This is a genomic window from Acinetobacter sp. FDAARGOS_558 (genome assembly GCF_003937785.1).
Taxonomy (GTDB): domain Bacteria; phylum Pseudomonadota; class Gammaproteobacteria; order Pseudomonadales; family Moraxellaceae; genus Acinetobacter; species Acinetobacter baumannii.
Genome location: NZ_RKJH01000001.1, coordinates 3,056,591 through 3,114,261, shown reverse-complemented (window position 1 = coordinate 3,114,261; position 57,671 = coordinate 3,056,591). Strand labels below are relative to the sequence as shown.

Below are 57,671 nucleotides of genomic sequence, written 5' to 3'. Positions count from 1 at the left end.
ATATGGGTCATTTACTCGGTTATATCCAGGCAGACATCTGGGTTCGTGCCATGCGGGCAATGGGTCATGACGTGACTTATGTATGTGCGGATGATGCTCACGGTACAGCAATTATGCTACGTGCCGAAGCAAATGGTATTAGCCCAGAAGAGCAAATCGCGAATGTTCAAAAAGAACACATTCGTGATTTTGATGGTTTTGGCGTACATTTCGATCATTATGATTCAACTCATAGTGATGCGAACAAAGCTCGTTCAACAGATATCTATATTAAAAACCGTGAAGCTGGCAATATTGCAGTCCGACCTGTAACTCAATTATTTGATCCGGAAAAAGGTATGTTCTTATCTGACCGTTTCATTAAGGGTACTTGCCCAAAATGTAAGTCAGAAGATCAATACGGCGACTCATGTGAAGTATGTGGTACAACTTATAATGCGACTGAGTTACTCAATCCGCGTTCGACTTTAAGTGGTGCAACACCAGTTGAAAAATCATCAGATCACTATTTCTTCAAGCTCCCAAACTTTGCTGAATATTTGCAAAAATGGACCCGCGATGAAGGTCGCTTACCTCTTTCAATTGCTAACAAATTGGATGAATGGTTTGAAGCAGGTTTAGCAGACTGGGATATTTCTCGTGATGCTCCTTATTTTGGTTTTGAAATTCCGGATGCACCGAATAAATATTTCTATGTGTGGGTAGATGCCCCAATCGGTTATATGTCTAGTTTTGAAAACTATATCAAAACTAAGCGCCCAGATTTAAACTTTGATGATTTCTGGAAGAAAGATAGTCAAAATGAGGTTTACCACTTTATTGGTAAAGACATTGTTTACTTCCATGCTTTATTCTGGCCTGCGATGCTTGAAGGGGCGAACTATCGCACTCCAACAGGCTTATTCGTAAATGGTTTCTTGACTGTAAATGGACAAAAAATGTCTAAGTCTCGCGGTACTTTCATTAAAGCCGAGACATACTTACAACATCTAAACCCAGAGTATTTACGCTATTACTTTGCTTCTAAACTTTCAGATAAAGTTGAAGACTCTGACTTGAACCTTGATGACTTTGTTCAGAAAGTAAATTCAGATTTAGTGGGTAAAGTGGTTAATATTGCTAGTCGCTGTGCTAAGTTTATTAACAGCAGTTTTAACAATACGCTATCAAGTACATGTGCTGAATCTGACTTAGTACAAAGCTTTATTGATGCTGGTGATTCAATTGCTGCTGCATATGAAGCGCGTGAATTCTCTACGGCGATCCGTGAAATTATGGCGCTTGCTGACCGCGCAAACCAATATATTGATGAGAAAAAACCTTGGGCTCTGGCTAAACAAGAAGGTCAAGAACAACAAGTTCTTGATGTATGCTCTGTCGGTATCAACTTATTCCGTCAATTAGCAGTGTACTTAGCTCCAGTACTGCCAACTTTAGCTCAGCAAGTTCAAGATTTCTTAAAACTTGAAAGCTTCGATTTCGAGTCACGTAAACAAATTCTTGTAAGCCATGAGATTGCACAGTTCCAACCTCTTATGCAGCGTGTTGATCCAAAAGCTGTTGCAGCCATGGTTGATGCTTCTAAAGAGTCTTTAGGTGCTCCTGCTCCACAAGCAACTAAATCAGCGAAAAAAGAGAAATCTGCCGAGAAAAAAGCAGCCCCTACTCCAGCAGTTGGTGAAGCTGAAATTATTGGTATTGAAGACTTCTTAAAAGTTGACTTACGTGTTGCTCAGGTCGTTGAGGCAGGTACAGTTGAGGGTTCAGATAAATTACTTCAATTGACGTTAGACGTAGGTGAAGCTGAACCACGTAATGTATTTAGTGGTATTCGTAGTCAATATGCGCCAGAAGACCTAAAAGGAAAATTGGTCGTTATGGTGGCTAACCTTGCACCACGTAAAATGCGTTTTGGTATTTCAAACGGTATGGTACTTGCTGCCGGAAATGGTGAAGGTATTTTCATTATTTCACCAGATAGCGGTGCAAAACCTGGCGATAAAGTTTCTTAATCCGCCTACATATAAAAAAAGCTCCCTACATTGGGAGCTTTTTTATTTCTAACCTACTTTTTAAAATAAGCAGGCTTATCTACACTGAGTACATTTAAAGTGCTATATGTGAGACATTCTATCCATCAATTAATAATTAGATTGCTCATGATTATTGGCTTGTAAATCGGGAATTTTGTAGTCTTTTTCATAAACCGGAGAACCAGCAATACTCATCGCCCGTTCATTTGAAGGTTGCTGTTTACTTGTTGTTCTCATCTCACATCCTGTAGTTAAGATGAAAAAAACAACCGAAATGCTCACCATTAGTTTTTTCATAACGTGATCCTCATTTCTTTTTGTTTTATTAATTAAGTTACCACTTTTTAAATATTTAAGTGCTAAAAAAGATATTTCAATTTGTATATATTTTGCGCAAAAATAAAGCCAGACTACAAAGAGTTGGCTTTATATTTTTTAGATATTTTAATTAAAGATTTATCATTTGAAGAAGATTAACTTTAAGCCCAATACGCTAACAATGCTTCCAGCCACTCGGTCAACACCCGTTTTTGCTTTTAAATACATTTTTCGAGGCTTCTCTGAAGATAAAAGCATTGCTACACATGAGTACCAACCTGCATCAATCATAAAACAAATGAGCGGTAATGCGACGTAGTAATAATTTGGAATTTCTTTTGGCAGTAAAGCAGTAAAAACACTCGCTAGTACAACAGCAATTTTCGGATTACTTAACTGAGTAATCAAACCATATCGGTAGGCTTGTTTATAAGTCATTTTCGATTTGGCATCATTTTCCATGGCAATTGGTTCTTTGGCATGTTTAATAATTTTAAAAGCAAGCCAAAGCAAATACAGCCCTCCACCAATTTTTAAAATTAGATAAGCTGAAGGCACTGCCAATAAAACTGCCTGTAACCCCATAACTGCTAAAAAGCCAAAAAGAGCTGCACCCGTGCCCGTCCCTAATGCCGTAAACAAGCCATGTTTACGTGATTTAGATATTGAATTTTGCGCCACATAAATAAAGCTTGGCCCAGGACTTATTGCTCCAAGCATCAATGCCATCGCAATTGAAAAAAGAGGAATAAGGGACTCAAACATTGTATTGACCTAACATCATGCAATTGCGCGATATTCTAGCAGCTTTTTATGACACATATAAAAATGGAAAAGAGATAAATTATAAAAATTGAATTTTCATGTTTTTACAATTTAGCTATTCACAACGGACAAAAATGTCCGTTAAATATATCATCTTTAAATTTTCCAAATCAGTGACATGAGTAAACGTCAAAAAATTGCAGCCCATAATCGGGATGAATTACTCAATGCAGCCGAGGAATGCTTTCGTATTCATGGTATTAATGTCCCTCTACAAGTCGTGATTGACCATGCAGGTGTAGGTAGAGCGACGTTCTACCGCAACTTTTGTGACCGAAAGGCTTTAATTAGCGCCCTTTTAGAGCGTGCGATTACACAGCTAGAGCAAAAAGCTGCTCATTTTCAACAATTCGAAGATGGTTTATTTCGTTTAATTGAAGGACATATTGCACAACTTCCCAAGCTCGCAATTTTACAAGATTTTTGGAGAGTGATTGATCGACAAGATCCAATTATGCTAAAAATTTATGAACGGCGAAATAATGCACTTAAGCCACTGATTGAAAATGCAATAGAACAAAAACTGTGCCGAGCTGATCTAACTGCTGATGACTATGCAATGGTCACAGCAATGTTGGGTTCTTCATTTCAAGGACATGAACCTGAAGAACAGACCCGCTTAGCGAAACGAGCAATTGAATTACTATTTCATGGTATTCAAGTACAAAAAATTCGAGGGATAGAATGAGTAAAACGCCTCGTTATTTAGAAACGCCACCTGACTGGACACCAGAAGAACAACCGACTTTACCTGGTTCGCCAGCAGCGATTGCGCATTCTGTACCTAAGCGATTTCTTTATTTTTTTATTGGTCTGTTTGTCGCTATTTCAGCAAGCTTAAGTAATGGTTTCATTACGGCAAATTTGCCCTTAATCCAAGGTGAGTATGGCCTGACACCTTCTGAAGCCGCTTGGCTTCCTGCTGCTTATGTAATGGCCAATGTCAGTTCGAATCTGATTTTGTTTAAAGCTAGGCAACAATATGGTCTGAGAGTCTTTTCAGAAATAGGACTTGTTATTTTTATTGCCGTGCTGGTTTTGCACATTTTTGTGCATACCTATGAAATGGCCTTGTTCGCTCGGGTTGTAGCAGGTTTAGCTGGCGCACCACTTAGCTCTTTAGGTATGTATTACACCATGCAAGCTTTTAAAAAAGCCGACATGGCAAAAGGTATATATATTGCCTTTGGTTTTCAGCAGTTAGGTGTACCGCTCGCCTGGATTATTTCCCCTTTTCTTGTGAGTACAGACAGTTGGTCTGTTCTTTACACCTTTGAACTCGGCTTAGCACTTTGTTGTTTAGCAATGGTGGTTTCTTTGAAATTACCACGTAGCTTACGAATCTATGTTTTCGAAAAACAGGATTTCTTCACCTTTGCTTTACTGGCGCCAGGTTTTGCATGTCTATGTATTGTGCTGACACAAGGCCCAATCTTGTGGTGGTTTAACAGTGAATGGCTTGCTTATGTATTAATTGCAGGTTTTAGCTTAGTTGTTTTAGGTTTGCTCTATGAACATTATCGTGCCAATCCATTAATTATGACACGTTGGTTAGGCGCCTCCTCAACCCTACGCTTTATCTTTGGTGCTTTTGCCATTCGTCTTTTAATGTCAGAACAAAGTTATGCAGCCGTTAATTTCCTAAAAACTATGGGAATGGGTCCAGACCAATTTGTTCCACTCTATGTGGTCATATTGGTGGGGATTTTAAGCGGAACTCTATTTAGTGCGCTTACTTTCTCGCGTGAACGAATTATTTTTCACTTACTTTTTGCAGAGTTTTTGATTCTCATTGCCTGTGGACTAGATTATCACCTTACGAGCGATGTACGGCCTTCAAACTTCTTTGCAAGCCAGTTTTTAGTAGGCTTTGCCGGCGGCCTGTTTATCGGTCCTTTACTTCTAATTGGATTTGCGCAAACTTTGGCTAAAGGTCCTTCGTATGTAGTGACTTTTATTGTCTTATTCTCTGCAACCCAAACATTTGGTGGCCTTGTTGGCTCATCTTTTTTCTCGACCTATCAACAACATCGTACACAAAACTATCAAGTCGAGATTATTAAAGATTTGGAACAAGCTGACCCACTAGTTGCTCAAAGGCTTTCTACCTATCAACGTAGTGCAGCCATCACAACAAATGACCCCGCATTACAAACAGCTCAGTCTATGCGCTCACTTAATCAAGTGGTTACTCGTGAAGCTCAGGTCCGTGCTTACAATGATGTGATTGCATTAAACGGTATTTTTGCCGTCGCCTTACTCTTATGGGGCGGATTTAATATTGCACGTAGTAAATACCTACAACGCAGAGGAATTAGCCGCCCTTAACGGCTTATGTTATTGATGAAATAGAAATTGAGATTGATATATGTCAGATGATCAAAATAAACCGGAACAAACCCCTGCTCAAACATCTAATAATGAGCCAACGCCTGCACCTGCACCTGCACCTGCACCTGCACCTGCACCTGCAAGTAAACTGATTCCGACAAAACGCTCAACCCTATTATGGATGTTGGGTGTGCTTATTATCGGTATTTTAGTGATTTTGTGGGCATGGAGAATTGGGCCTTTTGCCACAAGTGTGCAGCAAACTGACAATAGTTATGTTAAAGGTAAAACTACCATTTTATCCTCGCAAATTAATGGCTATGTTAAAGATGTATTGGTAAAAGACTTTGACCATGTTAAAAAGGGTCAAGTATTAATGCATATTGATGCCACCACTTATGACCAAAAAGTAGCACAAGCGGCTTCAGGGGTAGAACAGGCCAAAAATACTTTAGCCAATCAAACTCAGTCAATTGCTCAAAAACAAGCAGATATTGTGGCTGCGCAGGCTAAAGTAGAACAAGTCAGGGCTCAATATGAACTTTCTTTAGCACAGCTTAGACGCTATCAACAGCTAGGGAATAGTGGAGCAGCTTCTAAATCTGAGCAAGATAAAGCCGCTGCTGATGCCGAAAATAATCTTGCAGCCCTTAAACAGGCAGAGGCCAATGTTCTAGTTGCCAAAGAAGCACTTAAAACAGCTCAAGTCGCAGAAGCAGGCTTAGAAGCACAAGTTTCCAGTGCTAAAGCACAGTTAGACCAAGCTCAAACCACCAAAGACTATAGTGTTATTGTTGCTCCAATGGATGGACAACTTGGTGAAGTAAACCCTCGTGTTGGGCAATATGTGGCCGCAGGATCACAGTTACTCTATCTGATTCCACAGCAAACTTGGGTGATTGCCAACTTTAAAGAAACCCAAATTGCCAATATGCGAATTGGACAAAAAGCATGGTTTACAGTGGATGCGATGAACCACAAAAAATTTACAGGACATGTTGAGCAAATTTCGCCTGCTGCAGGTTCCGAGTTCAGTGTGTTAAAGCCAGACAATGCGACAGGTAACTTTACTAAAGTTGTGCAACGCATAGCTGTACGTATCACCATCGACCCAAATCAGGAAGGAATGGAACACTTACGTCCTGGTATGTCAGTGATTACTTCTGTCGACACAAGCTCTTAATCAGCTTTTTAAAGTTCTCTTTAAAAAGTTACAATGTGATCATTCATTATTTTTCTCAATTTCTAATGTTTGATCACATTGCCCAACCTATTTCTTACCAGCACATTGAACTCCCATCATCTGTTCATCTCGACATTAAACGTTTAGATCTCATCCACCCTCAAATTTCGGGCAATAAGTTTTTCAAATTAAAATACAATTTACTTGCCGCAAAACAACAAGGACTATCAAATATTTTGACTTTTGGTGGCGCTTACTCAAATCATATTGCTGCAACAGCTTATGCAGCTCATATTTTTGGCTTAAACAGTATTGGAATTATTCGTGGTGAAGAGTTAGCGAATAAGCCGCTTAACCCCACTTTGGAAAAAGCACAAAGTTTAGGAATGCAGCTACATTTTGTCTCACGCAATGAATATCGTTTGAGAGATGATGAAAACTTTCTTCAACAGTTAATTCAACAGTTTCCTGAAACATACATAATCCCTGAAGGCGGCACCAATAAGTTAGCAGTTCAAGGTTGTCAGGAAATTCTTAGTCAGAGTGATTTAGAGAAATATGATGTGATTTGCTGTGCGGTAGGAACTGGCGGAACAATTTCAGGTCTTATTGAAAAAAGTTCAACACATCAAAAAGTCTTAGGATTTTCAGCTTTAAAAGGCGACTTTTTACAACAAGAGATTCGTCGGTGGACTAAAAAACAAAATTGGTCGCTAACAGATGCTTATTGCTGCGGTGGTTATGCCAAAACGTCACCTGAACTATTTGCATTTATTAAAGGTTTTGAAGCGCAATATGCTGTGCCTCTTGAACCAATCTATACGGGAAAAATGATGTTCGGTTTATCCGACCTTATAAAAAATAATTACTTTTCCGAAGGAACTCGTATTCTCGCTATTCATTCTGGTGGTTTACAGGCAGATATAAGAAATAAAACGGACCAATAATTCACTCTTTTTTAGTTAACGTTTTCTCTACCATCATAAATGTCTTTAGCACGAGTAAGGGCTGACATGGTAGTATATGCCCCTTTTTAATTTTCACGATTAATCGAGAATCTCTTATGTCTAACAGTCATGTCGATGTCATTGTCTTAGGTGCAGGCGCTTCTGGACTCATGTTGGCTGCACATGCTGCTAAACGAGGACGCTCGGTTTTAATTTTAGAAAAAGCCAATAAAATTGGTAAAAAGATTTTAATGTCGGGTGGAGGTAAATGTAACTTTACCAACCTGTATGTAGAGCCTGACAACTATATTTCTCATAATCCACACTTTGTCATTTCTGCCCTGTCACGCTATAGCAACTGGGACTTTATTGGTCTGGTGTGTGATTATGGAATTGCCTATGAAGAACGTAAACACGGCCAATTATTTACCCTAAACGGCGCTAAAGAAATTTTAGAGATGTTGGTGAGTGAGTGTAATAAAACCAACAATGTTGAAATCCAGACCCATTGTGAAGTTGGGCAGATTGATCCATTAGAACAAGGCGGTTTTTCTGTACACACCAACCAAGGTCGATTTAGCTGTGAGTCATTAGTCGTTGCTACAGGCGGTTTATCTATTCCGACTTTGGGTGGGTCTGGTTTTGGCTATGAATTGGCACAAAAATTTGGGCATACAGTTTTCCCAACCCGCGCTGGTTTAGTTCCATTTACTTTTTCAGATCATATTAAAGAAGTCACCACGCGCTTAAGTGGTAATGCTTTAGATGTCACGTTAAGCAACTCAAAAAATAGTTTTACTGAAGCGTTATTATTTACCCATCGCGGCTTAAGTGGGCCAAGTTCTTTACAGCTTTCTAACTACTGGAATACCGGTGAAAGTTTTAAAATTGATTTTTTCCCAAGCCAAGATTTAACGACTTATTTAAAAGATAAAAAGAAAGCACAGCCTAAAGTTTTATTACGTACCCTTCTTAATGAGTTTACTGCGAAAAGTATTGTACAAGAGCTACAACAACTCATATGGCCCGAGCATAGCGAAATGGCAATTGGTAATATGAGTGATGCACAGCTAGAACATATTGCCGAGCAGTTACATGGTTTTTCAGTTAAACCATCAGGCACTGAAGGATATCGTACTGCCGAAGTTACCTTAGGTGGAGTTGATACAACCGAAGTTTCATCTAAAACACTCGAAAGCAAAAAGCAGAAAGGACTGTTCTTTATTGGAGAAGTACTTGATGTGACTGGCCACTTAGGAGGCTATAACTTCCAATGGGCTTGGTCTTCTGCTTATGCAGCAGCACAATATGTTTAACTGTTGAATACGCTAATTTGCTGCTTTCGCATCACTTGATGATTTGTCAGCATCACGTGTATGTGTTGTTGCCTGTTTTGATGAATCAGATTTGCTAAATACAAATTTATAAGCACTTGCTAAAAAACCTACGGTAATCCCAGCAATTACAACAGGTGCTAAAAAACGACCAGGCTTCTTCATCGTATTTTCCTCACTTATTTGTTTTTATAGCTGTCAAAGACAGAACGACCACTCAATATAGAGTGGTCGAACTTATCACAAAAATCAAAGATTTTTTGTACTGTTTATCTGAAAATTAGTTACACCTACTAAATTTCATCATTTTCGCCAGTAGAACCAAACGGTTTATTTACTGGTGGTTGTGATGGATTTACTTGTGCAGAATCAGCTGGTTGTGCATCAGATGAAACTGTTGTTGATGGTGCAGTTGTAGTCGTTGACGGAGTTGAAGCCGAAGACGTACTTGCTGTTGTAGTAGAAGGTGGTTGATATAAAGGATTTGGTTGATTAGCTTCTTTTTTCGCTTTATCAAGCAAGTCAGACAGCAATCTTTCAGCTGGTTGACGACCACCTAAACCAAATGCAAGTGCGAAAGCCACTGCAACTGCACCTAGAGTTAAGCCAAATGCAAGGTTCACAATCGAATCAGCAATACCCATCGCTTTTAAACCAAGCGCAAGGACTAAACCAATAATTAAGACACGAACCAAACTACCTAACCAACGTGAACTATTATATTCACCGCGTTGCACCACATTTGCCACAACATTGGCAAGCCAGAAACCAATAACCAAAATTACAGCGCCCAATAGAATGTTTGCACCAAAATGGATAAACATTGCAATCAGACCACTAATCTGTTCAAAACCAAGACGGTCAGCAGCTTCTGAAACTGCAAACAACATGGTAAAGAACACGATTAGCCAACCAACGGCATTAGAAACTTTAGTTTGACCTAAAAAGCGTTGTACATCTAATTTTGCAGGAATTTCATCAACACCAGTTCCTGCAATTAACTCAGCAACCAAGCGACCAACAAAACGTGAAACAATATAAGCAACCAGTAAAATTAAACCAGCAGCAATAATGTTTGGAATAGCTTGTAAAATTTCATTGAGCATTGCTGTTGCTGGCTGAGAAATAGTCTCAATACCTAAAGCTTCAAATGCTACAATCAATGTCGTAATAATAATGATGGCAAAAACAAATGAACCTAAAAATTTGCCTACATTTGAATTTTTGAAAAGACCAATTTTTTCCGCTTGAGATTGCACACCTAAGCTATTAATTAATCCTTCAACAATACCGCGTACAATTTTTGCCAAGATATAACCAACAAAAACGATAACGCCAGCAATAAAGATATTTGGTAAGAATGCTACAGCATCATTTACCATATTTTGAACTGGAATCAGTAAGCCTGTTAATCCTAAGATTGAAAGAACAATCGGAAGGAAAAGTAATAATACAAGCCAGTAAAGAATTTCACCGATATTCTGGCTAACTCCCCCTACACCCACTTCGCTGCTTAACTTATCATCAAGTTGAGTTCGGGATAAAACATTGGTCACCCCCGCCCGCACCAGTCGAGCAACGATCCAGCCAATAAAACCCACCACTACAGCAGCAATAATATTTGGTATATAGACAAGTACCTGATTAACCATGTTGCTAAATGGACCGCTCACTCCACTAATGTTGAGCACATTTAAAGCAGCAACAACGGCGAGAATCAGAATAAACCAGAATACGACTTTGGAGATCAGACCTTCTATATTGGGTGTACGTCCAGTCGCTGAAGATAATTTCGCATTGGTATTTATTTTTTGCAGAAGTTTTTTTACACCTGCCGCAACCAATAAAGCGATGATCCAGCCTACCAGTAAGATGACAATTGCAGCTAAAATAGGATGAAACTGATCCCAGTAATACATCGCATCAAACTGAGCGCCGCGAGGCCCATTAAAAAATTCATTCATATTGTTATGTCCTCAATTGTTATGTTCTTTTCAGTGTTATCACTAAATGAACAACACCAGTTCGTTGTAAAAAATGACGATAAATGCGGTCTATGTCACCTTATGTTTTGAATATTTTTCAATCAACAACCTTCTGCATAAATACAACAAATTGATGCAAAAGATTGCAAAAAAAGCCTTCAGGTCACATCCTAAAGGCTTTTTATCACGATATACTGGTTAGCTTATTACCCTTCATAGGTCTTCAAATCAGAAGTACCACTGATGACTTGTGGTATGGTCTCATGTTGAAATGCGGCTTCCTCTTTTGGCGTTTTGCTGTGATCAGCAACCATATAAACCACAAGTGCGAGAAGAAAAAGCCCAACAATAATTAAAATATAAACTGGCAATCTTCTTTTTTTTGCAGTCTCTTCCGGACTCGTCACATGAGGCGGTTTTGAAAAATCATGCATCTTCTTTCCCCTCTTCTATTATCATTAACTTTATATTCATCATAACAATTTGATTTGTTGCATTGTGTGAAAAAGCATTATGAGAAGGTGTCTACGGTTGCAAAACTCTACTTTTAAAAATATTAATTTAGTATAAAATTTAGCCACTTTAATTATAACGTTTTAGAATCTAACTTCTCGATATTCAGAATCTTCACTAAAGTCCGATTTGTAATACAATATGTTTTAGCCCTTACTTTTTATAAAATAGGCTATAATAAGCCCCCTTGTTTTAAAGCTACTCAATTTTATGATGTATCGTCAGCAAAGCGTAACTCTTGATCTCGACACTGACGTCACACATCAATGTTATTTGCATCAGACAAGAGATGACCATCTCATTGGTATTATTGAATTTAATAAACCAAGTTATGAACTCAAATGGGGTGATCTTGAATATTTCCGTCGCCGCACCGAAGAGTTCTCGGTCATGCCATTTCCTGAATGCATTAATGCGATGATTGTTGATATTCGTAATATCAATGTATTTCTGGACAATGAAGTTCCAATTTTACCGTGGCGTTTACTCGAAGAAGATTGTCCTGTTCGCCTAGTTGTTCCTCAAGACCGCCTTGAACACTATGCGGGATTATTTGAACCAACATGGCTTTCAACAGATGTCGACAGTGCGATTGCAGAGATCCGTGAGTTTATGGATATGTTTGTCCATTAATAAACATATCCATAAAAAATTTTCTTAAAATATTTTACTTCCTGTTTTTACCAGTAATTTTCTACCGCAATATTTCCTTCACCACGACGATTCATTGTAAGACCACGGCGTTTTAGAGCCTCTTTCGTATCATCAACCATTTGTGGGTTTCCACAAAGCATGACATGACTTGATGCTGGGCTGAGTTCTAAGCCTGCTACTTTTTCTAGCTCACCATTTTCGATTAACACGGGTAAGCGTTCATGTAACGGTGCAGATGGATCTCGGGTAATGATAGGAATAAATTTAAAACCTAAATGTCCTTCCCCAAAAGTTTCAGCAATCTCTTGAATACGGTCAACATAAGCCAGCTCAGCCGCAGTACGAACACTGTAAACCAAGTTAATTTTCTGGTAATTAGACCAAGTTTCAAAGTCTTGTAGCATCGACAAAAATGGAGCCAAGCCTGTACCTGTTGCCAGTAACCACAGATCATGCGGTAAAGGCTGTTGATAGCGTGCCAACGTCAGGTAACCATATGGAATTTTTTCCAAATAAAGCTCATCACCGACTTTCAAATGCTGTAGATTCGAGGTGAAGGCACCGTCTGGTACTACAATTGAGAAAAACTCTAGCGTTTCATCAAACGGAGAAGACACCACCGAATACGCACGGACAACCAGCTCATCTCCTACCTTTAAACCAATACGCGCAAATTGCCCTGCCGTAAATTTAAAATGCGAAGGACGCGTCATGGTAAAACTGAAAAGTGTTGGGGTCCAACGATGAACAGATAAAACTTTTTCTACGCTAAATTTTTCAATTGACATGATTTCAACGTGGCATGAAATAGTGCGCTCATGTTAGCATGACAGCCGAAATAATGAATACTTTTAAACGTTAAGGCTTTTTAAACATGCGGATGACATTACGCCAGTTGGCTGTTTTTGTAGCAGTCGCCCAAGAAGGAACCGTTACTAAAGCCAGTGATGCGGTCAGACTGACGCAAAGTGCAGCAAGTATGGCTTTAGCCGATTTAGAAGACGGCTTAGGTGCTCCTTTATTTGATCGTTTAGGTAAGCGCTTGCAGCTAAATGATCTTGGACGTTTTCTGCTTCCCCAAGCATTAGAAATTTTAGGCCGCTGTGAAGCCTTTGAACAAGCAGCCAAGGGTGAGTTACAGAGTATTGACCTTCGTATCGGGGCTACTTTAACCATCAGTGATTATCTAATGCCAGATTTAATGGCTAACTTCTTACAACGTCATCCACAAGCGCATTTACAACTTCAAGTTGGTAACACACGCCAAATGATTGAAGCTGTAAATCAGTTTCAGCTTGATTTAGCTTTAATTGAAGGGTCTTGTCACTTACCTCAACTCCAATGTATTCACTGGCGTGACGATGAGCTAGCAGTGTGCTGCTCACCTGACCATCCGTTAACACGTTTAAATCGCCCACTTACCCCTCAAGATTTTCATGACGTAGAATGGATCTTACGTGAAGAAGGTTCAGGTACTCGTGAAGTCTTTGATAATGCAATTTTGCAAGATTTACCAGATGCAAACATACGTTTGACGCTTGGACATAATGAAGCGATCTTAAAGATAGTGGCTGGCGGTTTAGGAATGTCGTGTATTTCAAAGTTAGCGATTGAACCTTTAAGTGAAAAAGGTCAACTTGTTATTTTAGATACTCCATTTTGGCAACTTACCCGCCCTCTTTATATGCTAGTGCACCGCCAAAAATATCAAGGTCCGGGCCTTAAAGCATTTTTAAAATTTTGCGATGAAGATCAGGCTTAAAGCTTGATCTTCACATTCATTAGCGTCGGAAATTAGACAATAGCTCACTTGTGATCGCTTTATTGTGATCAGCAATTTTAGTTTTCTTAGTCTTCGCAGGATTAGGATCGATACGCTCAATTTTAATTGCTTTAAATTTTCCTCGATTATCTGCAGCAAGAAATCTCACTTTTTCATTTCTTTTCGGTTCACCTTCGGATGCAGGGAAATCAGAAATATGAAAGAAAATATCTCCTTCAGTCGTCGAAATAAAACCAAATCCTTTATCGGCGTTATATTGTTTTATCCTTCCCGTATAAAACTCTTGCTTCATGATTTTTCACCCTAATTTCCCAATGCAATTACTGTAGTAAATAAAAAGAGACTTTCATTTCCGCTATTAAAAGTTATACGGCTTAATGAAGTCTCTTTTTATCGTTATTTCAAAAATCAGTCTTTTTGAACACTACCAAAAATCTTGTCACCAGCATCGCCTAAGCCTGGAACAATATAACCATGTTCATTTAAGCCATTGTCAATAGATGCAGTATAAAGCTGAATATCAGGATGTGCTGCCTCTACTTTCGCGATTCCTTCAGGTGCTGCAACTAACACCATAACACGGATATCTTTACATCCACTTGCCTTTAATACATCAATAGCAGCAACTAAAGAATTACCTGTTGCCAACATTGGATCAATGATCATGGCAATACGGTTAGCGACATCAGGAACTAACTTTTTATAGTAAGTACGTACTTCTAGAGTTGCTTCATCACGCTCAAGCCCTAACACACTTACTTTTGCACTTGGAATTAGGTTAAGCACACCATCAAGCATACCGATACCTGCACGCAAAATCGGTACAATCGTTATTTTTTTACCCGCGATACGCTGAGTAGTAACATTGCCAGCCCAACCTTCAATCTCACAATCCACAACTGGTAAGTCTTTCGTCGCTTCATATGTCAATAACATAGTCACTTCCTGAGCAAGCTCACGGAAATTCTTGGTACTGATGTCAGCACGACGTAATAAACCTAATTTATGACGAATAAGTGGGTGACGAATTTCTTGAATGGCCACAGATGTTACCTAAAAATATAAAAACGTATTTATTATAATCTTTTTTTAACTATCAATAAAAAAAAGCCTCCATATTTGGAGGCTTTTTTGTACACAAGAATTATTGTTGCTGAGAAAGCATGAAATGTAATGGAGATAAAATTTCTGCTTTTAATGCCAAATTAATCATTGGATCTGGATAAACACCCAAAATAATAACTAATGCAGCAGCAGCCAATACCATTAAACCACCCACTTTTTGTCCCCAATGTGCATCAGCATCAATACGAGGAGTTTCAGGTGGAGTCATATACATAACAACCATCACACGTAAGTAGTAATACAAACCAATACCACTACCCACAATAATCATTGCAGCTAAGAACCAGTGTTGAGTTGTTACAGCAGCCATAACAACCAAGAACTTACCAATGAAGCCTGCTGTTAATGGAATACCAGCCAAAGATAACATCATGACTGTTAATGTTGCTGTAAGTACTGGACGGCGCCAGAACAAACCACGGTAGTCTGCAAGGCTTTGCGCTTCATCTACGTTATTATATGGGCTAGACATTAACGCTACTGCACCAAAAGCACCAATAGTCGTTAATACATAAGTCACCACATACACAGTTACGCTACCCAAGCTTGCATATGTCATGCTGATTAAAGCAATTAACAAATAACCAAAGTGAGCAATAGATGAATAACCCAAAATACGCTTTAAGTTGACCTGACGAACAGCGAGCAAGTTACCGACTAAAATTGACAATACCGCAATGATTGTCAAAACAGTCACTAGCGAGTTCACCATGATTGCGCCAGAAGCAAGCAAATAACGTACGAACAAACCAATTGTTGCAACTTTAGCAGCAGTCGCCAAGAATGTTGCCATTGGAGCTGGTGCACCTGCATATACATCTGGTGTCCATTTATGGAACGGTGCAAGCGACAATTTGAATGCAACAGCAAAAATAATGAGTGCTAAACCTAATAACACCATTGGCTGTTTGATTGCGCCAAATAAAGCTTGTACAGAATCATAGAATGAAAGTGAACCAGTGTAAGCGTAGATATACGCCATACCCATCAACAACATTGCAGAAGCTGTTGCAGAAAGCACAAGATACTTAATCCCTGCTTCAAGCGACTGACTACGTTGATATGTATAAGCAAGTAAGCCGTATACAGGAATCGACATTAACTCAAGGCTAATGAAGAATGATGCATAGTGTGAACTTGCAACCATCAACATTGCACCTGCTACAGAAGCAAGTAACAGAAGATAGAGTTCTTCACGGTTGTCTTTATAAGTCTCAATGTATGCATGAGACAAAGTACAGCAAGCCAATGATGCAACTAAAATCATGAATTGATAGAACATAGTAAATGGATCAACCATAAACATGCCCATCACATTTGCCGGCACAAATTTGCCGCCAAATAATTCTAACAAGATATAAAGTGCAGCAAGGTTTAAACCGACAACAGAGGTTGTTGCGATTAAATTATGGTTACGCTTAATTGAAATTAACAGCATGACGACGACTGCTGTCAAAGCAACAATCATCACCGGTGCTAAAGGCATAAGCGTAGAAAATGATACTGTGAAGTTCATGATTATTGGATCTCCACATGGTCAAGTTGAGTAGCTGTTTGCTGAACAGTTTCAACGACTTCTTGTACTGGTACATAACTATTGACCAACCACTGCATGCTTGAATGAGATACATCCAAGAATGTTTGTGGATAGATACCAAGCCAAACGAGACCAATCGCACAAATCATCAAAATACTAACTTCACGAGCAGATAAGTCTTTTAATGGACTAGTGTAGTGTTGCTTTTGTTCAGAGTTTGGTTCACCAAACAAAGCACGGTGAATCAAGATCAAACCATACAAACCGGCAAATACAAGGCTGATAGAAGCAATGATCGTGAATACAGGATATTTATTAAATGAACCCATCAAAATCAGGAATTCACCAATAAAGTTACCTAAACCTGGCACACCAACAAGAGCTGCGACGAAGAACATTAAGAAGAACGGTAAATACTGGAGCTGACCACGAAGACCACCCATCAAACGTAAATCACGTGTATGTAAGCGCTCGTAGATTTGACCAGACATAATGAACAATGCAGCTGATGACAAACCATGTGCCAACATCATGATCATTAAACCTTGGAAGGTCAAAATATTACCTGCATAAATAGCAAGTAAAACGAAGCCCATATGTGAAATCGACGTATACGCAAGTAAACGTTTCATGTCAGTTTGCTGGTAAGCACACCACGCGCCGTAGAAAATACCAATCAAACCGAAAATAATTGCAATATCTGCAAACTGTGCAGAAGCTGCCGGGAAGAATGGAATTACAAAACGAAGCAAACCGTACGCTGCTGTTTTAATCAAGATACCAGCCAAGTCTACAGAACCCGCTGTAGGTGCTTGAGCATGGGCATCCGGTAACCAGCCATGCAATGGGAAAACTGGTAACTTCACTGCAAAACCAATAAAGAAGCAGATCATGAAACCATACGCGAAGCCAGCAGGTAAACGATTCGCTACAGCTAATAAATAGTTGTAATCAAAACCGATCATACCAGTCATCATGTAACCATAAACCACAAGGCCAAGGATACCGATTAACATTACTAAACCAGCGATTTGCGTATATAAGAAGAACTTGGTTGCAGCGTAAACACGTGAACGACCGTTTGAACCCTTATGACCCCATAACGCAATCAAGAAGTAGATTGGTACAAGCATCATCTCCCAGAAGAAGAAGAATAGGAACAAATCAATTGCCAAGAACACGCCGATAACGCCCCCTAAACTCCATAACAAGTTTAAGTGGAAGAAACCAACATTCTTTTGGATCTCACCCCATGAACAACCAACAGCAAGTACACCAAGTAAAGCTGTTAATAACACCATGAGTAAAGACAAGCCATCCACTGCTAGGTGAATGCCAATACCGAGAGATTGAATCCACGGTAAGTAAAACTCAGCTGTCCAAGTTGGGACTTTTGAGCCTAACTCGTAGCTATAAGTACCACTTTGCCAAAGTGCAAGACCTAAGCCCAACGTGATGAGCATACCAATTAAGGCGATCCAGCGTGGCAAAGTTTTGTCGAGTTTATCGACTAACCAACAAGTAAAACCTGCAATGAACGGAACAAGGATCAGCGCGGGTAAAATTAAATTGTTTTCCATTTTATTTCCCCACTACCTGAATAACGATCAAGATCATCAATAACACCACTACACCGAGTGACATGCTTGATGCGTATTCACGCAATGAACCTGTTTGACGTGAGCTTGTGAAACTGTTTCCGCCTTTAACAAGCGCAGGAAGAACAAGCCATAAGCTGTCAATCGGATCACGACCAAATAGTTTGGCGAAGAATAAATAAGGTTTAACAAAAACGATGTCATACAACGCATCGAAACCAAATGCAGTACGACAAATATGAGCTAAGCCAGCACCAAGACTTGTTTTTGCAAACGATTTTACTGCACCGTAAGCAAATGCAAATAGACCAATACCAACAGCTAAACCAACAAGCGCGATACCTACTGCTAAATGCTCTGCCCCATGCATGCCTTCAACAAATTGTTCAGCAACATGGAATTCAGGAATTTTTGCCGTATTCAAAATATTTGCTACCGGAGCTTTTAATGCAGCACCAACAAAAGTAGACAATACAGCCAAGATACCTAATGGAGCCCAGTAAGTAGCACCTTTAATCTCATGGTAATGTGTATTTTCTTTACCGAAGAATACAACCCAGATTAAACGGAAGGTATAGATTGAAGTCAGGAATGCACCTGCTACACCAGCCCAATATAAGCTGTTATATAAAGCAATCGATTGACCTTGTACCCAAACCTCACCGAGAATCGCGTCTTTAGAGAAGAAGCCGATTGTTAAGAATGGGATAGCTGCTAATGCACCGCCACCAATCGCAAAACATGCAAATAGGAATTTGTTTTTGTAGAACAAACCACCCATTTTGAAAATATTTTGTTCGTGATGGTAAGCAAGAATAACTGCACCAGAAGACAAGAATAATAATGCTTTGAAGAATGCGTGAGCCAACATGTGGAACAAGCCAGCTTGATACGCTTCTGCACCGACAGCCATAAACATATAACCAAGCTGACTCATAGTTGAGTAAGCCAAAATACGTTTGATGTCTGTTTGTACGAGAGCAGCAAAGCCTGCAACTAATAAAGTTACAGCACCTGTTACCGAAATGAATTGCATCACTTCAGGCGCAAGTTCAAATACACTGAATAGACGACAGCACAAGTACACACCAGCTGTTACCATTGTTGCTGCGTGGATTAATGCAGAAACAGGTGTAGGACCTGCCATCGCATCTGCTAACCATGTTTGCAATGGAATTTGTGCAGATTTACCAGCAGCACCCAAGAACAACATTAATGCAGTCCAGATGGTAAGTGACGAACTCTTCGTCATTACTTCTGCTGCGTGTTCAACGATATACTGAGTATTAAGCGTACCAAATTGTTGGTAAAGCAAGAATAAAGCGATAAGTAAGAATACGTCACCTACACGGGTAACTGTAAATGCTTTGATCGCTGCCCAACCATTTGCAGGGTTTGCATAATAGAAACCAATCAGCAAGTAAGAGCATAGACCTACGCCTTCCCAACCTAAGAATAACAACGCTAAGTTGTCACCCAACACAAGCAAAAGCATGCTTGCAACGAATAGGTTGAAATAAGAGAAGAAGCGCGCATACCCTTCTTCACCACGCATGTACCATGATGCAAAGATGTGGATTAAGAAACCAACACCCGTGATCATGCCCATCATGAGTAAAGATAAGCCATCTAAATGTAAGCTAATGCCAGGCGCGAAACCACCAACATTGAACCATGTCCAAAGATTTTGAACAAAAACTTGCTGGCCGCTACTGGTAAATGCCATACCAGCAATCAATGCAAATAATGCAGATAAACCTACAGAACCTACACCAATAATTGCTGCAACATTTTCAGAGAGCTTATCACGCCCAGCCGCCAATAAAATAAAACCGATTAGCGGAAATAATACTGTTAGATATAAATAACTCATCCGCGCATCTCACTAGCAGCATCCACATCCAAATGATGGAAGCGATGATAGAACTGAAGGACAATCGCAAGACCGATACACGCCTCTGCAGCAGCAAGGGTTAAAATCAGAATAAACATGACTTGTCCATCTGGTTGTGCCCATACACTACCCGCAAGAACGAATGCTAACGCTGCAGCATTCATCATGATCTCAAGGCTCATTAACATAAATAAAAGGTTGCGTCGCACCATTACACCGTAAAAACCGAGTGCAAAAAGAATGGTCGCAACAATCAAACCATGTTCTAAAGGGATCTGGCCCATTATTCTTTTTCCTCTTCTGCACCTGGTTCACGTTTACCTAAGTGGTATGCTGCAACAAGGGCTGCTAGCAATAACATCGCGGCAACTTCAACCAACAATAAATAGTGTGTAAAGAGCGCTTGACCAACAACTTTTGGTCCAATTACTTGTGCTCCAAGTGGTGCAGAGATGGTTGTATATTCACCACCGAGCATCCAAACTAAAAGTAAGCCAAGTAAAAAGCTCATGAGTGCTGGATATGCCCAAGCATCTGAAGAAAGCCATTTACGCTCTTGTTCAACTGTGTGTTGCCCTAAGTTAAGCATCATCACAACGAATACGAACAAGACCATAATCGCACCAGCATAAACAATGATTTCGAGGGCGCCGGCAAACGGCGCACCTACGATCATGAAAATACCAGCAACAGCAAGCAATGAAACAATCAGACTAAGCAATGCATGTACAGGGTTCGTGTTAGTCACTACACGAACCGTAGAAACGATGGCCACGAGCGCCATCAAATAAAACGGCCACATCATGGTAATAGACTCCGTACATCGATTGGTGCACTTTCTTTTTGTGCTTGACCTTTCTCTTTACCGTTAATTGCCATACCAGTTACACGGTAGAAGTTGTAGTCTGGGTATTTACCTGGACCTGAAATGAGCAAGTTTTCTTTCTCATATACGAGGTCTTGACGTACGTATTCGCCCAACTCGAAATCTGGAGTTAGCTGAATCGCTGTAGTTGGACATGCTTCTTCACACATACCGCAGAAGATACAACGAGAGAAGTTGATACGGAAAAATTCCGGATACCAACGTCCGTCTTCTTTTTCAGCTTTTTGCAGTGAAATACAGCCAACCGGACATGCAACCGCACAAAGGTTACATGCCACACAACGCTCTTCCCCATCCGGGTCACGTGTCAAGATAATACGACCACGATAGCGAGGTGGTACAATTTCCTCTGCTGGTACTTCTGGATAAAGAATTGTGTCACGTTTACGGAAACCATGGGTAAATACCATGAATAACGTCCGAACGATTGACCCAACTCCAGCTAGAATTTTATACATTTTGTACTCCCTGCTGTCTTAGGCCTGATTCATCAGAATCACAGCACCAGTTACCAATAGGTTAACCAACGCCAGCGGCAAACAAATTTTCCAACCGAAGTTCATGACTTGGTCGTAACGTGGACGCATTAAAGAACCACGTGCCAATACAAACATCATTACGAAGAATGCTGTTTTAATCACAAACCAGAACACTGGTGGAACAAATGGAATTTCTAAATTAAATGGAGCTAACCAGCCACCAAAGAATAAAGTCACGATCAATGCAGAGATAAGTACAACGTTTACATATTCAGCAACGAAGAACATACCCCATTTCATACCGCCATATTCAACATGGTAACCTTCGGCCAATTCTTGTTCTGCTTCAGGTTGGTCAAATGGGTGACGGTGAGTTACCGCAACACCTGCAACAACGAAAATCAAGAAACCTAAGAACTGTGGAATGATGAACCAAACATCACGTTGAGCTTCAACAATTTCACGAAGGTTAAATGAACCAGCGATTGCAACCACACCCATTAGCGAGATACCCAAGAACACTTCATAAGAAATTGTTTGAGCAGCTGAACGCAAACCACCGAGTAATGAATATTTGTTATTTGATGACCAACCACCGAATAACACTGCATAAACCGCAATACCAGCCATTGCCATAAAGAACAACAAACCGATGCTCATGTCCGCAACACCCAATGCAGGGCTTACAGGAATAACCATGAACGAAAGCACCGCAGTTGCCATCGCAACTGCCGGAGCTAAACGGAAAGTTAATTTATCAGCAAATTTTGGTGTCCAGTCTTCTTTGAACATGATCTTAAGCATGTCGGCAACGATCTGGAACATACCACCAGGACCAACACGGTTTGGACCATAACGGTCTTGCCACCAAGCAAGCAAACGACGCTCAATGAAAGACATCAACGCTGCAACAAGAACAACAACAAGCAAAATCACAACTGCTTGAACAACAGCGTAAGCAATTGGCCAGTTCTCAGCCCAAAGTGGCGTTTGACGTATAATTTCTTGATTCATGAATTACACTCCTAATGCCACTGAAACAGGTTCAGCTAAAGATACTGTCGGAGCTAAACCAACTGGGTAACCAATATAACCTGTAGGTAAATATTCGATTACTTGTACAGGTAAGCTCACAGTTGTTTCGCCTGCTTTTACTGTAATACGTTGGCCTTCTTGTAGATTCAAACGTGTTGCGTCTTGTTCGCCCACAGCAAATACAGCTTCAGGAATACGAGTTTCCATTGCAGGTGTTTTAATTGTGAATTCACCAGAACCAAAGATATGGTGCATTGGTACAAGACGGAAGCTTTCAGGATTTGCAACTACAGCTGTTGGAGCGACATAGCTACGTGCTGGACGTTTTGCTAAACGGTCGAATAAACGAACGCCTGAATCACCACCTTTTAAGTGACCACCCACTTCATCTTGGTATTTGTTCCAAGATTGTGGAGAGTTCCAACCTGGTGCCCACGCAAATGGTACAAGCGAAGAAGCTTTTTGCGGACCTACATAACCTTCCATAGAGAATGTTAATGCTGAGTCTGGATCTGTCGGTTGTTTAGGTTCATGAACCGATAAAGGCGCACGCATTGCTGTACGACCAGAATAACGACGTGGTTCACGAGCAATTTTCAAACCATGTACACGGTAGCCAGCGTCTGGCGCAACATCTTGAATTGCTTCAAGTACCGGAACGTTCTTCACGATTGTTTCGATTACGTCGTCAAGTACTGTCCAATCAATTGGCTTGCCTTTAAGGCCAGTTTCAATGGCATGCAACCAACGCCAAGATTCTTTAATCGCGTATTCAGGTTTGTAGTAGCTTGGATCGTAAACTTGGTAGAAGCGTTGTGCACGTCCTTCTTGGCTTACGACAGTACCATCACCTTCGGCAAAGCTTGCTGCTGAAAGTACAATATCAGCCTGTTTCACAGTTTCAGTTTCACTGTGGTCAAGCACGATTACTGTTTCAGCTTTATCAAGTGCTGCTTTAACTTGAGCGGCCGGTAAACGACGGAATAAGTCATTTTCAACAATAACAAGTGTGTCGTAGTCTTGAGCAAATGCTTGTTCAAGGCTTAAGCCACCAAATAATGCCAAGCCCATAGAGTTCACTTCAGGAACAACAAGGCTTAAACCAGCTTTTGAGCCAAGGTTTTGCGTTAACTCTGCTGCTGCTTCCATAATTGAAGCATCTTGCAAGCTCGTACCCGCAATAATTAACGGTTTGTTTGCTGCTTTTAAAGTGTCGGCAATAGTTTGAGCAAATGCTTTTGCATCATCATCTAAACCATTAACTGTTTCGCCTTTAACTGCCGCAGCAACTGCAAAACCTAAACGCGCAATATCATTTGGTGATGCAACAACTTCACCAGTCGCAACATCCGCAAGGCGAGTTTGAGTTGCAGCCAAGATATAGATCGGAGATTTCGCTTCCTGACCAATACGTTGTACAGGTTCAGCCAACCAGTCCGGTGTACGTGTTTTTGCAGCCATTTCGCGAGCTTTATTTTTTGCAGCTTGACGAACTGACAATGCCATACGTGGAGCAGTTTGAGTTAAATCTTCACCCAAAATTAATACTGCATCGTAGCTTTCAATTTCACGCATGTTCGGGTTGTAAATACCCTCTGTTTGCATGATTGAAGCAGCAAGTTCAACGAGGCTTTGCTCTTTTTGTGCAACACCTGTTGAGTAGTTTGCTTGGCCCACTAGTTCACGCAATGCGTAATTTGATTCTAAGCTTGCACGTGGCGAACCGATACCTAGAACTTTTTTACCTTCAAGTTTCGCAATTGTTTGGTCCAACGCTTGGTCAACAGAAACAGTTGCTACTGTTTCGCCATTACGGAACTGAGGTTGACGTGGACGATCTGCACGGTTTACATAACCTGTGCCAAAACGGCCTTTGTCACAAAGGAAGTATTGGTTAACCGAACCATTGAAACGGTTTTCTACACGACGGATTTCGCCATAACGCTCACCCGGAGAGATGTTACAACCTGAAGAACAACCATGACACACGCTTGGTGCATATTGCATATCCCATTTACGGTTATAGCGCTCTGAATGAGTCTTATCGGTAAATACACCAGTTGGACATACTTCAGTCAAGTTACCAGAGAATTCAGACTCTAAAGTACCTGATTCTGGACGACCAAAGTAAACACGTGATGCATTGGCATATACACCAAAATCTGTACCGCCTGCATAATCTTTGTAGTAACGAACACAACGGTAACAAGCAATACAACGGTTCATTTCATGTGCAATAAATGAGCCTAGTTCTTGGTTGTAATGTGTACGCTTAGTAAAACGATAGCGACGACGGTCGTGACCTGTCATTACAGTCATATCTTGTAAGTGACAGTGACCACCCTCTTCACACACAGGACAGTCGTGTGGGTGATTGGTCATTAAGAACTCAACAATAGATTCACGGAAATCTACTGCTTCTTTGTCTTCAATCGAAATATAGGTATTGTCAGATGCTGGTGTCATACATGACATCACAAGACGTCCGCGCGTATCTTCAGGATTTGCATACTGAGTTACGGCACATTGACGACATGAACCAACAGAACCTAAGGATGGGTGCCAACAAAAATACGGAATATCAATGCCAAGGGATAAACATGCTTGTAGCAAGTTTTCTGATCCATTGACTTCGTACGATTTTCCATCGACATGAATTGTAGCCATAGTCGAATCCCTTAAGCTTGTTCTACGTTGCTAGTTTGCACGACAGGACGATCAGTCACTTTCGCTTCAAACTCGCTACGGAAATGTTTGAGTGCGCCCATAAGCGGCTCCATCGCACCTGGTGCGTGGGCACAGAAAGTTTTACCAATCCACAATTTACGAGTAAGTTCTTGTAAGTGGTCGATATCTTCTTTCTTACCTTCACCTGTCTCAAGTGCTTTAAGCGCTTTAACAGCCCATGGCAAACCATCACGGCAAGGTGTACACCAGCCACATGATTCACGCGCAAAGAATTCTTCCAGATTACGGGTCAACGACACCATACATTGGGTCTCGTCTACCACCATTAATAAACATGTTCCTAAACGAGAACCTGCTTTCATAATGGTTTCAGCATCCATTGGTAAATCAATGGTATCTGCCGGTAAAAAGTCAGTAGACGCACCGCCTGGTAACCATGCTTTAAGCTTCAAGCCATCACGCATACCACCAGCATGTTCTTCGATTACTTCACGTGCAGTCGTACCAAATGGTAGTTCCCAAAGACCAGGGAATTTTACTTTACCTGACGCACCATAAATCTTTGTGCCCGGATCTTTTGATTTACCTGCTGATAAACCGATATACCATTCTGGACCACGAAGCATGATTGCTGGCAAGTTGTTATAAGTCTCAACGTTGTTCACAATCGTTGGACGACCCCATGCACCAGCAACTTGCGGGAATGGTGGTTTAGTACGTGGGTTAGCACGGCGACCTTCAAGTGAGTTAATCAATGCAGTTTCTTCACCACAAATATAACGACCTGCACCGGTGTGCACGTGTAACTCGAAGTTCCAGCCAGAACCTAAAATATTGTCACCTAAGTAACCTTTAGCGCGGATTTGCTCAAGCGCTTCATTTAGGTATTGTGCAGCCTCGATATATTCACCACGAATAAAGATATAACCTTGAGTTGCTTCTAGGGTATAACCTGCAATCAACATACCTTCGATCAATTGGTGAGGAAGTTTTTCCATCAACAAACGGTCTTTAAAGGTACCTGGTTCCATCTCATCGGCGTTACAGATCAAGTAACGTGGACCGCCATCATTTGGCGCCATAAGAGACCATTTGATCCCTGCAGGGAAGCCTGCACCACCACGACCTTTTACAGTTGCAGCTTTAATGACTTCAAGCACTTCAGCAGGTTTCATACCTAATGCTTTTTTAAAGCCGGCATAACCTTCAAGTGCTTCGTAATCGTCAGCACTACGTACCGATTCTTGTTTGCTTAAACGCCAAGTCAGTGGATGAGTTTCCGGATTACCGTCGCCATAAATTGGTTTTGGTTCAGTATTCATACATACTTCTCCAATAACTGTTTGATTGATGTCACTTCTACTAAACCGTGAGTATCTTCATCAATCATTAACGTTGGGCCTTTGTCACAGTTGCCTAGACAGCAAATTGGAAGCAGCGTAAAACGACCATCTTGTGTCGTTTGACCAAACTGAATACCTAATTCGCGTTGGAATGCTTCAGCAAGTGTTTCAGCACCCATCAAAAAGCAAGCAATTGAGTCACAAAGCAAAATTACGTGGCGACCTACAGGTTGGCGATAGATACGGTTGTAGAACGTTGCTACACCTTCCAAGTCTGCAACACTAATCGTCAATAATTGTGCGATGGCGTTCATTTGAGCATCATCTACCCAGCCATTACGGCGCTGTACGCACTTTAATGCATCTAAAGAAGCTGCACGTGGGTATGGATAGTGACCAATGTGATGTTCAATTTCGTGGATTTCTTCAGCAGTCAAAATCCCTTCAACATTCACACGTGGTTTTTTATCAGTCAGAATCATCATTTTGCGTTACCTCTTAGCGATCCACGTCAGCCATAACCACGTCAATGGTCGCCAGATAAATGATTAAGTCAGATACTAAACTGCCGTTAATCACTGAAGGAATTTGCTGTAAGTGAGTAAACGTCGGTGTACGGATACGAGTACGATAACTCATCGTTGCCTTATCCGAAGTCAAGTAATAAGTACTTGCACCTTTCACAACTTCAGTCATGAATGACGCTTCACCAGCAGGCATGACAGGACCCCATGACACGCTCAAGAAGTGCGTAATCAAAGTTTCAATATCTTGTAACGTCTTATCTTTTGGTGGTGGAACAGCCAATGGGTGATCCGCTTTATATGGACCAGAAGGCATGTTATCCAAACACTGTTTGATAATTTTGAGTGACTGTTCAATTTCACGGAAGTGAACAAGTACACGAGCGTACGCATCGCCTTCATACTCAACCGGAACTTCGAAGTCGAAGTTTTCATAGCCACTGTATGGACGATATTTACGAACGTCAAAATCAATACCTGTTGCACGTAAACCAGTACCGGTTACACCCCATGCAAGTGCAGATTTGGCATCGTATTGAGCGACATTACGTGTACGACCAATAAACACAGAGTTTTTAAATGCAGCTGTGTAGTATTCGTTCAAACGTTTTGGCATCCAATCTAGCAACTCTTTAACAAGTTTTTGCCAGTTGTTTGGAAGGTCATGTGCTGTACCACCAATACGGAACCATGCTGGGTGCATACGGTAACCCGTAATTGCTTCAACAATGTCGTATACTTTTTGACGGTCTGCGAACATATAGAATACTGGTGTCATACCACCGGCATCCTGAATTGCCGTACCACAGTAAAGTAAGTGGTTATTAATACGGAACAATTCGTTCAACATGACACGAATCACTTGTGCACGCTCAGGAACTTTAATTCCAGCAAGCTGTTCAACAGCCATGACATATGGCATGTTTTGCGCACAACCACCTAAGTAGTCAACACGGTCAGTATAAGGAATGAAAGAGTGCCATGTTTGACGCTCAGCCATCTTTTCCACACCGCGGTGGTGATAACCGATATCAGGAACACAGTCCTTCACTTCTTCACCGTCTAACTGCAATACAATACGGAATGCACCGTGCGCAGATGGATGGTTAGGACCCAAGTTCAAGAACATGAAGTCTTCGTCAGCGTTACCACGCTTAAGACCCCAGTCTTCTGGTACAAAGCGTAAGTGTTCCTGTTCGAAATCTTGCTTCGCTTTGTCTTGCATGTACGGCGTATATTCTGTCGCACGTGCTGAATATTCTTTACGAAGCGGGTGACCTTCCCAATAAGTTGGTAACAAGATACGACGAAGCATTGGATGCCCTTCGAAATTGATACCGAACATATCGTAAGCTTCACGTTCATACCAGTTGGCATTTGGCCAGATATTTGTCGCTGTCGGGAGGTTAAGATCGTTTTCGTTCAAGGCAACCTTGATACGAATGTCACTATTACGCTCAAGCGATAATAAATGATAGAACACAGTGAAGTCAGATGCTGGCAAACCATCACGATGTTGACGTAAACGCTCATCCATCGCTGATAAGTCAAACAGCATTACATAAGGACGTTCCACTTTACGCAGGAACATGAGGACTTCTTGCACGCGTGCGCGCTCAACCCAGACTGTTGGAAACTCTTCAAAAGTCGCCTGCACATAAAAGTTCTCACCAAATTTGGTTTTGAGCTCTTCTACGATTGCAAATGCTGGGCGTGAATCAACTGGTGTTGATTCTGGCATAGCAATGTCAGTTTCAGCCATTGGCTTGGCTTCCTATTTAATACAAATTCTGTCAATTTTCTCGATGAACATATCGGTTAGATATGTCAAAACACCGTCAAAAAATTATTTAATCTCATCCATAGAGCGTAAGTTTTTAACGGCAATACGCTGCGCATTCTTACGATCACGTTCTGGCATCATCTTTGGCTTATACACTGGCTGAAGATCATCACCAATCACGGCAGAAAGCGGGCGTCGCTCTAATTGAATCTGGTCTTGTAAAAGCATTAATGCTTGGATTAATGCTTCAGGACGAGGCGGACAACCTGGGACGTACACGTCAACAGGAATAATTTTGTCTACACCTTGTACTACTGAATAGATGTCGTACATACCTCCAGAGTTTGCACAAGCACCCATTGAAATAACCCATTTAGGTTCTAACATTTGTTCATACAAACGTTGGATAACCGGAGCCATTTTTACAAAGCAGGTACCTGCAACAATCATCAAGTCAGCCTGACGAGGTGAAGCACGAATAACCTCTGCACCGAAACGGGACAAGTCATGCACGCCTGTTAAGGTCGTTGCATATTCAACGTAACAACATGATGTACCAAAGTTAAATGGCCACAAAGAGTTTTTACGTCCCCAGTTTACTGCTGTATGCAAGACATCCTCTAAACGAGTCATGAATACGTTTTTATTCACTTCCTCTTCAAGTGGATCTGTCACAATTTGACGATCTTGCAATGGATATTGATCAGCATCCGGATTCGCGCGGGTCAGAGTATATTTCATCCCGACTTACTCCTTTTCAGATGACAATGCAGGTGTAGTTTTTGACTTAACACGACCTGATGATTGGGCTGGAATCTGGCCTGTAGGGTCAGTTACGAGCTCTTCAATAGAGTTAAAGCGTGTAATTTCAGCAATGTTCATTGTTGGTGAACCGACTTTAATCTTCTCACCTGCTAATTTACGGCGATCTGCCGGTGCCCAACTTAAAGCACCTACAGAGAAGGCATAAACAAGCGCAATTAATAGGTCAACGACAAAGATTACGACAGTGGTATAACCCAACCATCCTACTTCACGCACCGAAGTAGACCATGCATAGAGGTAAAGTGCCTCTAAGTCGAAAACAACGAAGAAAATTGCAACTAGATAGAACTTTGCAGACAGGCGAATGCGAGCGCCACCAGCACTCACGACACCTGATTCAAACTGCTCTTGCTTAGCACGTCCCCACGATTTCCCCCCGAGGAGTAAGGGAACTGTGAGCATAAAGACGCAAAGAAATGTAACGCCGATCACGAAGGCGATAATCGCCCAGTCGTATGGAGTAATGGCACTCATGCGGGGATAACTCCTGGCAGGCCTATTATTTAACAAAGAATGTATGTATTGGCCTTCAAATACACCAAACACAAAATTAATCCCGCCAATTGTACCTGATTTCTAATTTCCCTTGCTAGTTGAAGCGTCTTAGTCTTTTGGATGATTTTCCAATCAAAAGTAATCATCTATGTCTTGTAGAGGGGGTTTCACCGCTTATAATCGGTTTATTTGATAGTTTTCGCACTTGTAATGATTTTTTTCATTTTCTGATTTTTAATATTATTTGCACAATTGCTCAATCGGTCAAATTAAACACCTTACTTTTTTATAATATTAATCGGTTTTTTATTGTATTCATCTTCCCCTCTGAATTATGATGAATGTTTAATCATGCATTAATATTTTATTACTCTTGGATAAGAGTGTTTATCATTAAGGGCAGCTGATGCCATACTCACTTCGTGAATTTTCATTTTCTACCTCCCTGAAATTTTTTCTCTTATTTACCATCATTATTACGCTATGTTGCTTTATTGGAATTGCATCTCGTCCTCTTAGTTTTCTTGCTTTTTTCTGGCCTGCTAACTCGGTATTTTTAGGCCTATTGCTTCGATTTCCACAAACACGCCAAATAGGTAGTTTTGCCGGTGCTTTTACCGGTTACATGATTGCCGATTTAGTTAATGGCACACCTCTTTTTCTCACCCTTATTTTAACGATATCCAACTACCTGTATGTAGTAACGACTTTAGCACTCGCAATATTGTTTAATCGCCATATAAAAGCAGCTTATCAAGGCTATTCTTATTTACTCTTATTTGCACTATGCGGGATTGGCAGCATAACCGGTGCTTTTTTTGCAGCAACTTTTGTGCCTATGTTTAACACCAAATTTATGATTGGTAGTTTTTGGGCCGAATTTGGTTATTGGGTTACATCAGAGCTTCAAAATGCTTTATTGTTGTTGCCCATTATTTTAAACATCCCCCCTTACCTTAAAATAAAAAACCACCTTAAGGGTAATCGTATATATATCAAAGCGATTGATTTTTTGCCTTTATTCGCTGTTTTAATTTCGATAGGAGTGAGTTATTACGACTCGGGTCCAGGTTCCCTACTCTACCCCATCGCCGCATTAATCTGGTGCGCTATCCGCTATAAACCGATTATTGTTGCTCTCATTACATCCTTTACCAGTGCATATATTATTTATCATGTCTCAGGGCATTATTTATTACTGTATCCGCAAGACTATTTAAGCAATAACATTTCTATACGTATAGGGCTAATCATGATGACGGTTGCGCCACTTACCGTTTCCAGTATTAGCGCACTCCATTCTGAATTAATTCAGAAGTTACAACATGCAATTGCCCATGATGAACTCACCTCGAGTTTAACTCGACGCCAATTTTTACAGTCAGTCCGCCTACTCCAAGAAAAAGTACAAAAGGAAAATAAGACCTCTGCATTTTTTATGTTGGACGTCGATCATTTTAAAAAAGTGAATGATAGTTATGGCCACTTAATTGGGGATAGAGCCTTACAGACCTGTGTAACGACCATACAAAATATTTTACACCCTCATGACTTACTAGGACGTTTTGGTGGAGAAGAATTCGCAATTTTTATTCCGGATACCACCAGAGAGGCTGCCTTTGAACTCGCGGAAAGAATACGCATTCAAATTAGTCAGCAACCGATTTATGTATATGGCAAATTACCCATCTTTGTGCAGGTAAGTATTGGTATTAGCTTATATTCTCCAAGCTATCACCGTTCTATTGAAAGTTTGTTTAAAGAAGCAGACGATGCACTCTATCAAGCAAAGCGCCAAGGGCGTAATAGAGTTTTTATTTCTTTGTAATATTTCCAAGTCATCATCTAGTGTAATGAATTTTATACAATATCTTCTGTTTTGCCATGTATGCTAATAACAGATAATAAGGAGAAAAATGCATGAATCTAGAATATACGCATAAACCAGACTATTACTTGTTTGCACAATTACTGGTGCGACATATAGAAAGCTATATTCATAAACACCCAGATGCAGATAATGCCATTTTTGACTTGCGAGATGTCTATGAAATTTTTAGGCAAGATTTCGCATCAACCACAACAAATCTAGAAGGCATTTTACATATTGCAGACTCATATAGAGTTGAGACTTTGAATGGGGATCAGCCTCTTATTCAAAAATATCAAATTGATGCTAAAAATAATTCGCTCTTGATTGACTTTAATACAGATGCACTCAATAGCCTGAGAAGCGGCAAACCTATTTTGGAACCTGATGCAACTCAGTTATAAATGAACCAATAAAAAAAGCACCTTATGCAGGTGCTTTTTTATTGGTCTTTAATGGCGGTTGTTTAAAGCGATGTGCTGGCCAAGTCATAATAAAGCGTGCGCCTCCCAAGCTTGGGCTTTCATCTACTTTAATTTCACCACCAAACCAGTAAGCAATACGACTTACAATCGAAAGTCCTAAACCATAACCACCAGATGCACGTGTACGGCTATCATCTAAACGTGCAAAGGCTTCAAATACACGTTTGCGGTCTTGCTCAGGAATACCCGGTCCGTCGTCTTCGACACAGACAAAAGCCATGCCATCACTATGAATACCGCCCGTAATCCGAACTTTGTTATCACAATAACGGACTGCATTACCTACCAGATTTTGTACAACACGGTGAAGGTAACGACGCTCTGCATCTACTTTCACATATAAAGGCGGTGGAATAAGTTCAATTTCTTTCTGTGTTTTTAAAGCCTCAGTTTCAACTGCAACCTGATCCAACACTTCAAAAAGTACAATTTCTGCAAAGTCTAATGAAGGTGTACCCTGCTCTAGTTTTGCATAAGTCATAATTTCATCAATTAAGGTATTGAGTGCTTCAATATCTTTATCAATCATGTCGACCTGATGCATACGATGATTGTAATCATCTTCTTCGGCTAACATTTCTGTACCAAAGCGAATACGTGCCACAGGCGTTCTCAGCTCATGAGATACCGCTCTCATTAACTCACGTTGAGCCTCAATCAAACGCTGAATATGGTCAGACATATTGTTATAACTTGAAGCCAAGTTTGCCATTTCATCGCTTCCTTCAATAGGAACACGCAGTGACAAATCACCCGATTTCATACGGTTTAATGCATAACGCACCTGACGGATTTTGCGCTCTAACGGCAAAATCAAACCGTAAACACCTAGACTTAATAAGAATAAGCTAAATAAGGTAATACCCGCCGAAAGCTGTAAAGGCATCCAGTTAAACATTGGAACCGGACCCAGCACTAACACCTGCGCAGGATGATTCGGTATTGGAGACACAATCGAAATGGTTGTACCGCGCACTGTTGCACTATCTTTGTACAACATGACACTTTGGTCTTGGCGCAAACGTCCAATCTGTTCAGAATCCAGATTTACATCTTGAATGTTTTGAATATTGATCGGATATGAGAAATGCTTTTGAATCTTGGCAAGATATTCTTGTTCCTGCCCCGGATAAAACATTAAATAGTCGAGCACAAAAATAGGAAGAGCCTTCATTTGGCGTTCAGTGATTTTGTCGACTTTTATAGATAAGTAATGTTGTGGGTCGTCACGTAAGCCAATAATGACATATGCAATGCTATTGCTTGCATCGTAACGAACTACAGATTTTTGTGCTTCTATCCGCTTTTTCTCGGTCCGAGACAGCTCAACCTTACTTGCATCGGTATAATAAATTGGAAGTTCGAGCAAATCAGATGCGTCAGAAATCCAATCTATTTTTTGCTGCTTCCCAGGTTGTCGAGCGACTCCTTCACTAATGACATAAGAAATACCATCAGTTAAAGATTCTCGGTATTCTTGTGCGCGTTGGTAGTTGATAATTTGTACCAGTAAATACCCAAAAACAGCTACCAAAACAACAAGAATTACCAGCCCCGCATATATTCGCAGGAATATACTGTGTTTAAACACTCGACCAACCTTATAGGAAGTTTAATCAGATTTTACAATCCATTGGTTTCTTTAACAAACAAGTAACCTTTACTACGTACAGTTTTAATACGTTTTGGATTTTCAGGATCATCGCCAATTTTTGGACGAATACGTGAAATACGTACGTCAATTGAACGGTCTTGACCATCGTATTCGATACCACGTAAACGTTCGAAGATATCTTCACGCGATAAAATACGGCCAGCGTTTGATGCAAGCAACCATAACAAGTCATATTCAGCACTTGTAAAGTCAACAAGCTCACCATTCAACGTTACCGAACGGCCACCATTGTCGATGACGAGGTCGTCAAACTCAATACGTTGAGCAACTTCATCTTCAACAGTTTTATCCGTACGGCGTAACAAAGCACGAATACGCGCTAATAATACACGTGGTTGAACTGGTTTCGCGACATAATCGTCTGCACCCATTTCCAAACCAAGTACCTGATCCATATCTTCAGTACGTGCAGTCAACATTAAGATTGGTTGATGATAGTGTGGGCGAACTTCACGACAAACGGTTAAACCATCTGCACCCGGCAACATGACATCCAAGACCACAAGATCCGGTTGCTCACTAATAATACGACGAATTGCACGGTTACCATCGGTTTCTACACCAACTTCCAAACCGTTACGGATTAAATATTCTTGAGTTAATCGCGCTAAACGCTCGTCGTCTTCAACGATCAGAATCTTTGGTAACTTTTCTTCTTGGCTCATATCATTGCCCCTATAAATCTCATTACATGTATCTTAAAAATCTTGCAGATACATTCGTTTATCATTTGCAATATACACACGTTTACATTGTAAACAAGTAGGCGTTCACCAAACTGATACATGACAACCATGTTTTGTTGCATTTTATTAATCTTTGAATTTTCAGGTATTTTTATTATCTGTTTATTGTTCTTAAATGTCATAATCTATTCATATTTCCTATGTATGAATATTAAACAAATTATTTCTTCACTAAATTTAAATTCACTCAAGTGTTTGTTTTTTGAGTTATCCACAAAGTTATCTATAAGTGTTTTTTCACAGCTTTGGTATGCTATCTCCCGACAAATCATACAGATAAAAAATTACTAAAAAGTCAAGATTGATCTACCGTAAAAAATCCCGTATCTTGTGTTGAAAATAAACTTTAACTACTAAGTCTTGTGTTTATCCCTCAAATATCGTGGCATGTTTTTTGCTCGGTTCAAACGGTCTATGAACATAACAAAAGTGACAATGGAGCTATGCTGGCATGAGCGTAATTACTTCGACTCCCGGTCAAATTCAGGTGATTAAACGCACCGGAGATGTTGCTGCATTTGATGCAGAGAAAATTTCTGTTGCGATTGGTAAAGCTTTTCTTGCTGTGGAAGGTCAACAAAGTGCGGATTCGAGCCGTATTCACGACCGTATTACCCAACTGACGGAAATGGTACTGAACACTTTCACTCGCCGTTTACCTTCTGGCGGTACCATTCATATTGAAGAGATTCAAGATCAAGTTGAACTTGCACTGATGCGTACTGGGGAGCACAAAGTCGCTCGTGCTTACGTTATCTATCGCGATCAACGCGCAAGTGCCCGTAAAGACACAAATTCTAATCATCACCCTACCTTGCAAGTTACCGATGCAAACGGTCAGCTTCAACCACTTGATTTAAGTGCACTGCAAGCAACTGTAAATCGAGCTGCTGAAGGCTTAGAAGGTATTGATGTTCAAGCAATTATCGATGAAACCGTTAAAAACTTATATAACGGCGTAAAAGAAAGCGATATTGCTACCACCATGATGATGGCAACACGTACACGTATTGAACAAGAACCTAACTATACATACGTAACTGCACGTTTGCTTCGTGATGAGTTGGTCAGCACTGGCTTAGCATTCTTAGGTTTACCAGCCGATACAGCTGAAAACAATGCACTTGAAGCATTCTTGAAAAAAGGTGTAGAGCTTGATTTGCTTTCACCGGACTTGCTTAAGTTCGATCTAGAAAAACTAGCAGCGGCAATTCAACCGGAACGTTCTAACCAGTTTACCTACTTAGGTTTACAAACTCTATTTGACCGTTACTTCATCCATTCAAATGGCGTTCGCTTCGAATTACCACAATTATTCTTCATGCGTGTGTCAATGGGTCTTGCACTTAATGAGCAAGACAAAGAAGAGCGTGCAATCGAGTTCTATAACTTGTTGTCTAGCTTTGACTATATGGCATCTACGCCTACCCTGTTTAACTCAGGTACATTACGTCCACAGCTTTCAAGCTGTTACTTAACAACGATTGGCGATGACCTTTATGACATTTATGGTGCAATGCGTGACAACGCGATGCTCTCTAAATGGGCAGGTGGTTTAGGTAACGACTGGACACCTGTACGTGCCTTGAACTCTTATATTAAAGGTACAAACGGTAAATCTCAGGGTGTTGTTCCGTTCCTTAAAGTTGCGAACGATACAGCCGTTGCGGTAAACCAAGGTGGTAAGCGTAAAGGTGCGGTATGTGCGTACTTAGAAACTTGGCACTTAGACATCGAAGAATTTTTAGAACTTCGTAAAAACACGGGTGATGACCGTCGTCGTACTCACGACATGAACACTGCAAACTGGGTTCCTGACCTATTTATGCAACGTGTGTTTGAAGATGGCGAATGGACACTATTCACTCCGTCTGAAACTCCAGACCTACACGATTTAACTGGTGCTGAGTTTGCTGAACGCTATGCATACTATGAGTCTGTTGCAAAAGAACAGAACATGTTGCACAAGAAAGTACGTGCGAAAGACTTATGGCGCAAAATGCTTTCTATGTTGTTCGAAACTGGTCACCCTTGGATCACGTTTAAAGATGTTTGTAACTTACGTTCACCACAACAACACGTTGGCGTAGTTCACTCATCTAACCTATGTACTGAAATTACGTTAAACACCAACCAAGACGAAATTGCGGTATGTAACTTAGGTTCGATCAACCTTGTTCAACACGTTAAAGGTGGCGTATTAGACCGTGAGAAGTTAGCGCGTACTGTTAAAACAGCAGTTCGTATGCTCGATAATGTTATCGACATTAACTACTACGCTGTACCACAAGCGAAGAACTCTAACTTGAAACACCGCCCTGTTGGTATGGGTATCATGGGCTTCCAAGATGCACTTTACGAAATGGGTATGGCTTACGGTTCTGATGAAGCTGTGAACTTTGCTGACGAGTCAATGGAAGTGATTAGCTACTATGCAATCCAAACTTCAAGTGACTTGGCTGTTGAACGTGGTGCTTACTCAACATTTAAAGGTTCATTGTGGGATCAAGGCATCCTTCCAATCGACTCTTTAGAAATTGTTGCGAAATCTCGTCCAGAACGTATGTTTGAAGTTGACCGCACTCAACGTTTAGATTGGGACAGTTTACGTGCCAAAGTTCAAAAAGACGGTATGCGTAACTCAAACGTAATGGCGATTGCTCCAACTGCAACCATTTCGAACATTTGCGGTGTTTCTCAGTCTATTGAGCCAACATTCCAAAACTTATATGTGAAATCTAACTTGTCTGGTGAGTTCACTGTAATTAACCCTTACCTTGTTCGCGCATTAAAAGAACGTGGTCTTTGGGACACAGTGATGGTTAATGACCTCAAACACTTTGAAGGTTCAGTACAAAAAATTGCTCGTATTCCTGAAGAATTAAAAGCAATCTTTGCAACTGCGTTTGAAGTTGAGCCACGCTGGATTGTTGATGCTGCATCACGCCGTCAAAAATGGATTGATCAAGCACAATCTCTTAACCTTTACATCTCTGGTGCAAACGGTAAGAAACTTGACATCACTTATAAGATGGCATGGTTACGTGGTCTTAAGACGACTTATTACCTCCGTGCGTTAGGCGCAACATCTGCTGAAAAATCTACAATTAACACAGGTGCGTTAAACGCGGTTAAACCTGCAACTGTAGAAGCAGCAGCACCTGCGGCAGCTCCGGTCGTAGAAGCGAAGAAGCCTGATGCAGTTGAAGAAGACGGCTTCACTCAAGCAGCTCCGGTTCCTATGGCTTGTTCAATCGACAACCCAGATTGCGAAGCTTGCCAATAACATTCAATAAAGTTGCTCTTTAACACAAAAGAGCAACTTTAAACGAGGTAAAGATTATGTTTTTTCATCTCAGCCATAACTATATGCTTGGTGTTGGAATCTTAATCTTTGCCTTTATTTTCTTTTATACGCCTATGGTTTACGCCTTTTTTAAAATCCGTAAACAACAGCGTAAGCAAAATAAGTTGTAGGGATAATGGACCAAAGGCCCAAAATTTGGTCATACATCAATAAAACTTAATTTTGTTTACACATTATGAGCGTATAGTAGTGACATCTTCGTTTAGAGATGTCGAACATAGATATATACAACGAAGAGAGAACAACAATGTCTATCCTTAGTTGGGACGATTTTGAAGATGATTCGCAAAAACCGGCTGCACCTGAACACAAGTCTGCGCCCGTCAACCCGGAAAAAACGCCTGATTCGCAGAATGTATCTGCTGCGCAGCCATCATCGCAGAGCGTGGCAGCTCCACAATCCACTGGAACCCATTCCGTGCGATCAACAAATCCAACCGATTCAATGGCTCGAGCATCTGAAGCCTTAGAACATTTGGATGTTGCTCCTGGCCTTGAAGAGTTAGAAATGGGCGCGCAACGCGTTCAGGTTGACGACAAAGCCATGATTAACTGTCGCGCCGACTTGAACCAGCTTGTTCCATTTAAATATGAGTGGGCTTGGCAAAAATATCTAGATGGTTGTGCAAACCACTGGATGCCTCAAGAAGTGAACATGAACCACGATATCGCACTTTGGAAGTCTGAAAATGGCTTAACTGAAGATGAGCGTACGATCGTTATGCGTTCTTTAGGTTTCTTCTCGACTGCGGACTCTTTGGTTGCGAACAACCTCGTATTGGCAATTTACCGTCACATCACGAACCCTGAATGCCGTCAGTACATTTTGCGTCAAGCGTTTGAAGAAGCAATTCACACTCACGCTTACCAATACTGTATCGAATCTTTAGGTATGGACGAAGGCGAAGTCTTCAACATGTACCGCGAGATTCCATCGGTTGCGCGTAAAGCAGCTTGGGGCTTGAAGTACACTCAATCGTTAAGTGATCCTACTTTCCACACAGGTACGCCTGAAAACGACCAACGTTTACTTCGTAACTTGATCGCGTTCTACTGTGTTCTTGAAGGGATCTTCTTCTACTGTGGCTTTACTCAAATTTTGAGTATGGGTCGCCGTAACAAGATGAATGGTGTTGCTGAGCAGTTCCAATACATTTTGCGTGATGAGTCTATGCACTTGAACTTTGGTATCGACATGATTAACCAAATCAAGATTGAGAATCCTCACCTTTGGACTGCCGAGTTCCAACAAGAAGTGATTCAAATGATTCTTGAAGGTACGATGCTTGAAATCGAATACGCACGTGACACAATGCCACGCGGTGTATTGGGTATGAACGCAAGCATGATGGAAGAATATTTGAAATTCATCTGTAACCGTCGTTTATCTCAGTTAGGTTTACCAGAGCAATTTGCTGGTGTAACTAACCCATTTGCGTGGATGTCGGAGATGATGGACTTACGTAAAGAGAAGAACTTCTTTGAAACTCGCGTAACTGACTACCAAACTGGTGGTGCGTTAAGCTGGTAAGTTTTACTGCTTTCCCAAAAAAGCCGCTCATCTAGAGTGGCTTTTTTATTACCAGAATTATTTAGGCTCAGCTCAAGCCTCATTTATTTATTCTTTATTCAATAAATATTTAATAATTTATACAAAGCTATTCTGACCTTAATCATATATAAGCTATATTCTTTTAATTTAAAAATAAATAATATAAAAATCTAAATTATTTATAAAAACAATTTAAAATACTAAAATAAAAATTATTGTTTTAAAAATAATTTTAGCAAATAGATAAAATAAGGTGTCGGCTGACCCACTCTGGCTTTTAAACGAACGAAAACTCAGCCGACGGCGTAGATATACCAAATTATTATTACAAAAACTTATATCCCTACGATTATTTTACAAATCCGAATAAATACTCAAGTAAAAATATCACAAAATTTATCTATATTATTTTTGTCACTCTCTTTATTTAAAGCGATAGTTTTAAGCCCTATAAATAAATTAAATTTATTTTAAAAACAAAAGGTTATAAACACAGCTACTTTAATTTTAAATAAAAATCATTTTATTTCAAAAAGATAAATCATTTTTTAAATACATATATTATTTTAATCTTAAAAATTTTTTATTAACTCAGTCCATTTTTTGTGTTTAAAAATGTTATTAAAAATAATCGTATTTTTTATTTTGTTGATTTTGAATATATTTACAAACTCGCTGTATCAGCCGTGACAAATTACACAACTTGACACCAAATAGTAAAAAATTAAATACTCTTTCTCAATTATGTGCTCTGAAACACATAATCAATAAATAGTAATAACAACATCTCAAACAAATCACATGGAAATAGATTATGTTTATTAAAAGTATTTTATCTTCGATTACTAGTATTATCCCACTTCCTGAAAATAGTAACACAAGCAGTAATTTAGGTAACGGCTCTGGTGACGGCCTACTTAATGGAATATCTTCCGGAAATGGCGAACACAACTATGGTATTGGCAATGGTATTGCCGATGACGCAAGCATTACAGCCCCAATTACCATTCCCCTCAACCTCTCTGGTAACTCAATTACACTCATAGGCAATTCATCTTCAAGTTCGGTGAATAGCTCTCCAACCACCACTTCAAATAACGTTAATGACAACGATGTAATAAATAATGGTAACGGCTCTACCATTGGTAGCGGTACAGGCAATGGCTCTGGTGACGGGCTTTTAAATGGCGCCGCTTCTGGTAATGGTGAACACAACTATGGAATCGGTAATGGTATTGCCGATGACGCAAGCATTACTGCCCCACTTTCAATTCCAATTAACCTTGCGGGTAACTCTATTACCCTAATTGGTGACTCATCTTCTAGTTCGGTCAACAACTCTGCAACCAATACATCAAATACCGTGAATGATAACGACACCACCTATAACGGCAATGGCTCAGGTGCTGGTAATGGTTTGGGCGATGGCTTGTTAAATGGAATTGGCTCTGGCAATGGCGAGCAAAACTACGGTATCGGAAATGGGATTGCGGATGACGCAAGTATTACAGCCCCAATTACGCTTCCTATTAACTTGTCTGGGAACTCAATTACCCTAATTGGCAATTCATCTGCAAGTTCTGTTAATTCCTCGCCAACTACAACGTCAAATACTGTGAATGACAACGACACCACCTATAACGGCAATGGTACTGGTGATAGCGGCGTGAACGCTCTGGGCGGTTCTGGCAATGGTTCAGGTGACGGTGCAGGTAATGGTATCGCTTCTGGCAATGGTGAACATAACTATGGTATTGGCAATGGTAACGGCGACGATGTTGATATTACTGCTCCGATTACCGGCGTTCTAAACATTTCAGGAAACTCATTTACTCTCATTGGTAATTCTTCATCAAGTTCAGTTAATACCGCACCAACAACCACATCAAATACGGTGAACGACAATGACACCATTGATAATGGTAATAGCGGCGGCACAGGTAGTGGTTCAGGCAATGGTTCTGGTGATGGTTTACTTAATGGCGCTGCTTCTGGCAATGGCGAGCATAACTACGGCATTGGCAACGGAAATGGTGATGATGTAGATATTACCGCACCAATTACAGGTGTTTTTAATTTCTCTGGTAACTCTTTCTCACTCATTGGCAATTCATCTTCTAGTTCAATTAATACTGCTCCAACTACGACCACCAATACAGTTAATGACAATGACGTGACTGATAATGGAAATGATGGAGGTGGACTTCTTGGTGGAAGTTCTGGAAATGGCTCTGGTGATGGCCTGTTAAACGGCGCTGCTTCTGGCAATGGCGAACACAACTACGGTATTGGTAACGGAAACGGTGATGATGCAGATTTCACTTTCCCTCTTACTGGTGTACTTAACTTTTCCGGCAACTCGCTTTCAGGCTTTGGCAGTTCATCTAGTGACTCGGTAAATGTTGCCCCTACCACAGCAACCAATACCGTCAATGATAATGACACCATTGATAATGCCAATACAGGCGGCTTTGGTGACGGTTCGGGCAATGGCTCTGGCGATGGAATTTTAAATGGTGCAGCGTCTGGTAATGGCGAGCATAACTATGGCATTGGTAACGGAAACGGTGACGATGCAGACTTTACGCTTCCATTTACTGGCGGCTTAAATATTCTGGGCAATGCTTTATCTAGTATAGGCGGTTCTTCGACCGACTCTATTAATATTTCACCAACAACTACTTCAAACACAGTCAATGACAATGACACTACCAACAACGGCAACACTTCAGGTGGTGTGATTGGTTCTGGCGACTCAGGCAACGGCTCTGGTGATGGCCTATTAAATGGTATTTCATCAGGTAACGGTGAACATAATTATGGCATTGGCAACGGTAATGGCGATGATGTTGACATTGTTGCCCCTATCACTACACCACTTAATGTATTAGGCAACTCTTTCTCATTTATTGGTGGTGATGGTACAGGCGATATCTTAGGTCCGATTACTGGCGTTATTGGTGGTATTGGCGGTGATGGAGATATCCTAAGTCCAATTACTGGCATTATCGGTGGCATTGGTGGTGATGGAGACATCCTAAGCCCGATTACTGGCATTATCGGTGGCATAGGCGGCATCGGTGGTGATCTAGGCGATAACCCACTTACAGGTATTATTCAAAGCGGTATTGACGTTCTACAAAATTTAGAAAGCCTAAAAACAGGTTTGATTAATACAGGTATTGATACGATTGCCGGAACAATCATTGGTGTGTTCCCTGATGCAGAGCACCCTGTCGGTGATTTTGCAGACCTTGGAAAACTACTTTTCGAGACTTCACGCGATAGTGTTAACGGTACGCTTGAGGCTATTTCTGACCTTGCAGGGGCTGATCTTGAGGGTGCAAGTGGCTCGATCACTGGTGTAATTGATACTCTTATTACCAATGGTTCAACGGCATCTACCATTATTCAGCATATTGTAGGTGATGACCTAGTCACTGAAAACGGTGGCCTCTTGGGTTCAATCACCACGATTATTGGTGGCGTTGACAGCGGCGACGGTGGTTTACTGGGTGGCCTAGATGGCTTAATTAGCATTAACTATGGCGACTCAGACAATAGTAATTCTGTAGATGTAGAAGATATTTTAGGAAATATCCTCGGCTCGGTAGGTTCAAATCAAGGTATTGCTGTTGGTGAACCTGATCCAACGGGCGGTAGTTTGATTCATACGATTTCACTTAACACAGTGAATCAGCTAACTGACCAACTTTTACATGCTTTACCGACTGTCTAATTCGTTCGTAAAGATATAACCCTTATAAAAGCACCTTTCAAATCTTGAGTTTGGAAGGTGTTTTTTATTAAAGAGCTTTTGACAGTAATACGCTCATGCTTATAGGTTATTAATCCAAATCTAAATACCCAAATACAGCCTTTTCAACTCGCTGCTGTAAAGAGAAGAAGTTCTCTAGAACACGCAAGAAGTCATAATTTCTTAAATATAATCAATCTTTACCCGAGTACAAAACTGAGCCAACTAAAACAGCTTGCCCTGCAATGCTAACTTGTAATATTGAATCTGTTTTCTCAACTGTCACTAAAACTCGCCCTGGTTTTTTTATTGCGAGACCTTGATACCCCCAATAGTTTACTTTCTGGTCACATTCGATTAAATCGTGATGAACAAGATACGCCCCCGCTGGACCATTTGCATTACCAGTTACAGGATCTTCATTAATACCGATTGCAGGTGCAAACATTCGACCATAGGTAATAGGTTCTTGCCTACTCCCTTCCAAGGCAAAGGGGAAAAAACCATTGCAACCTATTTCAGCACTAATAGCTTTCAATTTTTCATTGTTTGGAATTAATTCATCGAGCTTATTTCTGCTCAACATTGGCACCATCACCTTGGAATGCCCTGTCGTGACAACTTGTATTGGTAAGTCAGCAAAATCACTTTCACTCACACCCAATGCGCTTGCGAGTTCAGCCCTTTGATTAGCATTAAAAGGTGATAAAAACTCTACGCGACCTTGAGTCATTTTCACCAATAACGCTTCTGGACTTCCAAATATTGAAACGGGTAAATGACCTGCTCCTGTTTTTGCAATTAATGGATAGTCGGATTGGTGGCCTGTAGTTGCACGTAAAAAGTGAGTGGCGATTGTGGCATGTCCACAGATTGGGACTTCATGTGTAGGGGTAAAATATCGAACATGTATATCATGGCTTTGATCTTTAGGTGACAAAACAAAGGCAGTTTCTGAATACCCAGCGAATGCAGCAATATTTTGCATCTCTTGAGTCGTAAGATGGTCCGCATCTAGAACAACCCCTGCTCGATTTCCTGTATTTGGTTTGGTGGTAAACGCATCAACTACATAAATGGTCGTCATGGCAGAACTCCTCTGTTGTTAATATTGTGATCTCAGAAATAGCTCCTGCCATAACCAGAAAATCTTATTTAATTGCAACGACACATGCCTTAACTCTAAAAAGTTTATAGTCGTCTCATATAATGAGTTTTGAGTACTTGTAGTACTTGTTTGAATTGTATAAATCTAAACACTAGGGATACTATAGTTTTTATTGCAAACGCATTTTCTAAATATGGAAAGGTATGAACTGGGACGATACTAAAGTTTTGTTAGCTATTGGGCGAACTGGCGGGTTGAGCCGCAGTGCAAAATTGCTTGGTATTAGTGTTTCTACCGTATATCGCAGAGCCGTTGAACTCGAGAAAAGTCTCAATGCGATTCTTTTTTCTCGAGACAATGATGGCTATACACTCACCCACGTTGGAAAACATTTTTTTGCTTTGGCTGAAAAAGCAGAAGAGCATTTAATAGCGATGGAACGTTACAACGATCAAGGGCAACAATCATTGTTCCGCATTGCTTTACCTGAGTTAATCGGGCAACAGTTGCTTCAGTCAAAGCTAACAGCATTGCAATTGAAGCATCCAGATTTACAATTAGAAATCTCAACGAGTGTCGTTCCTGTTGATTTTTCCCGACGGGAAGCTGACATTATTCTTCGACTTGTGCGACCAGAAAGTGGCCGTTACATTATTCGGCGACTTGGCCAACTAGAATATGGGCTTTATGGTAGTAAAGATTATCTCGCCAGTTTCACAGAGCATGCTGAAACGGCTGATGACTTACTGAATCATCGTATAATCGGTTGGGACCGAAGCCTTCAATATACGTTTTTGGCACAATGGATGCGTGAACTCACTCAAGATGCGGCCCCTGCTTTGTCTTTTGATAACATGCACTCGCAACTACGAGCAGTCATTGAAGGACAAGGAGTTACAGCCCTGCCTTGTTTTGTTGCAAAGGCTTCGGGTTTAGTACCTATACTACCTATGCAAACTTTAAAACAAGATGTGTGGTTAATGCGTCATTTAGATACTAAGGATAGTGACTATTCAACGTTGATTAGCGAGACGATTGAAAAAGAACTACAAGAATATCTGTTGTGATAAGAATTAACTTTTATTCTGATATTTGAAAGCTTTTAAAAGTAATATTGAAACAACCACCACTAACCAGATTAAAATTAAATATCTAATCAATAAGGTGGGGAACATAACCCAATTCCACCAAGAAGCAATTTTTTCTTCACTTGTTGAAAAATTAATTACCCTCCCTTTTTCATCTTCAAAACAAATTCTAGTGACTACAATATATTTATTTTTAAAAAATAATGATAAATTAGGAAAAAAACCTCCCTCAACTTTAAGTAGTTTTCTAGGCTTATATAATTCACAAAATGAACCACTCTCATTTCTAAAATATGCACAATTAATAATATTTTTTTTATAATTATCTTTTATTATTAATGATGTCATACGCCCATGTTTGATATGAAATTCAGGTTCATAAACAACAAAACCCTCTTTTTTAGGGGTAAAAACTATACTTGGGTTAAGAGCACAAAGTATTACAATTAGACAAAAACTTAAGGTAAGAACAAGAACAAAATTTTTATAAATATACGAATATAATGAAAAAAATGGATCAACCACTTCCCTAGAGATCCACATTTTAAGTTTATAAATCACAACTATCCCCACTATAAAACAATAGTAAAAAAGCCAGAGGCTAATAAAACACCAATACTAAAAGCACTGATGAAATTAATAAATTTGACAACATATATATTTTTTAGATTTATATAGTTTTTAAATTGTCTCCCTAATAAAAACAACAAAAAGAATAAAAAATAAACTACAAATTTATTAATCGAATATAAATCATTAAAGTAGTTTATTCCTTTACTTCTTTTAGCAAGGAGATAAAACATAAAAACTGAGTAGCCTACTAAACCTAAAAAAAGCGAAGTAAATGCACTTACTTCTGCTTTACTCATAATTTCATTTTTCATAATTCCCCCAATAAAATATAATTATTTAATAAAATAAAAATGCCATTTTATAGCAAAATTAATAATCTTTAATATAGCTCTAAATAACCAAATACAGCCTTTTCAACTCGCTGCTGTAAATGATTTAAATCACTTTCCCCTACTATACCTGCTGCGTTAATCATTCCTTTACTTAAAGCAATTATATCTTGTGCAGCTATTTGCGCATGTGAAATGCCAGAACGTATAAACAGATCAGAAATTATGGTCTCAAGCTCATATTGAAGTTCACTTTCCTCAACATCTTTTCCGATAAGTTCAGAAGCAAACTCTAGAGTTCGCGCCAACTGTGGGCGGCTGAATTGATGTTGCACAGCAGCCTGAATGATGAGTTTTAGTTTTTCTTTTAAGTCAGCGGCTTCATGTTGCTGTATAGCCTCAACAATATGATTTGAAAGCTTGGCGCGTTCACGTCGAATTAACTCGACAATTAGAGTATCTTTAGAGGGAAAGTATTGATATAGGCTACCAATGCTTACGGCAGCAAGTTCAGCCACGGCATTTGTGTTAAATCCAGCAAAGCCTAACGTCTCCAAAATACGAGCAGCCGCCTCTAAAATAGCTTCAAAAGTTGCCACTGAGCGTGCTTGACGCGGGCGTTTGCGTGGGTCTGGAAGTGTTTCTGACATGGGCCGGAATGCGAGTATTTAATGTGAGTAATTACTCATATACTGACTGAGCCATGTTGGTATGACAAGAAAATCCTGTCTTTTCAGTTGAACTACAACTCGCCTCAGTCATGGAGTGGTTATGCCTAGAACCTATACTTTTTTTATTCATTTAAGAGCTTTGCCTGTTTGGTTGGCTTTAGCTCGGCAAAAGCGTGCTGAGTTTAGTGCACAAAAGCTTGAACCTATTTTTGAGAAGTACCCGACTGTAAAAGTTCGGTGGTATGACGTTGAAGCGTTTAGTACTAAAGCCAGTGATATTGCTGTGTTTGAGACGTCATCTTTGCAAGATTATTATTTTGTGATTGATGCGATCCGAGACTCTGAGTTGTGTACGGTGCCCTACTTTGAGTTTGTAGAGATTATTCCTGCAATTGAAGATGGGTATGTAGAGTATGAAAGTTCTTTATAAAAATTGTGAATAAAAAACCGCTATCTATTAGCGGTTTTTTATTGAGTCTTTAAGATTTAAATTGAAGTATCATTGATGAAACTAAACTATAAATACATCAGCTTTAATTAAATCATTCAAACTATTTACATTTGTTTGATTATTTAAAATTAATAGCTTAGTGGCTGAATAATTTATATCATTTCCATCTCTATCTAAACTTAGCGTAACTGTTGAACCGCTCTTTTCAAATGATACAAACTGATTGAGATTTTCTTTACTAGCTGGCCCAATAATTAACTCAGAGATATTGATTTTATCTCCTTGGGAAATATTAAAGTCTGACCATGTATCAACGCCATTACCGCCCGTAGCGTCATTTCCAAAACCTGCTAAAATTTTGAAAATTGCAGTATCAGCACCAATTCCGCCAGTTAGCGTGTCATTGCCCGCTCCGCCTTCAAGAAGATCGTTACCTTCACCACCGTTCAGGATATCATTGCCAGCTCCACCTTCCAGCCAGTCGTCTCCAGCTAAGCCATTTAAGGTGTCATCTCCAAGACCGCCCAACAGATTGTCCTTACCTTTCCAGCCATTCAGTACATCGTTACCTTCCGTGCCGTTAAGCGGTATGACAATATTCATTACATCTGCTGTAGTTAAGGTCTTGTCGGCAAAGAGAAAGTTGAAGTCCCGACTATAGGAATCGCTGTCACTTAGGTAGTTTTTAAAGGTCACTGAATCTTCTGTACCAAATGCCTTGATCACCAGATCATTGCCTACTCTCAGGAACTGGGCATCGGTAAAGTTGGCACCTTCAAATTTCACATCATTAAAGTACTGTAAATTGGTCCAGTCATAGCTTTTGTCATTAATAATGTCCTGTCCATGACCTGACTGGAAGATATAAATATCTTTCTCGTAATCACCACCTGTCATGACATCATTACCGCTACCACCAATCAAGGTATCCTGACCAGCACCGCCAGTTAGCGTGTCATTGCCCGCTCCGCCTTCAAGAAGATCGTTACCTTCACCACCGTTCAGGATATCATTGCCAGCTCCACCTTCCAGCCAGTCGTCTCCAGCTAAGCCATTTAAGGTGTCATCTCCAAGACCGCCCAACAGATTGTCCTTACCTTTCCAGCCATTCAGTACATCGTTACCATCCGTACCGTTAAGCGGTATGACAATATTCATTACATCTGCTGTAGTTAAGGTCTTGTCGGCAAAGAGAAAGTTGAAGTCCCGACTGTACGAATCATTGTCATTCAAGTAGTTCTTAAAGCTAACCGAGTCATCTGTACCAAATGCCTTGATCACCAGATTATTACCTATTCTTAAGAATTGGGCATCGGTAAAGTTGGCACCTTCAAATTTCACATCATTAAAGTACTGTAAATTGGTCCAGTCATAGCTTTTGTCATTAATTGTGTCCTGTCCATGACCTGACTGGAAGATATAAATATCTTTCTCGTAATCACCACCTGTCATGACATCATTACCACTGCCACCAATCAAGGTATCCTGACCAGCACCGCCAGTTAGCGTGTCATTTCCAGCACCGCCTTCAAGAAGATCGTTACCCTCACCACCGTTCAGGATATCATTGCCAGCTCCACCTTCCAGCCAGTCGTCTCCAGCTAAGCCATTTAAGGTGTCATCTCCAAGACCACCAAGCAGATTGTCCTTACCTTTCCAGCCATTCTGCACATCGTTACCTTCCGTGCCGTTAAGCGGTATGACAATATTCATTACATCTGCTGTAGTTAAGGTCTTGTCGGCAAAGAGAAAGTTGAAGTCCCGACTATAGGAATCGCTGTCACTTAGGTAGTTTTTAAAGGTCACTGAATCTTCTGTACCAAATGCCTTGATCACCAGATCATTGCCTACTCTCAGGAACTGGGCATCGGTAAAGTTGGCACCTTCAAATTTCACATCATTAAAGTACTGTAAATTGGTCCAGTCGTAGCTTTTGTCATTAATAATGTCCTGTCCATGACCTGACTGGAAGATATAAATATCTTTCTCGTAATCACCACCTGTCATGACATCGTTACCGCTACCACCAATCAAGGTATCCTGACCAGCACCGCCAGTTAGCGTGTCATTTCCAGCACCGCCTTCAAGAAGATCGTTACCCTCACCACCGTTCAGGATATCATTGCCAGCTCCACCTTCCAGCCAGTCGTCTCCAGCTAAGCCATTTAAGGTGTCATCTCCAAGACCACCAAGCAGATTGTCCTTACCTTTCCAGCCATTCTGCACATCGTTACCTTCCGTGCCGTTAAGCGGTATGACAATATTCATTACATCTGCTGTAGTTAAGGTCTTGTCGGCAAAGAGAAAGTTGAAGTCCCGACTATAGGAATCGCTGTCACTTAGGTAGTTTTTAAAGGTCACTGAATCTTCTGTACCAAATGCCTTGATCACCAGATCATTGCCTACTCTCAGGAACTGGGCATCGGTAAAGTTGGCACCTTCAAATTTCACATCATTAAAGTACTGTAAATTGGTCCAGTCGTAGCTTTTGTCATTAATAATGTCCTGTCCATGACCTGACTGGAAGATATAAATATCTTTCTCGTAATCACCACCTGTCATGACATCGTTACCGCTACCACCAATCAAGGTATCCTGACCAGCACCGCCAGTTAGCGTGTCATTTCCAGCACCGCCTTCAAGAAGATCGTTACCTTCACCACCGTTCAGGATATCATTGCCAGCTCCACCTTCCAGCCAGTCGTCTCCAGCTAAGCCATTTAAGGTGTCATCTCCAAGACCGCCCAACAGATTGTCCTTACCTTTCCAGCCATTCAGTACATCGTTACCATCCGTACCATTAAGCTGTATGGTAAGACTTGTAAGTTCCGTAGTAGAGGCCGTCTTGTCTGCAAAGATAAAGTTAAAATCTCGACTATAGGAATCGCTGTCACTTAGGTAGTTTTTAAAGGTCACTGAATCTTCTGTACCAAATGCCTTGATCACCAGATCATTGCCTACTCTCAGGAACTGGGCATAGGTAAAGTTGGCACCTTCAAATTTCACATCATTAAAGTACTGTAAATTGGTCCAGTCATAGCTTTTGTCATTAATAATGTCCTGTCCATGACCTGACTGGAAGATATAAATATCTTTCTCGTAATCACCACCTGTCATGACATCGTTACCACTGCCACCAATCAAGGTATCCTGACCAGCACCGCCATTCAACGTGTCATTTCCAGCACCGCCATTCAGTGTGTCATTGCCGTTATCACCATTCAGTACATCATTACCTGAACCTGTAATCAACGTGTCATTGCCATCACCACCGTTTAATACATTTTTACCTTCACCACCATCTAAAAGATCATCACCTGTATAACCTGTCAGTGTGTCATCCCCTAGGCCACCAATCAGAACATCCTTACCTTTCCAGCCATTCAGTACATCGTTACCATCCGTACCATTAAGCTGTATGGTAAGACTTGTAAGTTCCGTAGTAGAGGCCGTCTTGTCTGCAAAGATAAAGTTAAAATCTCGACTATAGGAATCGCTGTCACTTAGGTAGTTTTTAAAGGTTACTGAATCATCTGTACCAAATGCCTTAATTACAAGATCATTGCCTACTCTCAGGAACTGGGCATCGGTAAAGTTGGCACCTTCAAATTTCACATCATTAAAGTACTGTAAATTGGTCCAGTCATAGCTTTTGTCATTAATAATGTCCTGTCCATGACCTGACTGGAAGATATAAATATCTTTCTCGTAATCACCACCTGTCATGACATCGTTACCACTGCCACCAATCAAGGTATCCTGACCAGCACCGCCATTCAACGTGTCATTTCCAGCACCGCCATTCAGTGTGTCATTGCCGTTATCACCATTCAGTACATCATTACCTGAACCTGTAATCAACGTGTCATTGCCATCACCACCGTTTAATACATTTTTACCTTCACCACCATTTAAAAGATCATCACCTGTATAACCTGTCAGTGTGTCATCCCCTAGGCCACCAATCAGAACATCCTTACCTTTCCAGCCATTCAGTACATCGTTACCATCCGTACCGTTAAGCTGCATAGTAAGACCTGTGATTTCCGAAGTAGAGACCGTCTTGTCCGCAAAGATAAAATTGAAGTCCCTACTGTACGAGTCATTCTGATCGAGGTAATTTTTAAAGGTTACTGAATCATCTGTACCAAATGCCTTGATCACCAGATCATTGCCTACTCTCAGGACCTGGGCATCGGTAAAGTTAGCACCTTCAAATTTCACATCATTAAAGTACTGTAAATTGGTCCAGTCATAGCTTTTGTCATTAATAATGTCCTGTCCATGACCTGACTGGAAGATATAAATATCTTTCTCGTAATCACCACCTGTCATGACATCGTTACCACTGCCACCAATCAAGGTATCCTGACCAGCACCGCCATTCAACGTGTCATTTCCAGCACCGCCATTCAGTGTGTCATTGCCGTTATCACCATTCAGTACATCATTACCTGAACCTGTAATCAACGTGTCATTGCCATCACCACCGTTTAATACATTTTTACCTTCACCACCATCTAAAAGATCATCACCTGTATAACCTGTCAGTGTGTCATCCCCTAGGCCACCAATCAGAACATCCTTACCTTTCCAGCCATTCAGTACATCGTTACCATCCGTACCGTTAAGCTGCATAGTAAGACCTGTGATTTCCGAAGTAGAGACCGTCTTGTCCGCAAAGATAAAATTGAAGTCCCTACTGTACGAGTCATTCTGATCGAGGTAATTTTTAAAGGTTACTGAATCATCTGTACCAAATGCCTTGATCACCAGATCATTGCCTACTCTCAGGACCTGGGCATCGGTAAAGTTAGCACCTTCAAATTTCACATCATTAAAGTACTGTAAATTGGTCCAGTCATAGCTTTTGTCATTAATAATGTCCTGTCCATGACCTGACTGGAAGATATAAATATCTTTCTCGTAATCACCACCTGTCATGACATCGTTACCACTGCCACCAATCAAGGTATCCTGACCAGCACCGCCATTCAACGTGTCATTGCCCCAACCACCATTCAATGTGTCATTATTTTTAGTACCATTTAAAGTATCATCTAATTTTGTTCCGATAATAAAACCTGATTGTTCTAATATTTTTAGATCAACTTTAGATGCTAAATCGTCCCATAACCCTTGTTCAATTACTTCATTTAAGAATTGAATTAATAATGTTTTTCCTTCTGGTAACCAATTGGTTAAAATATCAGGATGATAATTTACTAAATCACTTAAATCAGTAAATGCTTTCTCTGGGTTAATTATAAAAATTTGCTCTAATTTTTCCTGAATCCCAGAATAATTAAATAACTGAGTTGGATCTGTTGCTTGTAAATTGAGTTCAATTTCTGCCAGATAATCATCTAAGCGAGTTTGATAAAGCAAGCCCGTATAAATACCTTCTTTCAAACTCACATATGCATTATTTATAATATTAAAAACATTTTTAATATCTGCTTCATTTTCATAATAAATCTGTGAAGGTTTTGAACCAGAAAATGCATCTAATATTGGAAGCATATGATGAATTTTATCCAACATTGCCTGTGATTCTTTTGACAATGGTGCTGCTAAAGTAACTATTGCCGCTTGTCCTGGTGTTAATGCGATACCTTCATTAGCAGTTTTAACCCAAGATACCATTCGCACTTCATTTGCTTCTTTAAAATCTGGATCAGTTTTTGCCCAATTTAAAATCAATTGGTCTAATAAATCGTACTGCTCAGCCTTAGTTTCTGCATTTGAATAATTTTTTAATGTTTCTGCTAGCTCTGGAGATAAAGCGGCAGCTTCTCTAAGATCACGAACACGTCCAGCACCTTGTAGATTAGCAGCTTGTTGTTGTTCTGCTGTTAGTTCGATAGCGTTATTAAAACTGCTGTAGATACTATTAAAACTAAAATTGACGTCTCCCATTATATGGCTTTGACCATCTAGAGTTTCAAAGCTTCCAGTTTGAGCCAAGATGTTGTCATTACCCAACGCAGTATCAGTATTCGTATGATTTAAATTTAAAGATTGAATGCCTAACTCAGTTAAACCAAATAATTCATTCGTCTGACTAACTCCATCTTGGTTTAGGTCACGCCAAACTTTAAGCTGCTCAAAGTTTGTATCTTCAGCATTTACTTTACCATCGCCATTACTGTCAAACTCAGCTAGAGCAGCATAACCATTACTTGCTTGACTACCATCCTTCAAAGTTACACTGTCACCAAATAACTCACTACCATCATTAATGACACCATCACCATTGCGATCCAATACTAGGATACCGTCATCCGAACCAACCCAACCTGTTGATGTACGGATACCATCATTATCATGATCGAATAACACACCAGCCCATTTATTGGCAGCAATCGTTTCAATACCATCCCCATCTAGATCTAAGACAACTGGATCATAAATATGATACTTCTTTACACCATCGCTGTTTCGATCGATATTTTTCCAAGGATTCCAATCATCTGGGAACCAACTATAGAACTCTTTTGACCACCCTTCTAATACTTCGCCAGCAAATCCAGCCATTAAACCAGGATCTAGTTCGGGGAATGTTCCATCGTGTTGCATTTTCTGTATTTCTGAAAGAGCATTAGCTAAAGCATCTGCTATTTGCGGCCCTTTTTCTGCAACATTAGAACTTGCACCAAGAAATCCTGAAAGTCCATTCAATGCAGTACTTAAACCAGGTTTATCTACAGCGAGAGCTACAAGGCCAGTTGCTGTAGACATTGCTGCCAGAGTATTTGCAATTGCTCCAGAATAATTTCCTTGATCTATATTGATCATAGCCTGAGTCAAAGCTGCACCAGTTAAGGTCGCATCAACTTGATATTTTAAACCAGTTAAACCTGCTACTGCTTCAGGACTTTTTGCAATCTTTGCAAATTCGATCGTAAAACCTAAACCTGTTGAAATTAATGAAAGCTGAGCTATTTGCTGGTCAATACCTTTACCATCTCCCTGTGAAATAGCTGAATTTAAATCATTAACAGTACTATATAGTTCATTTGCCTGTATAATTAAAGAAGAACCCATTAAAACCCCTAATTGAAATATTTTTAGTATAAAGTCATTAAAAAATTACGTTTTAAATCTATCCTCCTGATCAATTAAAATAAAAATATTATAAAGTAATAGTAAAAAAGAAAGATGCTAATAGAGTCCCACCAATAAAAGCACCAATTCCCCAAAGAAAATTTACAAAAGATGTTTTATTTTGTTTTACATATTTTTTTGCTTGACGTAATAAAATAAATTGCAAAAAAACTAAAAAATAAACTACAAGTTTATTAACTGAATATAAATCATCAAAATAATTTATTCCTTTACTTCTTTTAGCAAGAAGATAAAACATAAAAATAGAGTAACTAGTTAAACCTAAAAAAAGTCCGACAAATCCTCGCACATCTGACTTACTCATAATTTCTTTTTTCATAAGCTCCCCAATAGAAATATAAATATTTAATCAAATGCATTATTTTAAAGTAAAATTAGCAAGAAAAAATTTAATTATCAAATTAATTCTTCATTTTTAATGAGCTCCACAATATGGCAAATATTCTAAAAAAGATGTATATAACTTATTTTTTATATTCATAAGAAGACATCTCTAAGTTAAATATTATACTGCACATAGTTTTTTCAGTGTTCTAGAGCATTGCCCACTTGGTTGGCTTTAGCTCGTGAAAAGCGGGCTGAGTTTAGCGCACAGAAGCTTGAACCTATTTTTGAGAAGTACCCGGCTGTAAAAGTTCGGTGGTATGACGTTGAAGCGTTTAGCACTAAAGCCAATGATATTGCTGTGTTTGAGACGTCATCTCTGCAAGATTATTATTTTGTGATTGATGCGATTCGAAACTCTGAGCTTTGTACAGTGCCCTACTTTGAGTTTGTAGAGATTATTCCTGCAATTGAAGATGGGTATGTAGAGTATGAAAGTTCTTTATAGCAGTTATGAATGCCCTTAATTAGATCTTAGGTTGTTATATGTACATAGCCAAATTACTGATTTTTATATATGATTAAAAAAACTTAATACTTTTTTATACATGGATACTAAAAAGAAAGGCGATATTTTTGAAAACTTTGTTTTTAACTACGTTTCAGCTCTAATCCAAAAAGGTTATATGGGGCTTAATCCAAGTCACACTAAAATTTACAAGCAAAAGAAATATTATTCAAAGGATCGAGAGGACTACATTATCTTTGATGTAGCTATTGAAGTTTTCTTATTTGATCAAAAGGAACCATATTTAGTAATCCTAATTGAATGTAAAAATTATGAAAAAAACGTTCCTGTGGACGATATTGAAGAGTTTTCAACCAAAGTTAGTCAAGTCGGAAAACATTATACAAAGGCTATCTGCATTACTAAAAATGGCTTTCAGAAAGGAGCATTAAATGTTGCAAAAAATAGAAAGATAGGGCTGTGGAGAATTACAGCTAATGATAATCATGAAGTTATATTTAATAGAACTATTAATAGAATAAAGAATAACGATGAAATCATAAGTAATGCGCTCACTTCAGAAAATTTACAAGATATTTCTGCTACGAATATCTTTATTCAGACACCACTACGCTTTACAAGCATTCCAAAAGATTTAATTTATGATTTCCTTTCTTTGCAGAAAGATGTGTCTCCAAAAGAATTTTTCACACAACACCGTGTAAATTCATACTCTAAAACTATCCCTTATAAATCTAAAAAAGAGTTAAGTATCCTTGCAGAAAACTTATTTGATAAATTTTATAAAAACGATGAGATAGATTTAAATGAAATAATAAATACTCTAGGTTATAAACTTATTGAGATTGATACTCCCGAACATCCAAATATTATTGGTAAGCTAGAAACTAAATTAAAAACTATTACCATTTTTGGAGTAGGGTTCTATTCTCAACATCAAATTAATTTTGCAAAAGCACATGAAATAGCACATATTTTTCTTAACCATAGCAAATATATAATTTCAGAGAACTTTTCACCAGCTATGGAATCTCACTCTATAGATATAGAAATTACCCAAAATATTGATCGACTAGAATTTCAAGCAAATTATTTTGCGGGTTGCTTACTACTGCCTGAAAATCGATTAAAAGCAACTTTAAACTATTATTTACGCCTTTATGGAATCAGAAATAGAGGTTTCTCGCCATTATATATTGATTCACAACCCTGCAATTTTGAAAATTATAGTAGAATCATTTTACCTATGACTGGAATTTTTAATGTTTCTCAAGAAACAATGAAAATTAGACTCACAGAATTAGGTTTAGCTCAATTCGCTTTTCAACCTACTTCTACTCATAAGGTAACGAGGTCATATATAGATCGGTTCTAAGCCCTCCCCCAAAACCTCTCCAACACCACATCCCGTTCATCCACACTATTTGAGCTTAAAACCTGTAGTAGCAAACCATCGATCAGGTTTAAAACCATGTCTGCATCAAATTTGAAAGCACGAGTTTCACAGCTAAAAATCAGGTCAAAAAGTTCCCGATGTAGCCATTTTCGGTATTCAACTGCCATACGGTAGGCCTGCGGATACAACCGTTTTATTTCAAAAACTGCTTTAAGCAGCAAATGGTACAGACTGTTTAAGTTGGTATGTAAAACAATAATTTCTTTGAGTTTATCTTTTTGGGTGTAGTAACGGCTTGAGTAAATAATCGAGAGCACTTCTTCTTTGAGTAGGCTTTTTTGAAAGGCGATGCACATTTCAATTAGGCGTTCTTTAGAATGGAAGTAGTTGTAAAATGTGGCTTTCGGTATTTTGGCTTCTTTGATAATCAGGTCTACGCCTGCATTATGAAATCCATGCGTAGTAAAGAGTTGGATGGCAGTTTGCACCACCTGTAATTTTTTG

At 39.9% G+C, this 57,671-nt stretch carries 49 protein-coding genes (2 of these 49 running past the window's edge); 18 read left to right on the top strand and 31 right to left on the bottom strand.

The features are described 5' to 3' along the window. Positions 1 to 2,012, top strand: partial view of a methionine--tRNA ligase gene (gene metG / locus EGT34_RS14915; RefSeq protein ID WP_001226777.1) — the 3' portion only. The gene continues 52 nt to the left of window position 1, outside the view; 2,012 of the gene's 2,064 nt are visible here — the last part of the coding sequence; its start codon lies beyond the left edge, outside the window; the stop codon is at positions 2,010 to 2,012. 129 nt (positions 2,013 to 2,141) lie between these two features. Here the strand turns inward: metG and EGT34_RS14910 are convergent, their stop codons facing one another. Next, entirely contained in the window at positions 2,142 to 2,330 is a 189-nt protein-coding gene (locus EGT34_RS14910) for an NF038215 family lipoprotein (RefSeq protein ID WP_000735804.1), read from the bottom strand. Positions 2,331 to 2,492: 162 nt separating this feature from the next. Then, positions 2,493 to 3,116 carry a LysE family translocator gene (locus EGT34_RS14905; protein WP_000463103.1) on the bottom strand — a complete coding sequence of 208 codons (624 nt, stop codon included), beginning with the start codon at positions 3,114 to 3,116 and terminating at the stop codon, positions 2,493 to 2,495. Positions 3,117 to 3,294: 178 nt separating this feature from the next. Between EGT34_RS14905 and EGT34_RS14900 the strand changes: the two genes are divergently transcribed. From EGT34_RS14900 to EGT34_RS14880, 5 genes are all read left to right on the top strand, one after another. Beyond that, positions 3,295 to 3,864 (top strand): TetR/AcrR family transcriptional regulator, encoded by a 570-nt coding sequence (locus EGT34_RS14900; RefSeq protein WP_000044601.1) that lies wholly within the window; start codon positions 3,295 to 3,297, stop codon positions 3,862 to 3,864. Beyond that, the gene (locus EGT34_RS14895) at positions 3,861 to 5,504 is read left to right on the top strand and encodes an MFS transporter (RefSeq protein WP_000047790.1); all 1,644 of its coding nucleotides are present in this window, start codon (positions 3,861 to 3,863) and stop codon (positions 5,502 to 5,504) included. The genes EGT34_RS14900 and EGT34_RS14895 overlap by 4 nt, the downstream gene beginning before the upstream one ends. A 40-nt stretch (positions 5,505 to 5,544) precedes the next feature. Further along, positions 5,545 to 6,690 (top strand): HlyD family secretion protein, encoded by a 1,146-nt coding sequence (locus tag EGT34_RS14890; RefSeq protein ID WP_024437614.1) that lies wholly within the window; start codon positions 5,545 to 5,547, stop codon positions 6,688 to 6,690. Positions 6,691 to 6,755: 65 nt separating this feature from the next. Beyond that, the gene (locus EGT34_RS14885; protein WP_000459506.1) at positions 6,756 to 7,637 is read left to right on the top strand and encodes a 1-aminocyclopropane-1-carboxylate deaminase/D-cysteine desulfhydrase; all 882 of its coding nucleotides are present in this window, start codon (positions 6,756 to 6,758) and stop codon (positions 7,635 to 7,637) included. A gap of 116 nt (positions 7,638 to 7,753) precedes the next feature. After that, positions 7,754 to 8,953 carry an NAD(P)/FAD-dependent oxidoreductase gene (locus EGT34_RS14880; RefSeq protein ID WP_000071488.1) on the top strand — a complete coding sequence of 400 codons (1,200 nt, stop codon included), beginning with the start codon at positions 7,754 to 7,756 and terminating at the stop codon, positions 8,951 to 8,953. 12 nt (positions 8,954 to 8,965) lie between these two features. On the opposite strand, the gene EGT34_RS14875 is transcribed toward EGT34_RS14880, so the two are convergent. The 3 genes from EGT34_RS14875 to EGT34_RS14865 all read right to left on the bottom strand — a co-directional run bounded on the left by EGT34_RS14875 (position 8,966) and on the right by EGT34_RS14865 (position 11,390). Continuing rightward, entirely contained in the window at positions 8,966 to 9,136 is a 171-nt protein-coding gene (locus EGT34_RS14875; RefSeq protein WP_000742881.1) for a hypothetical protein, read from the bottom strand. Between the two features lie 128 nt (positions 9,137 to 9,264). Next, positions 9,265 to 10,935: a mechanosensitive ion channel gene (locus EGT34_RS14870; RefSeq protein ID WP_001001661.1), complete on the bottom strand. Its 1,671-nt coding sequence runs from the start codon at positions 10,933 to 10,935 to the stop codon at positions 9,265 to 9,267. Positions 10,936 to 11,162: 227 nt separating this feature from the next. Beyond that, complete coding sequence (locus tag EGT34_RS14865) at positions 11,163 to 11,390, bottom strand: hypothetical protein (protein ID WP_000543705.1); 228 nt, start codon at positions 11,388 to 11,390, stop codon at positions 11,163 to 11,165. A gap of 292 nt (positions 11,391 to 11,682) precedes the next feature. Here EGT34_RS14865 and EGT34_RS14860 point away from each other — a divergent pair, with 292 nt between their 5' ends. Continuing rightward, positions 11,683 to 12,102, top strand: coding sequence for a hypothetical protein (locus EGT34_RS14860; protein WP_002000170.1), 420 nt, complete (start codon positions 11,683 to 11,685; stop codon positions 12,100 to 12,102). 47 nt (positions 12,103 to 12,149) lie between these two features. On the opposite strand, the gene EGT34_RS14855 is transcribed toward EGT34_RS14860, so the two are convergent. Beyond that, positions 12,150 to 12,911 (bottom strand): ferredoxin--NADP reductase, encoded by a 762-nt coding sequence (locus tag EGT34_RS14855; protein WP_000021170.1) that lies wholly within the window; start codon positions 12,909 to 12,911, stop codon positions 12,150 to 12,152. 86 nt (positions 12,912 to 12,997) lie between these two features. On the opposite strand from EGT34_RS14855, the gene gigC reads away from it, so the two are divergent. After that, positions 12,998 to 13,885 carry a LysR family transcriptional regulator GigC gene (gene gigC, locus EGT34_RS14850; RefSeq protein ID WP_001242992.1) on the top strand — a complete coding sequence of 296 codons (888 nt, stop codon included), beginning with the start codon at positions 12,998 to 13,000 and terminating at the stop codon, positions 13,883 to 13,885. 19 nt (positions 13,886 to 13,904) lie between these two features. Here the strand turns inward: gigC and EGT34_RS14845 are convergent, their stop codons facing one another. The 15 genes from EGT34_RS14845 to ndhC form a co-directional block, all read right to left on the bottom strand. Beyond that, positions 13,905 to 14,198, bottom strand: a complete 294-nt coding sequence (locus tag EGT34_RS14845; protein ID WP_000806835.1) for a cold shock domain-containing protein — start codon at positions 14,196 to 14,198, stop codon at positions 13,905 to 13,907. A gap of 116 nt (positions 14,199 to 14,314) precedes the next feature. After that, complete coding sequence (gene upp, locus EGT34_RS14840; RefSeq protein ID WP_001007343.1) at positions 14,315 to 14,950, bottom strand: uracil phosphoribosyltransferase; 636 nt, start codon at positions 14,948 to 14,950, stop codon at positions 14,315 to 14,317. A 100-nt stretch (positions 14,951 to 15,050) separates the two neighbouring features. After that, positions 15,051 to 16,547, bottom strand: coding sequence for an NADH-quinone oxidoreductase subunit NuoN (nuoN, locus tag EGT34_RS14835; RefSeq protein ID WP_001011955.1), 1,497 nt, complete (start codon positions 16,545 to 16,547; stop codon positions 15,051 to 15,053). Positions 16,548 to 16,549: 2 nt separating this feature from the next. After that, positions 16,550 to 18,148, bottom strand: a complete 1,599-nt coding sequence (nuoM, locus tag EGT34_RS14830) for an NADH-quinone oxidoreductase subunit M (protein ID WP_000429844.1) — start codon at positions 18,146 to 18,148, stop codon at positions 16,550 to 16,552. A gap of 1 nt (position 18,149) precedes the next feature. Continuing rightward, positions 18,150 to 20,039, bottom strand: a complete 1,890-nt coding sequence (gene nuoL / locus EGT34_RS14825) for an NADH-quinone oxidoreductase subunit L (RefSeq protein ID WP_000121137.1) — start codon at positions 20,037 to 20,039, stop codon at positions 18,150 to 18,152. Next, the gene (gene nuoK, locus EGT34_RS14820) at positions 20,036 to 20,344 is read right to left on the bottom strand and encodes an NADH-quinone oxidoreductase subunit NuoK (RefSeq protein ID WP_000529822.1); all 309 of its coding nucleotides are present in this window, start codon (positions 20,342 to 20,344) and stop codon (positions 20,036 to 20,038) included. Before nuoK ends, nuoL begins: the two co-directional genes overlap by 4 nt. Next, on the bottom strand, positions 20,344 to 20,862 hold the full coding sequence (gene nuoJ, locus EGT34_RS14815) for an NADH-quinone oxidoreductase subunit J (protein ID WP_014205902.1): 519 nt from the start codon (positions 20,860 to 20,862) through the stop codon (positions 20,344 to 20,346). Before nuoJ ends, nuoK begins: the two co-directional genes overlap by 1 nt. Next, positions 20,862 to 21,404 (bottom strand): NADH-quinone oxidoreductase subunit NuoI, encoded by a 543-nt coding sequence (gene nuoI / locus EGT34_RS14810; protein ID WP_000276693.1) that lies wholly within the window; start codon positions 21,402 to 21,404, stop codon positions 20,862 to 20,864. Before nuoI ends, nuoJ begins: the two co-directional genes overlap by 1 nt. A gap of 18 nt (positions 21,405 to 21,422) precedes the next feature. Next, a complete protein-coding gene (gene nuoH, locus EGT34_RS14805; protein WP_001070989.1) occupies positions 21,423 to 22,439 on the bottom strand; it encodes an NADH-quinone oxidoreductase subunit NuoH in 1,017 nt (338 codons plus the stop codon). Positions 22,440 to 22,442: 3 nt separating this feature from the next. Then, positions 22,443 to 25,127 carry an NADH-quinone oxidoreductase subunit NuoG gene (nuoG, locus tag EGT34_RS14800; protein ID WP_000190953.1) on the bottom strand — a complete coding sequence of 895 codons (2,685 nt, stop codon included), beginning with the start codon at positions 25,125 to 25,127 and terminating at the stop codon, positions 22,443 to 22,445. An 11-nt stretch (positions 25,128 to 25,138) separates the two neighbouring features. Then, positions 25,139 to 26,470 (bottom strand): NADH-quinone oxidoreductase subunit NuoF, encoded by a 1,332-nt coding sequence (nuoF, locus tag EGT34_RS14795; RefSeq protein ID WP_001091095.1) that lies wholly within the window; start codon positions 26,468 to 26,470, stop codon positions 25,139 to 25,141. After that, complete coding sequence (gene nuoE, locus EGT34_RS14790) at positions 26,467 to 26,976, bottom strand: NADH-quinone oxidoreductase subunit NuoE (protein WP_000973142.1); 510 nt, start codon at positions 26,974 to 26,976, stop codon at positions 26,467 to 26,469. Before nuoE ends, nuoF begins: the two co-directional genes overlap by 4 nt. Before the next feature lie 13 nt (positions 26,977 to 26,989). Further along, positions 26,990 to 28,777 carry an NADH-quinone oxidoreductase subunit C/D gene (gene nuoC, locus EGT34_RS14785; RefSeq protein ID WP_000852150.1) on the bottom strand — a complete coding sequence of 596 codons (1,788 nt, stop codon included), beginning with the start codon at positions 28,775 to 28,777 and terminating at the stop codon, positions 26,990 to 26,992. Positions 28,778 to 28,861: 84 nt separating this feature from the next. Further along, positions 28,862 to 29,539 carry a NuoB/complex I 20 kDa subunit family protein gene (locus EGT34_RS14780; protein ID WP_000878003.1) on the bottom strand — a complete coding sequence of 226 codons (678 nt, stop codon included), beginning with the start codon at positions 29,537 to 29,539 and terminating at the stop codon, positions 28,862 to 28,864. A gap of 6 nt (positions 29,540 to 29,545) precedes the next feature. After that, complete coding sequence (gene ndhC / locus EGT34_RS14775; protein WP_001274550.1) at positions 29,546 to 30,097, bottom strand: NADH-quinone oxidoreductase subunit A; 552 nt, start codon at positions 30,095 to 30,097, stop codon at positions 29,546 to 29,548. Between the two features lie 427 nt (positions 30,098 to 30,524). Between ndhC and EGT34_RS14770 the strand changes: the two genes are divergently transcribed. Beyond that, positions 30,525 to 31,946 carry a sensor domain-containing diguanylate cyclase gene (locus tag EGT34_RS14770; RefSeq protein ID WP_001147029.1) on the top strand — a complete coding sequence of 474 codons (1,422 nt, stop codon included), beginning with the start codon at positions 30,525 to 30,527 and terminating at the stop codon, positions 31,944 to 31,946. Between the two features lie 92 nt (positions 31,947 to 32,038). Continuing rightward, positions 32,039 to 32,392, top strand: coding sequence for a hypothetical protein (locus tag EGT34_RS14765; RefSeq protein ID WP_001047855.1), 354 nt, complete (start codon positions 32,039 to 32,041; stop codon positions 32,390 to 32,392). Positions 32,393 to 32,414: 22 nt separating this feature from the next. Here EGT34_RS14765 and bfmS read toward each other — a convergent pair whose 3' ends face one another. The 3 genes from bfmS to EGT34_RS14750 are packed head-to-tail and all read right to left on the bottom strand — an operon-like array spanning position 32,415 to position 35,016. Further along, positions 32,415 to 34,064, bottom strand: a complete 1,650-nt coding sequence (bfmS, locus tag EGT34_RS14760) for a sensor histidine kinase BfmS (protein ID WP_000472466.1) — start codon at positions 34,062 to 34,064, stop codon at positions 32,415 to 32,417. 32 nt (positions 34,065 to 34,096) lie between these two features. Then, positions 34,097 to 34,813, bottom strand: coding sequence for a response regulator transcription factor BfmR (bfmR, locus tag EGT34_RS14755; protein ID WP_000076440.1), 717 nt, complete (start codon positions 34,811 to 34,813; stop codon positions 34,097 to 34,099). Then, a complete protein-coding gene (locus EGT34_RS14750; RefSeq protein WP_000143214.1) occupies positions 34,810 to 35,016 on the bottom strand; it encodes a hypothetical protein in 207 nt (68 codons plus the stop codon). The genes bfmR and EGT34_RS14750 overlap by 4 nt, the downstream gene beginning before the upstream one ends. 329 nt (positions 35,017 to 35,345) lie before the next feature. Between EGT34_RS14750 and EGT34_RS14745 the strand changes: the two genes are divergently transcribed. The 4 genes from EGT34_RS14745 (at position 35,346) to EGT34_RS14730 (ending at position 43,552) form a co-directional block, all read left to right on the top strand. Continuing rightward, positions 35,346 to 38,180 (top strand): ribonucleoside-diphosphate reductase subunit alpha, encoded by a 2,835-nt coding sequence (locus EGT34_RS14745; protein WP_000111538.1) that lies wholly within the window; start codon positions 35,346 to 35,348, stop codon positions 38,178 to 38,180. A 56-nt stretch (positions 38,181 to 38,236) separates the two neighbouring features. After that, positions 38,237 to 38,371 (top strand): hypothetical protein, encoded by a 135-nt coding sequence (locus EGT34_RS14740; RefSeq protein ID WP_000465010.1) that lies wholly within the window; start codon positions 38,237 to 38,239, stop codon positions 38,369 to 38,371. Between the two features lie 137 nt (positions 38,372 to 38,508). Beyond that, positions 38,509 to 39,792, top strand: a complete 1,284-nt coding sequence (locus EGT34_RS14735; protein ID WP_000025827.1) for a ribonucleotide-diphosphate reductase subunit beta — start codon at positions 38,509 to 38,511, stop codon at positions 39,790 to 39,792. Between the two features lie 835 nt (positions 39,793 to 40,627). Beyond that, positions 40,628 to 43,552 (top strand): beta strand repeat-containing protein, encoded by a 2,925-nt coding sequence (locus EGT34_RS14730; RefSeq protein ID WP_000470112.1) that lies wholly within the window; start codon positions 40,628 to 40,630, stop codon positions 43,550 to 43,552. A gap of 211 nt (positions 43,553 to 43,763) precedes the next feature. Here the strand turns inward: EGT34_RS14730 and EGT34_RS14725 are convergent, their stop codons facing one another. Continuing rightward, positions 43,764 to 44,657: a PhzF family isomerase gene (locus tag EGT34_RS14725; RefSeq protein ID WP_000208332.1), complete on the bottom strand. Its 894-nt coding sequence runs from the start codon at positions 44,655 to 44,657 to the stop codon at positions 43,764 to 43,766. A gap of 224 nt (positions 44,658 to 44,881) precedes the next feature. On the opposite strand from EGT34_RS14725, the gene EGT34_RS14720 reads away from it, so the two are divergent. Continuing rightward, complete coding sequence (locus EGT34_RS14720; RefSeq protein ID WP_001103917.1) at positions 44,882 to 45,745, top strand: LysR family transcriptional regulator; 864 nt, start codon at positions 44,882 to 44,884, stop codon at positions 45,743 to 45,745. Between the two features lie 6 nt (positions 45,746 to 45,751). On the opposite strand, the gene EGT34_RS14715 is transcribed toward EGT34_RS14720, so the two are convergent. The 3 genes from EGT34_RS14715 to EGT34_RS14705 form a co-directional block, all read right to left on the bottom strand. Continuing rightward, a complete protein-coding gene (locus EGT34_RS14715) occupies positions 45,752 to 46,327 on the bottom strand; it encodes a hypothetical protein (protein WP_024437612.1) in 576 nt (191 codons plus the stop codon). Between the two features lie 11 nt (positions 46,328 to 46,338). Continuing rightward, positions 46,339 to 46,650 (bottom strand): hypothetical protein, encoded by a 312-nt coding sequence (locus EGT34_RS14710; protein WP_000787022.1) that lies wholly within the window; start codon positions 46,648 to 46,650, stop codon positions 46,339 to 46,341. Positions 46,651 to 46,718: 68 nt separating this feature from the next. Beyond that, positions 46,719 to 47,318: a TetR/AcrR family transcriptional regulator gene (locus EGT34_RS14705; RefSeq protein WP_000005244.1), complete on the bottom strand. Its 600-nt coding sequence runs from the start codon at positions 47,316 to 47,318 to the stop codon at positions 46,719 to 46,721. A gap of 121 nt (positions 47,319 to 47,439) precedes the next feature. Between EGT34_RS14705 and EGT34_RS14700 the strand changes: the two genes are divergently transcribed. Next, positions 47,440 to 47,769, top strand: coding sequence for a darcynin family protein (locus EGT34_RS14700; protein ID WP_001138355.1), 330 nt, complete (start codon positions 47,440 to 47,442; stop codon positions 47,767 to 47,769). Positions 47,770 to 47,850: 81 nt separating this feature from the next. Here the strand turns inward: EGT34_RS14700 and EGT34_RS14695 are convergent, their stop codons facing one another. Beyond that, positions 47,851 to 54,837: a calcium-binding protein gene (locus EGT34_RS14695; RefSeq protein WP_049867298.1), complete on the bottom strand. Its 6,987-nt coding sequence runs from the start codon at positions 54,835 to 54,837 to the stop codon at positions 47,851 to 47,853. Positions 54,838 to 54,925: 88 nt separating this feature from the next. Beyond that, entirely contained in the window at positions 54,926 to 55,237 is a 312-nt protein-coding gene (locus EGT34_RS14690) for a hypothetical protein (RefSeq protein WP_000711501.1), read from the bottom strand. A gap of 222 nt (positions 55,238 to 55,459) precedes the next feature. Between EGT34_RS14690 and EGT34_RS14685 the strand changes: the two genes are divergently transcribed. Together EGT34_RS14685 and EGT34_RS14680 are read left to right on the top strand one after the other, a co-directional pair. Further along, positions 55,460 to 55,750 (top strand): darcynin family protein, encoded by a 291-nt coding sequence (locus EGT34_RS14685; RefSeq protein WP_071543110.1) that lies wholly within the window; start codon positions 55,460 to 55,462, stop codon positions 55,748 to 55,750. A gap of 100 nt (positions 55,751 to 55,850) precedes the next feature. After that, positions 55,851 to 57,146, top strand: coding sequence for an ImmA/IrrE family metallo-endopeptidase (locus tag EGT34_RS14680; RefSeq protein WP_000379939.1), 1,296 nt, complete (start codon positions 55,851 to 55,853; stop codon positions 57,144 to 57,146). Here the strand turns inward: EGT34_RS14680 and EGT34_RS14675 are convergent. Next, on the bottom strand, positions 57,143 to 57,671 hold the 3' portion of the coding sequence (locus tag EGT34_RS14675) for a TetR/AcrR family transcriptional regulator (protein WP_001142566.1). Its footprint extends 23 nt past the window's final position; the window shows 529 of its 552 coding nt (coding positions 24–552); its start codon lies off the right edge, out of view; it ends in the stop codon at positions 57,143 to 57,145. The two genes, EGT34_RS14680 and EGT34_RS14675, sit on opposite strands and share 4 nt — an antisense overlap.

What these genes read in the sequence shown, in the direction of transcription:
- EGT34_RS14735 (WP_000025827.1), top strand. Translation starts at nt 38,509, where the DNA reads ATGTCTATCCTTAGTTGGGACGATTTTGAAGATGATTCGCAAAAACCG.
- nuoE (WP_000973142.1), bottom strand. Translation starts at nt 26,976, where the DNA reads ATGATGATTCTGACTGATAAAAAACCACGTGTGAATGTTGAAGGGATT.
- EGT34_RS14905 (WP_000463103.1), bottom strand. Translation starts at nt 3,116, where the DNA reads ATGTTTGAGTCCCTTATTCCTCTTTTTTCAATTGCGATGGCATTGATG.
- EGT34_RS14910 (WP_000735804.1), bottom strand. Translation starts at nt 2,330, where the DNA reads ATGAAAAAACTAATGGTGAGCATTTCGGTTGTTTTTTTCATCTTAACT.
- nuoI (WP_000276693.1), bottom strand. Translation starts at nt 21,404, where the DNA reads ATGTATAAAATTCTAGCTGGAGTTGGGTCAATCGTTCGGACGTTATTC.
- EGT34_RS14705 (WP_000005244.1), bottom strand. Translation starts at nt 47,318, where the DNA reads ATGTCAGAAACACTTCCAGACCCACGCAAACGCCCGCGTCAAGCACGC.
- EGT34_RS14900 (WP_000044601.1), top strand. Translation starts at nt 3,295, where the DNA reads ATGAGTAAACGTCAAAAAATTGCAGCCCATAATCGGGATGAATTACTC.
- EGT34_RS14855 (WP_000021170.1), bottom strand. Translation starts at nt 12,911, where the DNA reads ATGTCAATTGAAAAATTTAGCGTAGAAAAAGTTTTATCTGTTCATCGT.
- bfmR (WP_000076440.1), bottom strand. Translation starts at nt 34,813, where the DNA reads ATGAGCCAAGAAGAAAAGTTACCAAAGATTCTGATCGTTGAAGACGAC.
- EGT34_RS14780 (WP_000878003.1), bottom strand. Translation starts at nt 29,539, where the DNA reads ATGAAATATACTCTGACCCGCGCGAATCCGGATGCTGATCAATATCCA.
- nuoK (WP_000529822.1), bottom strand. Translation starts at nt 20,344, where the DNA reads ATGGGCCAGATCCCTTTAGAACATGGTTTGATTGTTGCGACCATTCTT.
- nuoL (WP_000121137.1), bottom strand. Translation starts at nt 20,039, where the DNA reads ATGAGTTATTTATATCTAACAGTATTATTTCCGCTAATCGGTTTTATT.
- EGT34_RS14860 (WP_002000170.1), top strand. Translation starts at nt 11,683, where the DNA reads ATGTATCGTCAGCAAAGCGTAACTCTTGATCTCGACACTGACGTCACA.
- nuoN (WP_001011955.1), bottom strand. Translation starts at nt 16,547, where the DNA reads ATGAACTTCACAGTATCATTTTCTACGCTTATGCCTTTAGCACCGGTG.
- EGT34_RS14865 (WP_000543705.1), bottom strand. Translation starts at nt 11,390, where the DNA reads ATGCATGATTTTTCAAAACCGCCTCATGTGACGAGTCCGGAAGAGACT.
- EGT34_RS14690 (WP_000711501.1), bottom strand. Translation starts at nt 55,237, where the DNA reads ATGAAAAAAGAAATTATGAGTAAGTCAGATGTGCGAGGATTTGTCGGA.
- nuoC (WP_000852150.1), bottom strand. Translation starts at nt 28,777, where the DNA reads ATGGCTGAAACTGACATTGCTATGCCAGAATCAACACCAGTTGATTCA.
- gigC (WP_001242992.1), top strand. Translation starts at nt 12,998, where the DNA reads ATGCGGATGACATTACGCCAGTTGGCTGTTTTTGTAGCAGTCGCCCAA.
- nuoM (WP_000429844.1), bottom strand. Translation starts at nt 18,148, where the DNA reads ATGGAAAACAATTTAATTTTACCCGCGCTGATCCTTGTTCCGTTCATT.
- EGT34_RS14880 (WP_000071488.1), top strand. Translation starts at nt 7,754, where the DNA reads ATGTCTAACAGTCATGTCGATGTCATTGTCTTAGGTGCAGGCGCTTCT.
- EGT34_RS14890 (WP_024437614.1), top strand. Translation starts at nt 5,545, where the DNA reads ATGTCAGATGATCAAAATAAACCGGAACAAACCCCTGCTCAAACATCT.
- nuoH (WP_001070989.1), bottom strand. Translation starts at nt 22,439, where the DNA reads ATGAATCAAGAAATTATACGTCAAACGCCACTTTGGGCTGAGAACTGG.
- EGT34_RS14710 (WP_000787022.1), bottom strand. Translation starts at nt 46,650, where the DNA reads ATGAAAAATGAAATTATGAGTAAAGCAGAAGTAAGTGCATTTACTTCG.
- EGT34_RS14740 (WP_000465010.1), top strand. Translation starts at nt 38,237, where the DNA reads ATGTTTTTTCATCTCAGCCATAACTATATGCTTGGTGTTGGAATCTTA.
- nuoG (WP_000190953.1), bottom strand. Translation starts at nt 25,127, where the DNA reads ATGGCTACAATTCATGTCGATGGAAAATCGTACGAAGTCAATGGATCA.
- nuoF (WP_001091095.1), bottom strand. Translation starts at nt 26,470, where the DNA reads ATGAATACTGAACCAAAACCAATTTATGGCGACGGTAATCCGGAAACT.
- EGT34_RS14680 (WP_000379939.1), top strand. Translation starts at nt 55,851, where the DNA reads ATGGATACTAAAAAGAAAGGCGATATTTTTGAAAACTTTGTTTTTAAC.
- nuoJ (WP_014205902.1), bottom strand. Translation starts at nt 20,862, where the DNA reads ATGTGGCCGTTTTATTTGATGGCGCTCGTGGCCATCGTTTCTACGGTT.
- EGT34_RS14750 (WP_000143214.1), bottom strand. Translation starts at nt 35,016, where the DNA reads ATGACATTTAAGAACAATAAACAGATAATAAAAATACCTGAAAATTCA.
- EGT34_RS14845 (WP_000806835.1), bottom strand. Translation starts at nt 14,198, where the DNA reads ATGAAGCAAGAGTTTTATACGGGAAGGATAAAACAATATAACGCCGAT.
- EGT34_RS14895 (WP_000047790.1), top strand. Translation starts at nt 3,861, where the DNA reads ATGAGTAAAACGCCTCGTTATTTAGAAACGCCACCTGACTGGACACCA.
- EGT34_RS14745 (WP_000111538.1), top strand. Translation starts at nt 35,346, where the DNA reads ATGAGCGTAATTACTTCGACTCCCGGTCAAATTCAGGTGATTAAACGC.
- EGT34_RS14770 (WP_001147029.1), top strand. Translation starts at nt 30,525, where the DNA reads ATGCCATACTCACTTCGTGAATTTTCATTTTCTACCTCCCTGAAATTT.
- EGT34_RS14720 (WP_001103917.1), top strand. Translation starts at nt 44,882, where the DNA reads ATGAACTGGGACGATACTAAAGTTTTGTTAGCTATTGGGCGAACTGGC.
- EGT34_RS14875 (WP_000742881.1), bottom strand. Translation starts at nt 9,136, where the DNA reads ATGAAGAAGCCTGGTCGTTTTTTAGCACCTGTTGTAATTGCTGGGATT.
- EGT34_RS14700 (WP_001138355.1), top strand. Translation starts at nt 47,440, where the DNA reads ATGCCTAGAACCTATACTTTTTTTATTCATTTAAGAGCTTTGCCTGTT.
- EGT34_RS14885 (WP_000459506.1), top strand. Translation starts at nt 6,756, where the DNA reads ATGTTTGATCACATTGCCCAACCTATTTCTTACCAGCACATTGAACTC.
- EGT34_RS14695 (WP_049867298.1), bottom strand. Translation starts at nt 54,837, where the DNA reads ATGGGTTCTTCTTTAATTATACAGGCAAATGAACTATATAGTACTGTT.
- EGT34_RS14725 (WP_000208332.1), bottom strand. Translation starts at nt 44,657, where the DNA reads ATGACGACCATTTATGTAGTTGATGCGTTTACCACCAAACCAAATACA.
- EGT34_RS14730 (WP_000470112.1), top strand. Translation starts at nt 40,628, where the DNA reads ATGTTTATTAAAAGTATTTTATCTTCGATTACTAGTATTATCCCACTT.
- ndhC (WP_001274550.1), bottom strand. Translation starts at nt 30,097, where the DNA reads ATGAGTGCCATTACTCCATACGACTGGGCGATTATCGCCTTCGTGATC.
- EGT34_RS14870 (WP_001001661.1), bottom strand. Translation starts at nt 10,935, where the DNA reads ATGAATGAATTTTTTAATGGGCCTCGCGGCGCTCAGTTTGATGCGATG.
- EGT34_RS14765 (WP_001047855.1), top strand. Translation starts at nt 32,039, where the DNA reads ATGAATCTAGAATATACGCATAAACCAGACTATTACTTGTTTGCACAA.